General features: G+C 65.5%; 52 protein-coding genes and 1 riboswitch (1 of these 53 running past the window's edge). Of the genes, 27 read left to right on the plus strand and 25 right to left on the minus strand.

Annotated elements, in window-relative coordinates:
* Positions 1-1295 (minus strand): penicillin acylase family protein (locus ACREE8_RS25305; RefSeq protein WP_431575798.1); only part of this gene is annotated, 1295 nt, incomplete at its 3' end.
* A gap of 260 nt (positions 1296-1555) precedes the next feature.
* Between ACREE8_RS25305 and ACREE8_RS25310 the strand changes: the two genes are divergently transcribed.
* Together ACREE8_RS25310 and ACREE8_RS25315 are read left to right on the plus strand one after the other, a co-directional pair.
* The gene (locus ACREE8_RS25310; protein ID WP_431575799.1) at positions 1556-2719 is read left to right on the plus strand and encodes a type III PLP-dependent enzyme; all 1164 of its coding nucleotides are present in this window, start codon (positions 1556-1558) and stop codon (positions 2717-2719) included.
* Between the two features lie 129 nt (positions 2720-2848).
* Positions 2849-3208 (plus strand): YybH family protein, encoded by a 360-nt coding sequence (locus ACREE8_RS25315; protein WP_431575800.1) that lies wholly within the window; start codon positions 2849-2851, stop codon positions 3206-3208.
* A 62-nt stretch (positions 3209-3270) separates the two neighbouring features.
* Here ACREE8_RS25315 and ACREE8_RS25320 read toward each other — a convergent pair whose 3' ends face one another.
* The 5 genes from ACREE8_RS25320 to ACREE8_RS25340 form a co-directional block, all read right to left on the minus strand.
* Positions 3271-4371: a substrate-binding domain-containing protein gene (locus tag ACREE8_RS25320; protein ID WP_431575801.1), complete on the minus strand. Its 1101-nt coding sequence runs from the start codon at positions 4369-4371 to the stop codon at positions 3271-3273.
* 46 nt (positions 4372-4417) lie between these two features.
* Entirely contained in the window at positions 4418-7345 is a 2928-nt protein-coding gene (locus ACREE8_RS25325) for an HD domain-containing phosphohydrolase (protein ID WP_431575802.1), read from the minus strand.
* 226 nt (positions 7346-7571) lie between these two features.
* Entirely contained in the window at positions 7572-7946 is a 375-nt protein-coding gene (locus tag ACREE8_RS25330; RefSeq protein WP_431575803.1) for a hypothetical protein, read from the minus strand.
* Between the two features lie 84 nt (positions 7947-8030).
* Positions 8031-8918: a DMT family transporter gene (locus tag ACREE8_RS25335; protein WP_431575804.1), complete on the minus strand. Its 888-nt coding sequence runs from the start codon at positions 8916-8918 to the stop codon at positions 8031-8033.
* 9 nt (positions 8919-8927) lie between these two features.
* Positions 8928-9887 (minus strand): DMT family transporter, encoded by a 960-nt coding sequence (locus ACREE8_RS25340; protein ID WP_431575805.1) that lies wholly within the window; start codon positions 9885-9887, stop codon positions 8928-8930.
* A 100-nt stretch (positions 9888-9987) separates the two neighbouring features.
* Here ACREE8_RS25340 and ACREE8_RS25345 point away from each other — a divergent pair, with 100 nt between their 5' ends.
* A complete protein-coding gene (locus ACREE8_RS25345; protein WP_431575806.1) occupies positions 9988-10833 on the plus strand; it encodes an alpha/beta fold hydrolase in 846 nt (281 codons plus the stop codon).
* Positions 10830-11816, plus strand: a complete 987-nt coding sequence (locus tag ACREE8_RS25350; protein ID WP_431575807.1) for a YheT family hydrolase — start codon at positions 10830-10832, stop codon at positions 11814-11816. Before ACREE8_RS25345 ends, ACREE8_RS25350 begins: the two co-directional genes overlap by 4 nt.
* 22 nt (positions 11817-11838) lie before the next feature.
* Here ACREE8_RS25350 and ACREE8_RS25355 read toward each other — a convergent pair whose 3' ends face one another.
* Positions 11839-13062, minus strand: a complete 1224-nt coding sequence (locus ACREE8_RS25355; protein WP_431575808.1) for a sodium/glutamate symporter — start codon at positions 13060-13062, stop codon at positions 11839-11841.
* Positions 13063-13118: 56 nt separating this feature from the next.
* Here ACREE8_RS25355 and ACREE8_RS25360 point away from each other — a divergent pair, with 56 nt between their 5' ends.
* Together ACREE8_RS25360 and ACREE8_RS25365 are read left to right on the plus strand one after the other, a co-directional pair.
* A complete protein-coding gene (locus tag ACREE8_RS25360; protein ID WP_431575809.1) occupies positions 13119-13289 on the plus strand; it encodes a hypothetical protein in 171 nt (56 codons plus the stop codon).
* 48 nt (positions 13290-13337) lie between these two features.
* Positions 13338-15098 carry a SulP family inorganic anion transporter gene (locus tag ACREE8_RS25365; RefSeq protein ID WP_431575810.1) on the plus strand — a complete coding sequence of 587 codons (1761 nt, stop codon included), beginning with the start codon at positions 13338-13340 and terminating at the stop codon, positions 15096-15098.
* Here the strand turns inward: ACREE8_RS25365 and ACREE8_RS25370 are convergent.
* From ACREE8_RS25370 to ACREE8_RS25390, 5 genes are all read right to left on the minus strand, one after another.
* Positions 15088-15567 (minus strand): OsmC family protein, encoded by a 480-nt coding sequence (locus ACREE8_RS25370; protein WP_431575811.1) that lies wholly within the window; start codon positions 15565-15567, stop codon positions 15088-15090. The two genes, ACREE8_RS25365 and ACREE8_RS25370, sit on opposite strands and share 11 nt — an antisense overlap.
* 6 nt (positions 15568-15573) lie before the next feature.
* Positions 15574-15996, minus strand: coding sequence for an organic hydroperoxide resistance protein (locus ACREE8_RS25375; RefSeq protein ID WP_431575812.1), 423 nt, complete (start codon positions 15994-15996; stop codon positions 15574-15576).
* A gap of 135 nt (positions 15997-16131) precedes the next feature.
* Positions 16132-17217, minus strand: a complete 1086-nt coding sequence (hemB, locus tag ACREE8_RS25380) for a porphobilinogen synthase (protein ID WP_431575813.1) — start codon at positions 17215-17217, stop codon at positions 16132-16134.
* 152 nt (positions 17218-17369) lie between these two features.
* The gene (locus ACREE8_RS25385; protein ID WP_431575814.1) at positions 17370-19001 is read right to left on the minus strand and encodes a class I adenylate-forming enzyme family protein; all 1632 of its coding nucleotides are present in this window, start codon (positions 18999-19001) and stop codon (positions 17370-17372) included.
* 43 nt (positions 19002-19044) lie between these two features.
* The gene (locus tag ACREE8_RS25390) at positions 19045-19731 is read right to left on the minus strand and encodes a GntR family transcriptional regulator (RefSeq protein ID WP_431575815.1); all 687 of its coding nucleotides are present in this window, start codon (positions 19729-19731) and stop codon (positions 19045-19047) included.
* Positions 19732-19972: 241 nt separating this feature from the next.
* On the opposite strand from ACREE8_RS25390, the gene ACREE8_RS25395 reads away from it, so the two are divergent.
* The 12 genes from ACREE8_RS25395 (at position 19973) to ACREE8_RS25450 (ending at position 33915) form a co-directional block, all read left to right on the plus strand.
* Positions 19973-20977, plus strand: coding sequence for an ABC transporter permease (locus ACREE8_RS25395; protein WP_431575816.1), 1005 nt, complete (start codon positions 19973-19975; stop codon positions 20975-20977).
* Between the two features lie 69 nt (positions 20978-21046).
* The gene (locus ACREE8_RS25400) at positions 21047-22069 is read left to right on the plus strand and encodes a sugar ABC transporter substrate-binding protein (protein WP_431575817.1); all 1023 of its coding nucleotides are present in this window, start codon (positions 21047-21049) and stop codon (positions 22067-22069) included.
* 106 nt (positions 22070-22175) lie between these two features.
* On the plus strand, positions 22176-24350 hold the full coding sequence (locus ACREE8_RS25405; RefSeq protein ID WP_431575818.1) for an ABC transporter permease: 2175 nt from the start codon (positions 22176-22178) through the stop codon (positions 24348-24350).
* On the plus strand, positions 24334-25455 hold the full coding sequence (locus tag ACREE8_RS25410; RefSeq protein ID WP_431575819.1) for an SMP-30/gluconolactonase/LRE family protein: 1122 nt from the start codon (positions 24334-24336) through the stop codon (positions 25453-25455). The genes ACREE8_RS25405 and ACREE8_RS25410 overlap by 17 nt, the downstream gene beginning before the upstream one ends.
* On the plus strand, positions 25452-26987 hold the full coding sequence (locus tag ACREE8_RS25415; protein WP_431575820.1) for a sugar ABC transporter ATP-binding protein: 1536 nt from the start codon (positions 25452-25454) through the stop codon (positions 26985-26987). The genes ACREE8_RS25410 and ACREE8_RS25415 overlap by 4 nt, the downstream gene beginning before the upstream one ends.
* Positions 26988-27074: 87 nt before the next feature.
* Entirely contained in the window at positions 27075-28301 is a 1227-nt protein-coding gene (locus ACREE8_RS25420; protein ID WP_431575821.1) for an acyl-CoA dehydrogenase family protein, read from the plus strand.
* Between the two features lie 37 nt (positions 28302-28338).
* On the plus strand, positions 28339-29388 hold the full coding sequence (locus ACREE8_RS25425; RefSeq protein WP_431575822.1) for a phosphotransferase family protein: 1050 nt from the start codon (positions 28339-28341) through the stop codon (positions 29386-29388).
* Positions 29389-29411: 23 nt separating this feature from the next.
* Positions 29412-30275, plus strand: coding sequence for a 3-hydroxyacyl-CoA dehydrogenase family protein (locus ACREE8_RS25430; protein WP_431575823.1), 864 nt, complete (start codon positions 29412-29414; stop codon positions 30273-30275).
* An 11-nt stretch (positions 30276-30286) separates the two neighbouring features.
* On the plus strand, positions 30287-31057 hold the full coding sequence (locus ACREE8_RS25435) for an SDR family oxidoreductase (RefSeq protein ID WP_431575824.1): 771 nt from the start codon (positions 30287-30289) through the stop codon (positions 31055-31057).
* 16 nt (positions 31058-31073) lie between these two features.
* The gene (locus ACREE8_RS25440; RefSeq protein ID WP_431575825.1) at positions 31074-31871 is read left to right on the plus strand and encodes an SDR family oxidoreductase; all 798 of its coding nucleotides are present in this window, start codon (positions 31074-31076) and stop codon (positions 31869-31871) included.
* A gap of 45 nt (positions 31872-31916) precedes the next feature.
* The gene (locus ACREE8_RS25445; protein WP_431575826.1) at positions 31917-33095 is read left to right on the plus strand and encodes a thiolase family protein; all 1179 of its coding nucleotides are present in this window, start codon (positions 31917-31919) and stop codon (positions 33093-33095) included.
* A gap of 37 nt (positions 33096-33132) precedes the next feature.
* Entirely contained in the window at positions 33133-33915 is a 783-nt protein-coding gene (locus tag ACREE8_RS25450) for an enoyl-CoA hydratase/isomerase family protein (RefSeq protein ID WP_431575827.1), read from the plus strand.
* Between the two features lie 54 nt (positions 33916-33969).
* Here the strand turns inward: ACREE8_RS25450 and ACREE8_RS25455 are convergent, their stop codons facing one another.
* The 3 genes from ACREE8_RS25455 to ACREE8_RS25465 all read right to left on the minus strand — a co-directional run bounded on the left by ACREE8_RS25455 (position 33970) and on the right by ACREE8_RS25465 (position 37715).
* Complete coding sequence (locus ACREE8_RS25455) at positions 33970-35514, minus strand: glycosyltransferase family 39 protein (protein ID WP_431575828.1); 1545 nt, start codon at positions 35512-35514, stop codon at positions 33970-33972.
* Positions 35515-35697: 183 nt separating this feature from the next.
* Positions 35698-36633 carry a DMT family transporter gene (locus ACREE8_RS25460; protein ID WP_431575829.1) on the minus strand — a complete coding sequence of 312 codons (936 nt, stop codon included), beginning with the start codon at positions 36631-36633 and terminating at the stop codon, positions 35698-35700.
* Positions 36634-36761: 128 nt separating this feature from the next.
* The gene (locus ACREE8_RS25465) at positions 36762-37715 is read right to left on the minus strand and encodes a DMT family transporter (RefSeq protein ID WP_431575830.1); all 954 of its coding nucleotides are present in this window, start codon (positions 37713-37715) and stop codon (positions 36762-36764) included.
* Between the two features lie 136 nt (positions 37716-37851).
* On the opposite strand from ACREE8_RS25465, the gene ACREE8_RS25470 reads away from it, so the two are divergent.
* A complete protein-coding gene (locus ACREE8_RS25470; protein ID WP_431575831.1) occupies positions 37852-38550 on the plus strand; it encodes an ArsR/SmtB family transcription factor in 699 nt (232 codons plus the stop codon).
* A 197-nt stretch (positions 38551-38747) separates the two neighbouring features.
* Here ACREE8_RS25470 and ACREE8_RS25475 read toward each other — a convergent pair whose 3' ends face one another.
* The 3 genes from ACREE8_RS25475 to ACREE8_RS25485 all read right to left on the minus strand — a co-directional run bounded on the left by ACREE8_RS25475 (position 38748) and on the right by ACREE8_RS25485 (position 41380).
* Positions 38748-40067 carry an O-acetylhomoserine aminocarboxypropyltransferase/cysteine synthase family protein gene (locus tag ACREE8_RS25475; RefSeq protein ID WP_431575832.1) on the minus strand — a complete coding sequence of 440 codons (1320 nt, stop codon included), beginning with the start codon at positions 40065-40067 and terminating at the stop codon, positions 38748-38750.
* 34 nt (positions 40068-40101) lie between these two features.
* Positions 40102-40644, minus strand: coding sequence for an OsmC family protein (locus ACREE8_RS25480; protein WP_431575833.1), 543 nt, complete (start codon positions 40642-40644; stop codon positions 40102-40104).
* 181 nt (positions 40645-40825) lie between these two features.
* Positions 40826-40903, minus strand: a riboswitch (SAM riboswitch).
* A gap of 51 nt (positions 40904-40954) precedes the next feature.
* On the minus strand, positions 40955-41380 hold the full coding sequence (locus ACREE8_RS25485) for a DUF1036 domain-containing protein (protein WP_431575834.1): 426 nt from the start codon (positions 41378-41380) through the stop codon (positions 40955-40957).
* A 159-nt stretch (positions 41381-41539) separates the two neighbouring features.
* Between ACREE8_RS25485 and ACREE8_RS25490 the strand changes: the two genes are divergently transcribed.
* Positions 41540-42016 (plus strand): MarR family winged helix-turn-helix transcriptional regulator, encoded by a 477-nt coding sequence (locus ACREE8_RS25490; protein WP_431575835.1) that lies wholly within the window; start codon positions 41540-41542, stop codon positions 42014-42016.
* A gap of 141 nt (positions 42017-42157) precedes the next feature.
* On the opposite strand, the gene ACREE8_RS25495 is transcribed toward ACREE8_RS25490, so the two are convergent.
* Positions 42158-43264: a mandelate racemase/muconate lactonizing enzyme family protein gene (locus tag ACREE8_RS25495; protein WP_431575836.1), complete on the minus strand. Its 1107-nt coding sequence runs from the start codon at positions 43262-43264 to the stop codon at positions 42158-42160.
* 271 nt (positions 43265-43535) lie between these two features.
* Here ACREE8_RS25495 and ACREE8_RS25500 point away from each other — a divergent pair, with 271 nt between their 5' ends.
* The 4 genes from ACREE8_RS25500 to ACREE8_RS25515 all read left to right on the plus strand — a co-directional run bounded on the left by ACREE8_RS25500 (position 43536) and on the right by ACREE8_RS25515 (position 46919).
* A complete protein-coding gene (locus tag ACREE8_RS25500; RefSeq protein ID WP_431575837.1) occupies positions 43536-44087 on the plus strand; it encodes a hypothetical protein in 552 nt (183 codons plus the stop codon).
* 130 nt (positions 44088-44217) lie between these two features.
* A complete protein-coding gene (locus ACREE8_RS25505; protein ID WP_431575838.1) occupies positions 44218-44853 on the plus strand; it encodes a LysE family translocator in 636 nt (211 codons plus the stop codon).
* Between the two features lie 114 nt (positions 44854-44967).
* Complete coding sequence (locus ACREE8_RS25510) at positions 44968-46023, plus strand: MBL fold metallo-hydrolase (RefSeq protein ID WP_431575839.1); 1056 nt, start codon at positions 44968-44970, stop codon at positions 46021-46023.
* Between the two features lie 65 nt (positions 46024-46088).
* A complete protein-coding gene (locus ACREE8_RS25515; protein WP_431575840.1) occupies positions 46089-46919 on the plus strand; it encodes a DUF4410 domain-containing protein in 831 nt (276 codons plus the stop codon).
* Positions 46920-46936: 17 nt separating this feature from the next.
* Here the strand turns inward: ACREE8_RS25515 and ACREE8_RS25520 are convergent, their stop codons facing one another.
* Positions 46937-48388, minus strand: a complete 1452-nt coding sequence (locus tag ACREE8_RS25520) for a class I adenylate-forming enzyme family protein (RefSeq protein ID WP_431575841.1) — start codon at positions 48386-48388, stop codon at positions 46937-46939.
* Between the two features lie 265 nt (positions 48389-48653).
* A complete protein-coding gene (locus tag ACREE8_RS25525; RefSeq protein WP_431575842.1) occupies positions 48654-49547 on the minus strand; it encodes a LysR family transcriptional regulator in 894 nt (297 codons plus the stop codon).
* Between the two features lie 106 nt (positions 49548-49653).
* On the opposite strand from ACREE8_RS25525, the gene ACREE8_RS25530 reads away from it, so the two are divergent.
* Complete coding sequence (locus tag ACREE8_RS25530; protein WP_431575843.1) at positions 49654-50748, plus strand: aldo/keto reductase; 1095 nt, start codon at positions 49654-49656, stop codon at positions 50746-50748.
* Between the two features lie 99 nt (positions 50749-50847).
* Here the strand turns inward: ACREE8_RS25530 and ald are convergent, their stop codons facing one another.
* Both ald and ACREE8_RS25540 read right to left on the minus strand, forming a co-directional pair.
* Positions 50848-51966 (minus strand): alanine dehydrogenase, encoded by a 1119-nt coding sequence (gene ald, locus ACREE8_RS25535; protein ID WP_431575844.1) that lies wholly within the window; start codon positions 51964-51966, stop codon positions 50848-50850.
* Between the two features lie 304 nt (positions 51967-52270).
* Positions 52271-53605, minus strand: a complete 1335-nt coding sequence (locus ACREE8_RS25540) for an aspartate aminotransferase family protein (protein WP_431575845.1) — start codon at positions 53603-53605, stop codon at positions 52271-52273.
* A gap of 157 nt (positions 53606-53762) precedes the next feature.
* Between ACREE8_RS25540 and ACREE8_RS25545 the strand changes: the two genes are divergently transcribed.
* Both ACREE8_RS25545 and ACREE8_RS25550 read left to right on the plus strand, forming a co-directional pair.
* Positions 53763-54317 carry a cupin domain-containing protein gene (locus ACREE8_RS25545; protein WP_431575846.1) on the plus strand — a complete coding sequence of 185 codons (555 nt, stop codon included), beginning with the start codon at positions 53763-53765 and terminating at the stop codon, positions 54315-54317.
* Positions 54318-54326: 9 nt separating this feature from the next.
* A complete protein-coding gene (locus tag ACREE8_RS25550) occupies positions 54327-54770 on the plus strand; it encodes a hypothetical protein (RefSeq protein ID WP_431575847.1) in 444 nt (147 codons plus the stop codon).
* Positions 54771-54799: 29 nt separating this feature from the next.
* On the opposite strand, the gene ACREE8_RS25555 is transcribed toward ACREE8_RS25550, so the two are convergent.
* A complete protein-coding gene (locus ACREE8_RS25555; RefSeq protein ID WP_431575848.1) occupies positions 54800-55585 on the minus strand; it encodes an ABC transporter ATP-binding protein in 786 nt (261 codons plus the stop codon).
* Positions 55585-55991 carry the end of an ABC transporter ATP-binding protein gene (locus ACREE8_RS25560; protein ID WP_431575849.1) on the minus strand. 445 nt of this gene lie beyond the right edge of the window, so the window shows 407 of its 852 coding nt (coding positions 446-852); its start codon lies beyond the right edge, outside the window — the gene reads right to left on this strand; it ends in the stop codon at positions 55585-55587. Before ACREE8_RS25560 ends, ACREE8_RS25555 begins: the two co-directional genes overlap by 1 nt.

A 55991-nucleotide genomic window follows, 5' to 3' on the forward strand; every position in this document is an offset into this window, starting at 1 on the left:
CGGCCCGCGGCGATGAAACCGATATGGTCCTGGTCGGCATAGACGATGTTCTGCACCGGACAATCGAACCGATCGAGCGCGGCGCGGAACGAGGCCGCATCGGCCGCGTGATTCATCAGCCAGAAGGCCTCAGGGGTTTGCGCGCCGGGCGCGAGACAGGCCCAGCCCAGCGCCACCATTTCATCCGGTTCGGCGATGGCGGCCTTGGCGCGGCCGATGTCGGAAATGATCGGGCCATGGCGCGTCTCGCGGACCGTCAGAACCTGGTCCGGCTCGCCGCGAACCTTGATCACCTCGTCCCGGGTGACGAAGGGTTTGGAGCCGTCGGGCGTGAGATAGGAGCCGGGCGCACCGGGCGCCGGCTTCTCCAGGAACAGGTCCTGATTGTCCGCCATGGTGGTGGTGAAGCCCCAGGCGACATGGGCGTTGTGACCGAGGATGACGCAGGGCACGCCGGGCGCCGAAGCGCCGGCGACATGCAGGGTCGGTGTCTCGATGCGGACCAGATACCAATAGCCCGGCAGCGAAAGATCCAGATGAGGATCGTTGGCGAGGAGCGGCTTGCCGCTGGCGCTGCGTTTGCCGGCCAGGACCCAATTGTTCGAGGCTCCCGGCATGGCGGGCAACAGCGAAAGATCGCCGAGCGCCGATTGCCAGGAGGCAGGCGAACCGAGATCGGCGCTGCGCAACGCCGGCGGCTGCGACGGCCACAGCGATTCCAGTGCCGAGGGCGAAAGCCGGCGGGCCAAGGCGGCGCGCAAGGCCTCGTCGGTCCAGTTGCTGCTGAGCGGCAAGGTCATCGCCCAACCCCACAGCAGCGAGTCCGACGGTTGCCAATGTTCCGGCCGATAACGCAGTGCCAGGAACTCGAGCGGCCAGGCGCCCTTCCGGCTGTCGAGATAGGCGTTCACGCCGGCGGCATAGGCATCGATGGACGCCCGAAAATCCGCCGGCAGCGCTTCATAGTCCGACTTGACCCGCTGACCGTAGCCGAGGACGCGCATCAGGCGATCGGTGTCGATCGCGCGCGAGCCCAGCACCTCGGAGAGCCGGCCAGTGGCGAGGCGCCGGGTGAAATCCATTTGAAACAATCGATCCTGAGCATGGACGAAGCCCAGCGCGAAATAGGCGTCGAGCTCGTTGCCGGCGTGGATCGTCGGCACGCCGTGGGCATCGCGAAGGATCTCCACCGGCCCCTGAAGGCCCGGCAGGGACAGCTCACCCTCGGTTTGCGGCAGGGAGGTCCGAAGCCAGAGAAAGCCGCCGGCACCGGCCAGCAGCAATAACAGCAACAATCCACCCACGCCTCTCAATGCCCAACGCTGCCATCGCCGCCTGCCCAATCAAAGCCTCCGCACCGCCTCATTTCGAACCGCTTGATAGCCGACCCTTTGCCGGCCTGGCAAATGTGACGGTTTGCCGGGCCATGGGGCGGTTGTCCGTCCGGGGGCTGGCGTCGGGGCAGGGGTGGTGGCGGTCCCGGCTTTGGGCTAGAAACCCCACCAATAGAGATCGATTCCGGTGCCTCGACGGGCCGGCAGGAAAGGGAGTTGGCATGGAACGCCAGTTCGAGAATGTGCGGGCGATGGTGACGGCCCTGACGCCGAGCTATCCCGTCTATTGCCTGCGCCCGCATGTGCTGCGCCGTGCCGCCACCCGGTTCCTGGAGCTGTTCCCCGGTCGCGTGCTGTTCGCCGTCAAATGCAACCCGCATCCGGCCGTGCTGCGCATCCTCTACGAGGCCGGCATCCGGCACTTCGACACGGCTTCGCTGCCCGAGATCGCGCAGGTGCGTGAAAGCTATCCCGATGCCGGCGCCTATTTCATGCATCCGGTAAAGAGCCGCGCGGCGATCCAGGCCGCCACCCGCATCTATGGCGTCGATACCTTCACCGTGGATCATCCCGACGAGCTTACCAAGGTGCTCGACCAGGCGCATGGCGGCGAAGGCGTCACCATCATGATCCGCATCAAGACGCCGCCGGTCGAGGGCGTGCTCTATCACCTTGCGGGCAAATTCGGCGCCGAGCCGCTGGAGGCGGCCGGCATGCTGAAGGAAGCCCATGCCCGCGGCTGCCAGGTGGGCTTGGCGTTCCATGTCGGCTCGCAATGCCTGGTGCCGGAGGCCTATTCGAACGCGCTGCGCATGTGCGGCGACGTGATCGAGCAGGCGGGTATCCCGCTCCAATATCTCGATGTGGGCGGCGGGTTCCCGGCCGAATATGTCGGCACCAACATGCCGCCGCTCGAAGCCTATATGAGCGAGATCGAGAAGGGCGCCAAGGAGCTCAAGCTGCGGCGCGACTGCGTGCTGATGTGCGAGCCCGGTCGCGCGCTGGTGGCCGAATCCATGTCGTCGGTCGTGCAGGTGCAACTGCGCAAAGACGATCGGCTCTACATCAATGACGGCGTCTATGGCTCCTTCAGCGAGATGGTCACGGCGGGGATCCGCCTGCCCGCGGAGATGGTCCGTCTCAATGGCGGCAGCGCCAAGGAAATGAAGTCCTTCCAGCTGATGGGCCCGACCTGCGATTCGGTCGATGTGCTGCCGGGAACGTTCGAGTTGCCGGCCGACATCCATGAAGGCGACTGGATCGAGATCGACCGGCTGGGCGCCTACAGCTTCGCCAACACCACGCGGTTCAACGGATTCTATCCGGACACGCTGGTGACCTGCGCGGACCAGCCGCTGGGCCGCCGCACCAAGGTCGCGGCCTGAGGGCGACGGCTGGATTCAGTCCGGGCTCGGTATTTGGTACCGTCTCCGTTTGAAATCGAACCTGTCAAACCCGCTTCGGCTTCGAGCAGGGTCGGAATTTGACTGGATTGCCGTCAGAGGAGTGTCGCCATGACCGATGAAGTCAGCCGTGAGCCGGCGCGTGATCCTCAGGATTTGGAGCGCCTGCTGATTTCCCGACAGTGGGTAGGAGACGTCGATGGAATGGCGGCCCTTTTTGAGCCGCATGCCGTCCTCGATAGCGGTGAGGGGCGATGGACGCTGGGCAGGGAAGCAATCCGGGCGTTCTTCGCGGATATCACCGCGACGGGTCGAAAATTTCAATCCGGCAGTCAGAGGCCGGCTGTTATCAGTGGCGATCTGGCGCTCACTTCAACCCGCCTTCCCGATGGCAGCGTGACCGTCGAGGTCGCTCGCCGGCAAGGCGACGGGACATGGCTATGGGTCATCGATCGTTTCTCCATTGCGTAGCGCGTCGGCCTGGTCGTCAGTGCTGGTAGCGAGAATTCAAACCGAGGCGCCACCCGGCGCTTTCACTCCTTGCCCCAGATCTGGCGATATATTTGCCGGTAATTGTTGGGCGGGTCGAAGATGAAGTTGTCGCCCACCGTGCCGCCCAGATTGTCGGCGGTGAAGAGTCGCGCATGGGGGACATAGCCGCTCGGCATCTCGTTGTTGAAGGCGCGGTTGAGCTCGTCGATGAGCTGCCAGCCCTGGAGATTGAGGGGCTCGGCCACGGTCGCTGTCTGGCCGAGGCCTGTCCCGACGCGCAGGAGCGCGCTCTGCGATCCGTCGCCGGCGGAGATGTTCACCAGATCGGCGCGCGCATCCGGGATCGCCGCCATCGCGTCGTAGTAGAGGTCGTTGATCCCGAGGCTGACGGTCCAGGTATCGCCGAAGCGCTGGTCGAGCAAGGTCAACCGCGCCGGCATCTCGGTCAGGACATGGTCGAGCGTGAGATCCTCGATCGAGAGCAGCTTGCAGCCGGCGCAGTTGCGGATGATCGCCGCCATATCGTCGGTCTTGGCCTGGGCGACCGCAAAGCGGGGATCGGTGAAGATGACCACGCCGGCCGTTCCTCCGCTCTTCACCACCGCGAAAGAGGCGGCAGCGAGCGCGATCTCGCGCGCACTACTGGCGACATTGGTGAAAAGCTGCGTTCCGGGGACGAAGCCCGGCTCGAAGGCGGCGTGCCAGCCGACCACGACCATGCCGAGGCTTACGGCGTTATCGATCCAGGGCGCGTAACCTTGGGCGTCGAAACCACCGAAGATGACGCCGTCCGGGTGTGAAATCTGCACGTCCAGGAGAGCCTGGTTGCGCGTGGCATCGTTTCCGGCCGCGTCAAAGACATTCACGGTCCAACCGACGACCTTGGCTGCCTCCTGCACCCCGCGCAGCGCGCCGGCGATCCCGCCGTTGCGCAGATCCTCGGCAATGAAGGCGATCACTTTGCCGGGAGACGTCTTGGGTCCGGAGGTTGGCCCCCGCCAGACCGTGACCGCCTCGAGGGCATCGGTGGCGCGCTGCTGAGCCAGCGCGAGTGAGTCGGCCGATGGCGCTGCCCCAGCATATGGAATTGTGCCGAGCAGAACGAGCATCGCCAGCGCCAGCGACCGTAGCTCTGGCCTCATGCGGTGGCTCGTGCCTGCCTTGGCCCGATGTCGGCGTGGCATCGGGTCAGGCTCGCCGCCGCAACGGCTCGACGTCGATATCGTCGCGCTGCTCCGCTGTGAGGAACATATCCGCATATTGGCGGTAAACCCCGGCGCTCAGGAACAGGTCGAAGAGATCGGGATCGATGTGATTCTCGTCGCGCATCTTAGACATGATGCCGAGCGATTCGGCGAGGGTCTTGGCCTTCTTGTAGGGGCGGTCGCCGGCCGTCAGCGCCTCGAAGATGTCGGCGATCGCCATCATCCGCGCCGGCAGGCTCATCTCGTGCCGCGACAGGCGCTTGGGGTAGCCGGTTCCGTCCATCTTCTCGTGATGACCGCCGGCGATCTCCGGCACGTTGCGCAGATGGCGCGGCAAGGGCAGGCGCGTGAGCATGCGGATCGTCTCGATCATATGCTCGTTGATCTTGAAGCGCTCCTCCTCGGTCAGGGTGCCGCGCTTGATCGTGAGATTGTAGACCTCGCCGCGATTGAAGAGGTGCTCCGGCACATTGACCTTGAAGCCCCATGGATTGTCGGGCGCGAGCTTCTCGCGGTCGGGGCGGGGCACGATATGCTCCGCCTTGTCGGCAAGGAGCGGCTCCGCGACGGGCAGTTCCGCCGCCGGCTGGCGTTTCTTGCGCGCGGCTTCGTCGTAGGAGATGCCGATGCGGTCGTCGAGCGTCCGGGTCCAGGTCCGCCTGGCGATGGTCTGGACCCGCTCGATGTCGGCCGGCGCCATGAACTCGCCACCGACATTGCTCTTGGCGAGAAAGCGGAAATCCTCGTCCAGCGAGACCCAGAGCGCCTGAAGATCGCGCAGTGCCGTCGTCCGGTCGGCGCCATCGGCGATCGATTTCCAGCAGGCGACCTCGGCCTCGCGCTTCACCACCTCGAAGCGCATGCGGACCTCATGCAGCCGGTCGTAGATGGTCTCGAGCTTGGTCGCCTTGTCGATCACGTATTCCGGCGAGGTGACCTTGCCGCAATCATGGAGCCAGGCCGCGATATGCAGCTCTTCCCACTGATCCTCGTTCAGGTTGAAGTCCTTGAACACTCCTTCCTTGCTCTCCATGGCAGCCTTGGCGAGCATCTCGGTGAGGACGGGGACGCGCTGGCAATGGCCGCCGGTATAGGCACTCTTTGAGTCGATCGCACCGGCGGTGAGCTCGATCAGGCTGCGCAGCAGATCCTTCTGCTCCTGCAGCAATCGCTGCGTTTCGATGGCGACGGCGGCGGTGCCTGACAGGGCTTCGACCAGAGCCAGCCGATCGGCCATGGCGCGCCCGTCCAGTGTCTCTTCCGCCGAGGCCACAAGCAGCGCCCCGACGGATTGGCCTTGACGATTATGCAACCCCACGGCGAAGCAGATCAGGGGCTTGTCATATTGCAGATGCGGATGCCAACGGCGCAGATCCTCGACACTCATGGTGACGGCGCAGTTCTCGCCGTTGAAAGCGCGGATCACAGGATGTTCGGCGTCCTGCACGGGATCGAACGCGCGTCGGACGAGCTTGCGGGGCTGGCCGTCCCAATAGGCGTGGGCCGCGGTCAGATGGCCTTCCGGCTGCTGCAGATAGATCAGGCCGCCGCGCGCATTGGTTACGCTGGTGGTCTCGGACAGAATCCGATCGAGCAGGCGGTCGAAGCTGCGCTCGGCGCCGAGCACCGAGCCGATCTGGAGCAGCCGGCGGATGGTCGATTTCATCGCATCCATGGAACGCGCGAGCTTGTCGATCTCGAAGATGAAGGAGCGGACCTTGATCGGCTCGTCGAATTTGAGCGCCTGCACGGCGCGGGTCTCGTGGATCAGGGCCTTGAGCGGCCCTGAGGCCAGGCGGGACAGTACGATCGTGAACGGGATCGCCAGGAGCAGCAGGCCCAGGGAGATCCAGAGACCGATATTGCGGATGCGAGCGGCGTCGGCGAGCAGCTCCTTCTGAGGGGCCGCGATCGCGATGTAATAGGGCGCGCCATCCACCGTCCAGCTGCTGAGAATGCCCTGCCAGATCTCACCGCCGATTTCATAGGCATGCGAGTGATCCAGATCCGTCATGCCGCGCTTGGCGACACTGGTGAGCAGGGGCTGGCCCAAATCCCCGAGCTTCGGCATGCTCGGGGTTCCCAACTCGTCGACCTGCAGGCGATAGCGGGAATCCGTGTCGGCCATCACGTCGCCCTTGTCGTTGAAGACGAAAAGCTGGGCCGACGGCGTGGGGCGCTGCGCCTTCAGCAGGTCGGACATGACGCCCAGCGTCACGTCGATGCCGACGACGGCCCTCTGGCTCTCGGAAGCCTTGGCGACGGTCGCCCCGACCTCGCGGGTCGTATAGAACAAATAGGGGTCGGTGGAGATCGTGCCGATGCGGGCGATGGCCTCCTGGAACCAGGGGCGTGCCCGGGGATCGAAGTCGTAGTTGGGCACTGGTTTGCTGGCCAGAAATTCCAGCTTGTCCGAGTAGAAGAAGAAGCGCGGATCCCGCAGCCCCTCGGCGTCGCGCGAGATGCTCTGCACGACGTAGGCCGATTCCTTCGGCGCCGACAACGCGCGTGCCAGATAGGAATCGGGATTGAAGCGCCGCACCAGGAAAAAATCCCCGTCCTGATAGCCCACATAGGCGGCCGAGATCTCGGGATGGTTCTCCAGGATCGCGACCAGGAGGGGCAGGCGGCTGAGCCTCACCTCCAGCGTGGTGGCGTCCATGAGGATCGACTTCGACAGCAGCTCGACCGAGATTTTCGCCGGCGCATAGATCGCGTCGATGGATTGTTTGGTCTCCTGGCCGATGCGCGTGAACAGCGTCTCCGCCGAGGACAGCATCATGCTTCGGCTGAGATAGTTCTGGGTCGATATGGTGATTGCCGCGAAGGCAATCAGCAAACCGAGGAAAAGCGCCGCGATATAGACATGGAGGTGGAAAGTGCGATTGCCGAAGCTGAAGCCGCCGGCCATGCGTTCACCTGCTGTCGCTCCCACCCGCCGGAGCCTTGGCCTTCGATCCTGTCTCGCACGGGGCGGATTCTACGAAGAGTGACCGCCATTGGCAATGACGCAGGCTGGCTGCCACCGGCCCTGGGTCCAACCGTCAGTTGTGCATGCTTAAGGATTGATTAAGCGTTGGCTGGGCGACCAATCTCGAGGAGGGCAGGAGCGGCGATGTCGAACGGGAGTCCGTTCGTCAGATCTGCGGTCCGCAGCCGTATTTACCGCTGACACCCAGCACCAGGCTGGCGCCGGCGTGATAGAGGCGGTCGCGGAAACCGGGTTCGTCGGAGATCGCGACCACGCCGCCGCCGATGGCGGTGTCGGCGAGGATCCGGCCATTGGCCGCGGTCACGATGGCCATCGCGTCCTGGGCATTGCCGCCCAGCACGAAGACACCGACCGGCAACGGCGTGCCGCCGGCAGGGCTGGGGGCGGCCGCGGCGCCGAGGGCCAGCAGGCTGCCGAAGAGAGCGAAGACGAGGGCGGCGACCAACCCGCTGCCGGAAGACTCCTTGGCGCGGGGCTGAGTGGGGGCGGCGGAAGCGCCGTTGGCGATGATCGCGGTCATGACCCGACCAAACTACGGTCGATCTTTTAATTCGTCGTTAAATCGAGCCAGGTTTTTGCGAGGTTTTTCGACGATGCGCGCGGGTCACGGCAGCGGCGGCACGAGGCGCGTGCGTCGCCAGTCGGCGAGGGTATAGATCGCGAGCGTGCCGAGCACGACGGCGCCGCCGACGAAGGCGCGCTCGCCCGGCCGCTCGCCGACGGCGATCCAGACCCAGATCGGCGCCAGGGCGGATTCCACCAGGCCCAGCAGGGCGACCTCGACCGTCGGCACCAGCCGGGCGCCGGCGGTGAAGAGCACCAGGCTGAGGCCGAACTCGCCGCAGCCGAAGAGGGCCAGATAGCCGGCGTCGCTGAGGGAAATGGAGAAAGGATGGGCCAGCGGCAGCGACAGGAGCGCGCCGGTCGCGCCGGAGACGACCATGGCCGGGAGCAGGTCGATATCGCCGAAGCGCCGGATGGTCACGATCACCACCGCGAACATGCCCGCCACGGTCAGGGCCATCAGGTCGCCGAAGCTGGAGCCGCCGCCCAACCCGCCCCAGACCATGTAGCTGACGCCGCCGAAGCTGACGACGAGCGCGAGCGCGGTATGGAGCGCGATGCGCTCGCGCAAGACCAGCCAACCGGCGACCGCCGCCAGCAGCGGGTTGATGGCGATGATGATGAGGGCGTTGGCGATGGTGGTGTGGGTGAAGGCGAGGATGAAGCAGACCGTCTCGATGCCCATCCAGATGCCGAGGAACCAGCCGATCGGGCTCAAGGTCCGGAACCGCGCCCACAGGCCGCGACGCTGCCAGGCGACCGCGAGCAGCAGGAACAGCCCGCCCAGGAAGGAGCGCCAGAAGGTCAGGGTCCAGGAATCGGTCTCGACCAGCCGGGTCAAGATGCCCGCCATGCTCCAGAGCAGGGCGGCGCCGGCGATCATCGCGCGGCCGCGGACGAGGCCCGGGTTATGAACGAGACTGCTCACGGGGCCGGATCAGACGACGGGCGGGACGACGCGCCGTCCGGCAGCATGGAGGTCGTAGAGGCTGTGCAGGATCAGCGAGCCGATCAGGATGGCCCCGCCAACGATCGCATAGGTGCCTGGGTTCTCTGCATAGACCAGCCAGACCCAGATCGGCCCCAATGCTGGCTCGAGCAGAGCTGCCAATGCGGCTTCCGCCGCCGGGATATGGCGGGCACCGCTGGTATAGAGGGCCATGCCAAGGCCGAGCTGGCCGAAGCCGAAGAAGAACAGATAGGGCAGATCGTGGCTGCTGATGGCGAGCGTCGGGGCCTGGGTCGCGGCGACGGTGCCGGCGAAGACGGTGGCGTAGAAGGCGGCCGGAATCATGCGCACCTTGCGGTTGCTGCGCACGATGACGGTGGCGATCGCAAAGGCGGCGCCGATGGTGATGCTGAGGAGGTCGCCGATCAGGCTGCCGCTGCCCTCGAAGGATTCGATCTCCATGATCCCGATGCCGACCAGCGCCACCGCCATGGCGCCCCAAGTCCGCGAACCCACCTTCTCGCGCAGGATCAGCCAGCTGGCGATCGCGGCGATGAAGGGCGAGATGCCTTGCAGAAAGAGAATCTTCGCGACGCTGGTATATTCCATCGCGATGACGAAGCAGGTCGAGGCCGTGGCGAAGCAGAGCCCCATGCCGATGCTGGCCCAGGGCGCCTCCAGGAAGACCTTGAAGAAGCGCCGCCGCTCGCGCACCAGCAGCAGGCCGGCGAGGAACAGCCCGGCGAAGACCGAGCGCCAGAAAATGATCTCCCAGGCACCAGCGCCGACGGTGCGGACGACCACCCCGCCCGAGCTCCAGATGATTGCCGCCAGCGAGCAATAGAGCAGGCCGCGCAGATGCTGTGCCCGTTCTGCGGCATGGCCCGCGGAAAGGCTGGAGCCGCTTGGGTGCGCGGCCGCACTCGGGCTATGCTGGGAAGAGGCCATGGGCTGGAGCGGAGAGCCGGGTCTGGAGCTCGCGAGGCTGGGTCGGAGCCCGCGAAGATGACAATATTGTCATCGGTAACATGAGGGCTAATGCCTGTCCATGCAGTCAAAGCGCGTTCTCTGCCTCAATCCCTTCGGCTTTCACAACACGCACTATACGGAATGGGGAGACGGCTCCGCCGATCGGACCGCCATCTGCGTCCATGGGCTGACGCGCAATGCGCGCGATTTCGATCCCCTGGCGGACGCGCTCAGCGCCCGCTGGCGGGTGGCCTGCCCCGACATCGCGGGTCGCGGCCAGAGCGACTGGCTGCCGGTCGCCTCGGCCTACAACTATCCGCAATATTGCGCCGACATGACCGTTCTGATCGGCCGGCTCGAAACCGAGACCGTCGACTGGGTCGGCACTTCGATGGGCGGTCTCATCGGCATGATGATGGCGGCCCATCCGAACTCGCCGGTCCGCCGTCTCGTGCTGAACGATGTCGGGCCTTTCATCGCCAAGGCGGCGCTGCAGCGGATCGCCACCTATGTCGGGCAGCGGCCGCATTTCAAATCGCTGCCGGCGCTCGAGGCCTATCTGCGCCAGGTTTATGCGCCCTTCGGCAATCTGACCGACAAGGATTGGCGGGCGATGGCCGAGCATAGCCAGCGCACGGCGCCCGAGGGCGGGATCGTGCTGCATCACGATCCCAAGATCGCCGAGAACGCACAGGCCGGCGCCAGCCAGGATATCGATCTCTGGGCGCTGTGGGACAAGATCACCTGCCCGGTGCTGCTGATCCGCGGCGCCCAATCCGACCTGCTCTCGAAGGCGACGGCGGAGGAGATGACGCGCCGGGGCCCGCGCGCGCGGCTGGTCGAGATCGCCGATGCGGGGCATGCGCCGGCGCTGCGCTCGGCCGATCAGATCGCCTTGATCCGGGACTTCCTCGACGCGGCATGACGGCGTCGCGCTTCCCGAGATTCATCCCGCGGCCGCCCTGGCTCGGCGGCGATCTGCAGACGGTCCGGAATTATGTGAAGCGGGTCGAGGTTCCGCTCGCGGACTTTTCCGAGGAGCGGATCGAGTTCCCGCTGCCCGATGGCGACCGGTTGGTGGCGATGCTGCACCGGCCGGCCGCCGCGAGCGACCGGCCGCTGGCGATCCTGATCCACGGGTTGTCGGGGAGCCAGGACAGCATCTATCTGCGCCGCACAGCGCGCCATCTGCTGGAGAACGGCTTTCCGGTGCTGCGCTTCAATCTGCGCGGCGCGGGGCCGTCGGGTCCGCTCTGCCGCTTCAGCTATCATGCGGGCCGGACCGAGGACATTCATGCGGCGCTGATGCAGCTCGACGGCAAGCTCGCGGGCCGCGGCTTGCTGGCGATGGGCTTCTCGCTGGGTGGCAATTTGCTGCTGAAATATCTGGGCGAGCAGGGGCGCCGCGCGCTCTTCCTCGGCGCCGTCAGCGTGTCTGCGCCGATCTTGCCGAAGCAGGCGCAGGTCCAGATCATGCGGAGGCGCAACGACGCCTATCACCGCAATCTCCTGGGGGCCGTGAAGGGAGATTTCGGCCGTCCCAATGCCGAGCTGCCGGCCGGGTTGCGGGCCGTCCTTTCCACAATCCGCACCATTCTCGAATTCGACGACCGCATCGTCGCACCCATCAATGGCTTCATGGGCGCCGAAGATTACTATGCACGCTCGGCTGCCTATCCGCTGCTGCCCCAGATCGCGGTGCCGGCGCTCGTGATCCATGCTCGCAACGACCCCTGGATCCCGGCGACGCCCTATCTCCAGTTCGACTGGAAGCGCAACCCGAAGCTGCTGGCGCTTCTGCCGCGCGGGGGCGGTCATGTCGGCTTTCATGGCATCGGCCATGAGGTGTCCTGGCATGACCGATGCGCGGTCAGCTTCTTCGAAGGTCTGTTGCGGCGCGGGCACTGACTGTCTGGGGCGCGGCCGGCCCTCATCCCATGCGGAACAGCGGCAGCGCCAGGAACAGTTTCGCCACCATCGCATTGGCGAGATCGACGAAGAAGGCCGCCGCCAGGGTCACCAGCAGAATGGCTTTGGGCGAGGGGCCGTAGCGCTTCGTCACTTCGTTCATCGTCACCATCGCGACCGGCATCGAAGCGAGACCGAAACCGAGGAAGCCCGAGGTGGCGACCGCCGCATCGTAATCCCGGCCCAGCAGCGGGAAGAGCACGTAATAGGCGATGATGACGATGACGAGGATCTGAGCGATCACATTGATCATCAGCGGCAGGATCACGGTAAAGAGGGCCGAGAGCGGCACGCTCATCAGGCTCATGGCCAGGAAGATGTTGAGCGCCACGTCGCCGCCGATGGCGATGGGCTTCAGATCGAGAGGGAGGCGACAGGCGTCGGCGCCGTTGGCGATCAGGATGCCGGCCAGGAGCGCGCAGAGGAATCCCGGCAACATCACGCCATTGCCCTGGGCCCAGCCGTTGATCTGCTCACCGAGGAAGACCGAGATGGCAATAACCAAGAGCGCCGCCAGCACGCTGGACAGGGCGAAATCCTTGGACATCGGCGAAGCGTCCGGAGCCGGAACGGCAAGAATGCCGGTGGCGCCTTCGACCGAGGGCTTCAGTCCCTTGCGCTTGATGAGAAAGCCGGCGATCGGCCCGGCGAGGAGCGCGCCGGCGATGACCGCGATGGTCGCGGCACCGATGCCGACTGGCGCCGCTGCTTCGAGCCCCGCCGCCTCAGCCTCCTTGGCCCAGGCCATGGCCGTGCCCGGCCCGCCGACGAAGGAGAGCCCGCCGGCCAGCAGCCCGTAGAAGGGGTGGGCGCCCCAGGCGAGTGCCACGGCCGCGCCGACCAGGTTCTGCAGCACGATCAGCACCACGGTAACGGTGCAAAGAATGACAAGGGGCTTGCCGCCGGTGACGAGCGTGCGCAGCTTGGCCGAGAGGCCGACCGTCGAGAAGAAGATCAGCAGCAGCAGATCGCGCAGATGATGGCCGAAGGTGAATTGTACATCGTAGGTCAGACGCGCGATCAGCGCCAGAAGCGCTGTGGCCAGCCCGCCGATGACGGCGTCGGGAATGTCGATGCGCTTCAGCCAGGGCAACCCGGCGCGCGCGGCCTTTCCGGCGAAGAGGGCGACGAGCGCGATAATGAGCGTCTCGAGCTCACTGAGAGTGACCGGCACGGCCGTCGGCATCGCGAGCGGGCCCCCCGAGGCCTCCGGCAGCGATTCCGTCGCAGCGTCGAAACGGAATGGCGAAGCAAGCCGAGATCGGCCTGCTTGAGGCCGTCATCATAGGCCGAGTTCAGCAGGAGGGTCGATTCCAATCCGCGATGAACGACGGGGACCCCTGCGGCGTCGGCTCGAATTTGCGCTATAATCCGCTGGCGATGAACTTGGTGGCGATTGTGCCGGGTAGATGAGGGATCGACAGATTCGGCTTCTGAGCGCCATTCGATGGCGTGGGATATGTGAAGGCGCCAAACTCATCGGTAGCAGATCAGGAGACGTCGATCTTGAATATCGTAAACCGCCTCACCGCACAGCGGCTGCTACCGATCCTCGGCTGGCTTCCGGGCTATCGGCGCGAGTGGTTTCCCGCGGACTTCCTGGCGGCACTGGCCGTCTGGGCGATCATGGTACCGGAGGGCATGGCCTATGCCGGCATTCTCGGCGTTCCCCCCATCATGGGCCTCTACACCATTGTCCCGCCTTTGGTGGCCTACGCACTCCTCGGCACATCCCGCCTGCTGGTCGTCGGCCCGGATACGGCCACCGGTCTGATCTCCGCGCTGACGGTGGGTGCGATCGCGATGCAGGGAACGGCAGAGTTCAATGCGCTGACCTCCACGCTTGCCATCCTGATCGGTGTTCTCTTTCTGCTCTTCGGCCTGTTGCGCATGGGTTGGGTGGCGGCCTTCATCCCCACGCCGGTGATGCGCGGATTCATCGAAGGTCTCGTCTGTGTCACGATCATCGGCCAGGTGCCGCATCTCCTGGGGATCGGCGGCACCTCCGGCAACTTCTTCGAAAAGCTCCGGTTCCTGCTACGCCACCTGCCCGACGTTACGATGGCCCCGATGCTGGCCGGCCTCGGCAGCCTTCTGGCCATGCTGTTGCTCCGCCGGTTCGTTCCCCGTCTGCCTTCGGCCCTCGTTGTGGCCGTTGTCGCCACCGTCGTCGTCTTCCTGCTGGGTGGAGAAACCTCGGGCATCAACGTGGTCGGCGCTCTCCCCTCCGGCCTGCCTCACTTGATCATGCCCACACTCGATCCTGCGATCCTGCTGCAGCTCGCGCCGGGCGCACTCGCGATCGTGCTCGTCGGCTATGCCGAGGCGCTCGGCGGTGCCAAGGCGGCGGCCATGGAGAGCGGCGGCGACGTCGATCCGAACCAGGAACTGATCGCACACGGTCCGGCCAACATCCTGAGCGGCCTCTTCGGCGGCTTCCTCGTCGTCGGCAGCCTCTCCAAGACCTCCGTGGCCATGGCCGCGGGCGCCCGCACCCAGCTCGCCAACCTCATCGCCGCGATCTTCTGTTTCCTCACCTTGATTCTGCTGACCCCGCTGTTTCGCGACATGCCGCACCCGGCGCTGGCCGCCATCGTGATCGCGGCCATGCTGCATCTCTCGAAGCCAGCTTATCTGCGCAATCTCTATGCCAGGAGCCGTTGGGAGTTTGTCCTCGCCTTGGTCGTCGTCGCCGGCGAGCTGATGCTGGGCGTATTGCAGGGCATCGGGCTGGGCGTGGTGATCGCGCTGCTGATGCTGATCTATCGGACCAGCCATCCGCAGGATGCGGTGCTCGGTCAACTCCCGGGTACCGAGGCCTACCGCGATGTCAAGCGGCACCCCGAGGCAATCACCTTTCCCGGGCTCCTGATTTGGCGCACGGGCGGTGAAATGTTCTTCGCCAGCATCGGTTATCTCAACGAAGGATTGAAGGCGGCGCTGGCTGCGAGCGATCCGCCGGCCAAGCATGTGCTGCTGGACGCCGGTTCGGTGAACCTCATCGACACCAGCGGCTGCGACGCGCTGTTGACCCTGATCAAGGAGCTGCAAGGCCAAGGGGTCACCTTCGCCTTTGCCCGTGTGCGCGACCGGGTCCGGGAGCAGATGCGGCTGGGAGGTGTCGAGACAGTCGTGCCGCCGGCGGAGTTCTACGAGCGGGTGACCGATGGCGTGCGCGCCTGGCAGCGGACTTCCGACATCAGGCCCGCGATCACGCTGTGACGATGCGCGGCTCGATCGAGACCGGGAAATTCACCGAGTTGGCGATGAAGCAGATCTGATGCGCCTGGGCATGGAGCTTCGTTGCCTTCTCGACGTCGCCGCCGGCAGCGAGCGTCACGGTCGGGCGCAAGGCAGCCTCGGTAATGCGCACGTGGCCATCCTTCATGTCGACGACGCAAGCCGCATTGTCCTCGTAAGCCGTGACGGGGAGGCCGGCGCGCGCGGCCAGGGCCAGATAACTCAGCAGATGGCAGGTCGAGAGGGCGGCCAGCAGCAGATCCTCGGGATTGTGCTTGCTGTCATCGCCGCCATAGGCGGGGGAGGTCGACGCCGGAAGAGGAATCTTTCCCGCGACCCGGACCTCCAGATCGCGGGAATAGTCGCTGCCGGCGCCGAGCGCGCCCCTGGAGGCGCCGGTCCAGACTGTGCGCAGGCTGTAGTCATGGCGATGGCGCGAGGACGGGGTCACGGGGTCTCAGGCGACCTTCAAACGGACGGGGATGTTGTTGCGGGTGGCGTGCGAATAGGGGCAGACCACATGCGCCTTGGCGACCAGGTCCTCGGCGGTCTTGCGGTCCATGCCGGGGATGGTGATGGTCAGATCGATCTCGAGCCCGAAGCCGGTGCCGTCGTCGCGCGGGCCGATGCCGACCTTGGTCGCGACCGCGGCATCGTCGGCCACCTTGATCTTCGCCTGGCCGGCGACATAGCGCAGCGCGCCGAGGAAGCAGGCCGAGTAGCCGCAGGCGAAGAGCTGCTCCGGATTGGTGCCGTCGCCGCCGGGCCCGCCCAGCTCCTTGGGGATCGAGAGCTTGAATTCCAGACGGCCGTCATCGGTCTTGGAAACGCCGTCGCGGCCGCCGGTGGCATGAGCTTGCGTGCGATAGAGGATGGCCATGAAGATTCTCCCGTTGCTGAAGGGGAACGTTGAGCAAAGTCGACACGTCTACAGGCCGATGAAGTTAGGCCTGTTCTGCGAAAGCTGGATGACGACGCAGTCGGGTTCCGGTCGCGGGAACTCGCCTGCGTCCGCTCAACCCCTCTTGAGCCGCTCCGCGACCTCGACCGCAGTGTAGGTCAGGATGGCGTCGGCGCCGGCGCGCTTGAATCCCATCAGCGTTTCCACCAGCACGCGGTCGCGGTCGAGCCAGCCGCGCTCGATGGCGGCCATCAGCATCGCGTATTCGCCGCTCACCTGATAGACGAAGGTCGGCAGCGAGAAAGCCTGCTTCACGCGCCAGACCAGATCGAGATAGGGCATGCCGGGCTTCACCATCAGCATGTCGGCGCCCTCGGCGACATCGAGCGCGCATTCGCGCAAGGCCTCGTCGCCATTGGCCGGGTCCATCTGGTAGGTGCGCTTGTCGCCCGAGCCCAGATTGGTCTTCGAGCCGACCGCATCGCGGAAGGGGCCATAGAAGGCCGAGGCGTATTTGGCGGCGTAGGCGAGGATCGCGGTGTTCTGGTGGCCGCGGGCGTCGAGGGCCTGGCGGATGCGGCCGATGCGGCCATCCATCATGTCCGAGGGCGCCACGATATCGACGCCGGCCTCGGCCTGGGCCAGCGCCTGGCGCACCAGCACATCGAGGGTCGCGTCGTTCAGGATATCGTCACCCTCGAGCAGCCCGTCATGGCCATGGCTGGTATAGGGATCGAGCGCCACGTCGCAGATCACGCCGACATTCGGCACGGCTTCCTTCAGCGCACGGATGGCGCGATTGACGAGATTGTCCGGGCTCCAGGCCTCCTCGGCCTGCGCCGATTTCAGCGCCGGCGGCACGACGGGGAACAATGCCACCGCCGGGATGCCGAGCTCGCCGGCATGGCCGACGGCATCGATCAGGACTGGGATCGAGAGCCGGTCGACGCCGGGCATCGAGGGCACCGCCTCGCGCGCCTTGTCGCCATCGAGCACAAAGACCGGCCAGATCAGGTCGGAGGCATGCAGCCGGTGCTCGGCCACGAGCGCGCGCAGCCAGTCGGTGCGCCGGTTGCGGCGCATCCGGGTCTGCGGGAACTGGCCCGGCTGGAAAGGCTCGGGCGTCGGCAAGGGAGCCGGCGGCTCGGCCGAGGGCAGGGGACGCAAAGCGGCTTTCCGCGGGGCGGCACGATCGGTCATGGCAGCCTGGAGCTTGCTGGAATTGCTGGGTGAATTCTAAGCGCCACTGCCCGGGGGGTCCAGCCAGAACGAGGCGCGGGCCCCTGGGGCCGGTCGTCGCGTTCAAAAACTGCCAATCCCGTGCAATTGCGCCGTCGCCGCCTCAGGTCTGGCTACGCTTTGGAGGGGCGGCCCAACTCGCGAAGCACTGCCTTCTGGATCTTGCCATTGGCGTTTCTCGGCAGGGGCTCGGCCCGCAAGGTGACCGTCTCGGGCACCTTATAGTCGGCCATGTATTGGGTGCAGAACTGACGGACCATGTCCTGCGTCAGGACGGCATTGTCCCGCGGTACGACGATGGCGTGGATGCGCTCGCCCAGGACCGGATCCGGCAGCCCGATGATCGCGCATTCGAGCACGCCCTCGAGGCCGCTCAATATGTTCTCGACCTCGGCGCTGTAGACCTTGTAGCCGCCGCGATTCAGCATGTCCTTGCGGCGATCGAAGATCCGCACGAAGCCTTCCGCATCGACGGAACCGATATCGCCCGACCGCCAGAAGCCGTCGACGAACTCGCTGGCATTGGCGTCGGGGCGGTTGAGATAGCCCGGGACGACATTGGGCCCCGCGATCCAGAGTTCGCCGGGGACACCCGGGGGCACCAGCGCGCCCGCCTCGTCGCGCACCTCGATCTCGCAGCAGGGGGCCACCTGGCCGACACTGTCCATGTTGTCGCGCCAGCAGCGCTGCGGCATGACGGTGGCGGGCGAGGTGGTCTCGGTGGCGCCATAGGCGTTGAGTAGCAGGAGATGCGGAATCTTCGTCGCCAGCATCTCGATCGTCGGCACCGGCATCGGCGCGCCGCCGAAGCAGCCGATCCGCCAGCTCGACAGATCGTACCGATCGAGCTCGGGATAGGTCGCGCACAGCGTATAGATCGTGGGCACGAGGATCGAATAGGTGATGCGCTCGCGGCTCGCGAGCTCGAGGAAGTCCGGCGTCTTGTAGGCGTGGCGCATCAGCACCATGCAGCCACCCACGACCATGGTGGCGAGCGAGACGCCCACCAGGCCGGTCACATGCGAGAGCGGCACGGCCACGATGCAGCGGTCCTGCTCGGTCAGGTGATAGCAGCGCGCGAAGGTCAGCGCGGAATGGATCATGCCGAGATGGGTGAGGAGGGCGCCCTTGGGCCGGCCGGTCGTTCCCGATGTGTAGAGGATGACGGCCGGGTCTTCTTCCGAGGCGGTCGCCGCGGGCACCGGGTTGCTTCTTTCCAGCAATTCCTCGAAGCCATGGGCCCCCGGCGCCGGGCCGCCGACCGAGAAGCGGTGGAGGATCGTGGGGATGTCCGACGCCGGCGGCAGCGACCCCGCCAGATCGGCTTCGAAGAGGATGAGGCTGGCCGTGCAGTCATTGATCAGAAATTCCAGCTCGGCGGCACGCTGGCGCGTGCCGATCGGCACGGCGATCGCGCCCAGCCGCAGGCAGGCGAGGACGCCGGCGAGGAATTCCCAGCGATTGGCGAGGAAGAGGACGATGCGGTCGCCGGCCTTCACGCCATGGGCGGCGAGGCCGGCGGCGATCGATGTCACCACCGCATCGAGTTCGCGATAGCTGAAGCGGCGGCCCTCGACGAGAGCCGGGCGATCGGGAAAACGCCGGACCAGATCTGAAAACATTGCCGGGATCGTCGCCGGGCGCTCCGAGAAGCAGAGCATCTTCCGGCCGTCGAAATGCTGCTCGGGGCGCAGCGTTCCGCCGAGCCGGTCGGCAGCCCAATAGCGATCCTGGAGTCTCGGCAAATCTCTCTCCCCCGGCGACGCTCGGCTCGCCGAGCGCAGGCGGCTATCTGGGCAACTTCTCGAGCAGCGCCTTGCCGCCGATCAGGATGTCTCGGGTGATGGCCTTGCGGGCCATTTCGGCGTCATGCCGCCGCAGGCAGTCGATGACGAGGATGTGGCCATGCGTCTCGCCGTGGAACGGACGGCTGCGGCCGTCATAGAGAAAGGCGAGGACCGGCCCGAACTGCATCCAGAGATTCTCGACGATGCGAAAGAGAGCGGGCGAACGCGCCAATCGGCAGAGGCCGAAATGAAAGTTCTCGTTCTCGGCGAGGGCGGCGGTGAAGTTGTCGTTCTTCTCGGTCTCGATATAGCGCTCATGGATGGCCGCGAGCTCGTCGATTTCCGCATCCGTAGCGCGTGTGGCGGCGCGTGCGGCTCCTTCGCCCTCGACCAGCGTTCGCAGATCGCGGATCTCGATGCAGCGATCGCGATTGAGCTCGGGCACCATCACGGTCCCGCGCTCGTCCATGACCAGCGCGGACTCGGAAACCAGGCGGAGCAGGGATTCGCGCACCGGCGTCACGCTGATGCCGAGTTCTTCCGCCACCTGGCGGGCGATGAGCTTCTGACCAGGCCGCAGGCGACTGCGCATCAGCGAATGGCGGATCGCGCCATAGGCCTGCTGGCTGATGCTCTCCTTGCTGATTTGACCTCCGAACGGATGGTCCGGGGCTCCCGATTCCAGCATCTCAAGGGGCATCCACTGCCTCATTTCTGGGCGCTCAGAACATATTGCAGCCAATCCCTGAGCCGTGGCATATTATAACAAATAGCTTATAACAAGCAATCAGGTACGAGGCGATTTCCCCGGCCATGATGGCGACGGTTTCAGACGGTGCTGCGGCTTAATTGGGCTGTTGCACCAATGGCTTGACCGAAAAATAGGCAGGGTGCCGGCCGCGCCGCAGCACCCGTTCCCGGGAGGGACGATGTCGATCGTGACGACGGCGAGCAGAGGCGCGCGCAAGGGCGGCTATAAGCCCAACCAGTCGATCATCGTGCTCGGGCTGTCGCTGGTTCTGCTGGTCGTGCTGAGCGTGGCGCTCCCCGGATTCATGACGCTCGGCAACTTCTTCACGCTGGCGCGCGGGGTCTCGATCCTCGGCATCCTTGCGCTCGGCATGGCGGTCGTCGTCATCGGCCGCGGCATCGATCTCTCCCAGATCGCGACGCTCGCCGTGTCCGCGGCGATCGCGGTCACGCTCGTCAATGCGGGCGTTCCGATCGCGCTGGGTCTTCTGGCCGGGCTGGTGCTGGCGGTCGCGATCGGAGTCCTCAACGGATTCCTGATCTCGGTGGTCGAGATCCCGGCACTCTTCACGACGCTGGCATCGAGCCTCCTGGCGTTGGGCGTGACGCGCGCGCTGGTGGTGCCGCATTACCAGGTCTTCCTCGAGCCGGGCCACGAGCTGTTCCTCAAGCTGGGCGGCACGCTGGCGGATGGCCTGCCGGTTCCGGTGATCGTGTTCGCCGTCTGCGCGATCCTGCTGCATCTGTTCCTGTCGCGCACGGTGCTCGGGCGCTTCATCTATGCCCATGGCGATAACGCCCAGTCGGCCCGGCTTTCCGGCATCGCGACCCGCCCCTTGACGATGCTGGAATATGGCCTCTGCTCGGCCATCGGTTATGTCGGCGGCGTCGTCATGGTCGCCTCGACCTCGCTGATCCATCTCCAGATCGCGGAATCGACCATGATCTTCGACGTGATCCTGGTCGTCGTCCTTGGCGGCGTCAGCCTCGTGGGTGGGCGCGGCAATGTTCTGAGCGTCATCGCCGGGACGCTCCTCATCGGCGTTCTGCTCAACGCCATGACGATCATGAATCTCGACGTTCAGACCCAGGACATGATCAAGGGAGCGGTGCTGCTCTGCGCCATCATGTTCGACAGCTATGTGCATCCTCGCGATGAGGAGACCGCGAAGCAGGGAGACTGAGCCCGACAACAGGGGCGCCGGTCGGCGTCTCGAACCCATAAATCGTTCTTCGGCACTAGGGAGGAAACCATGCTGCTAAAAAAACACTGGCTCGCTGGACTTCGGATCGCTGTTGCTGCTGCTGCCTTGACGGCCATTGGTGCCGGCGTGATCGGAACGGCCCATGCCACCGATCCGCGCCAGGATTTGTTCGACAAGTTCACGGCCGCGACCAAGGGAAAGAAGGTCGCCTGGGTCCCCGTCTGGCTCGGCGTTCTGGAATCCGAATGGACCCGCGTGATGAAGGCCAATTTCGACAATTACGGGATCGAGTTCACGATGCGCGATCCGAACTTCAAGTCGGACGTGCAGCTGCAGGCGGTGAGCACGCTCATCAACGAGAAGCCCGACATCCTGATCGTGCAGAATCCGACGACGACATTGCTCGCCCGCGAGCTCAAGCGCGCCATGGACTCCGGCATCAAGGTGATCCAGGTCAACATGTCGTCGAATACGACCACCGACGCCTATGTCGGGGCTGACGTTCCCCACATGGGAAAGCTTCTGGCGCAGGAGGCGGTGGCGGCCTGTGGCGGCGGTAAGGGTTCCGGCAAGGTCGCGATCCTGCAGGGTGAGGCGACGGCGGCCTACTCGCTCGACATGACCAAGGCGGCCACCGAGGTGCTGGAAGCGGATTCTTCGATGAAGATCGTGTCTTCGCAGCCTGTGAACTGGGATGCGAACAAGGCCTCGGAGGTCATGACCAACGTCCTTCAGCAGAACCCCGACCTCTGCGCCGTCATCAGCGTCTGGGGTCCGCAGACCGCGGGCGCCGCGCAGGTCATCAAGAACGCGGGCAAGGAAGGCCAGATCAAGGTCTTCGTGGCGAGCGACGGCCAGCCGGCCGATTGCGACATGCTCGAGCAAGGCCTCTACACCAAGAACCTGTCCTACACGGCCAATCTCCAGGGCGAGGCCATCGTCAACGCGGTGCTGGCGCTGCTCCAGGACGACCGGCCGGCGGGCACGACGCATTACGCCTTCTACACCACGAACTACTGGGTGAGCGGCCCGCAGGACCGCCAGTACTGCTTCGTGGTGCCGAAGGAGTAGGGCCTCCGCCTCTCGACGTTGCGTTTCGGCCGGCGCCCGTCCCGATGCGGGCGGGCGCCGGTCCTTCCGACGAATGAGTGTCTTCCGACGAACGAATGGACGCTGAATGGACACCTTGCGGCGCTTCTGGTACCGGCATTCGCCTCAGCTGCTTCTGAGCGAGCTTCTCGAGAAGCGGTGGATGGAACCGATCGTTCCATTCGTGTTGATGTGCGTGGTGTTCGTCTGCTTCATGGTGGCCATTCCCGGCTACACCTCGCTCATCCAGCTCCAGCAGCTGATGCGCAGCTTCCCCGAACAGGCCTTCGTCGCCATGGCGATGGCGATCACGATCCTGTCCGGGGGCATCGACCTGTCGGTGGGCGCGGTCTTCGCGATGGCGAACTTCGTCGCCCTCTATCTGCTGCAGATCCTGGGCCTGCCCTTTCCCGTGGCTGTGCTGGGCGTGCTCGCCTGGGGGGCCGTCATCGGCGCCATCAATGGCGGGCTCATCGCCTATGCCAAGACCCGGCCCTTCCTGACGACCATGGTCGTCCTCATCGTCGTGCGCGCCGGCTACAACAAGCTGACGGCGGCCTTCACCGACGAGCTCGCCAGCGGCTATGCCGACAGCCCGGCCTGGGACTATATCGGCATCGGTTCCTTCCTCGGCGTTCCGTTCAACATGGTCTGCCTGATCGTCATCGGCGTGGCGGCGCATCTCTATCTGACCCGCATCCGCTCGGGCGTTCACATCATGGCGGTCGGCTCGAGCCGCAAGGCCGCGCGCCATGCCGGTATCAATGTGAAGTTCTCGCTCTTCATGGCCTATGTGCTGGCCGGGATGCTGACGGCCTTCGCCGGCCTGCTCTACGCGGCGCGGCAGAACAGCGCCGGCACCGACACGGGCGTGGGCTGGGAGGTCAATGCGCTGGCGGCCGCGGTCGTCGGCGGCATCAGCCTCAGCGGCGGCCGCGGCACCATCAGCCGCGCCCTGATGGGCGCCGCCATCATCTTCCTGCTGATCAACGGTCTGGTGCAGCTGGGCACGCATGGCAGCCTGACCTCGGCCGCGATCGGCTTCATCCTGCTGGCGGCCGTGGGCTTCAACGTCAAGTTCGTCAAGAACAAGGGCAAGATCCTGCAGAAGATCTATGTCAGCCCCAGCCTGGTCGATTTCCCGTCGCCGCCCTCGATCGAGCGTGGCAGCGGCAGCATTTATGCGGAGAACGACCGGCTCAAGTCCGTGGAAGCCATCGCGCTCAACCGCATCGAGGGGCCGGAGGACGTCATCCTCGACCGGCGCGACAATCTCTACACGGTCAACCGCAACGGCTCGATCATCCGCTTCCTCGCACCGGACTATGAGACCCGCGAGGAGTTCGCGCGCATCGGCGGGCGCCCGCTGGGGCTCGCCTTCGACCGCGAGGAGAACCTGCTGGTCTGCGTCGCGGCCATGGGCGTCTATGGCGTGAGGCCGGACCGCACCGTCTTCAAGGTGACCGACGAGACCAACCGGACCTGGTATCGCTTCAAGGACGACTCCCGGCTCTGGCTGGCGGACGATCTCGATGTCGCGCCCGACGGCAAGATCTATTTCAGCGACGCGACGACCCGCTACGATCTTTCGGACTGGGCGCTCGACGGTTTCGAGGGCCGCGGCAATGGCCGCCTCATCTGCCACGACCCGGCGACGGGGAAGACGCGGACGATCCTCAAGAACCTGGCTTTTCCCAACGGTGTCTGCATCGCCCATGACGGGCAGTCCGTGCTCTGGGCCAGCACCTGGCTCTGCAAGATCTATCGCTACTGGATCGCAGGCGCCAAGACGGGGCAGTTGGAGATCCTGGTCGACAATCTTCCAGGATATCCCGACAACATCAATCGCGCCTCGGACGGCACCTATTGGCTCGCCTTCGTGGGCTTGCGTTCGCCGGTCTATGACCTCGCCATGGCCGACCCGGCCTTCCGCGTGCGCATGGTCAAGCAGATCCCGCCCGATGAATGGCTCTGCCCCGGCATCAATTATGGCTGCGTGATCAAGTTCAACGACAAGGGCGAGGTGCTGGAGTCGCTGTGGGATCCCGGCGCCCAGGCGCATCCGACGATCACCTCGATGCGCGAGCATAAGGGCTATCTCTATATCGGCGGGCTCGAGAACAACCGCATCGGCCGGCTGAAGCTGCCCAATGTCGACCAGAGCTGGACCAGTTGGGAGTCCTATTGGGGCTCGAAGAGCAGGACATCAGGCCGGAAGGAAACGGTGGCGGAAAGGAGGGCGGAGCATGTCGCTGGCGCGTGACATCATCGACCGCATCTTCTTCCCGGGCCGCGACGTCCATGCGATCCCGGTGCTCGATGGCGGCTTCTCACCCAATCAGCGGCTGGAGCAGGCCGAGCTGCTGACCTCGTTCCAAGCGCCGGACTCGATTGCGCTGGGCCCGGACGGACGGCTCTATGTCTCCGCCGGCAACGCGGTTCATGTTTGCTCGGGCCCGCGCTCGGAGACCCATGACATCTTTCAGCGGACCGAGGCGCCGGCGGGGGCGCTCGCCTGGACACTGTCAGGCCTGCTGCTGGTCGCGGTCGAAGGCCGCGGCATCCAGGCCTTCGACCGCCAGGGAAAGCGTGTTGCACAGCTCGAGACGGCGGGTGGCGTCGCCCTGGGCTGCGTCACCGCCATCGCTGTCGCTTCCGACGGCACGATCTACGCAACCGATGGATCGCGCCGCAACAGCACGAGCCAATGGCTGGTCGATCTGATGCAGAACCGCGCAGGATCCGGCCGGCTCGTCGCCTGCGCGGCCGATCTTTCGGGCGCGCGCGTTCTTTGCGACGGCCTGTCTTGGCCGGCGGGCGTGGCGGTCAGCCATGACGAGAGCGAAGTCCTGCTCGCCGAAGCCTGGTCGCACCGCCTGTCCGCGGTCGCCCGCGAGGACGGCGCCGTTCATGTGCTGGTCAAGAACTTCGTCGGCTATCCCTGCCGCATCGCCCGCAGCAGCAAGGGCGGATACTGGGTCGCCTTCTTCGCGCTGCGCACGCAGCTCACGGAATTCATCCTGCGAGAGCCCGCCTTCCGCATGAAGATGATGGCGCAGGTCGAGCCGGATCTGTGGATCGGCCCGTCGCTCGGCGGCCGGCTCGATTATCGCGAGCCCACCCAGATCGGGCGGATCAAGAAGCTCGGAATCCAGAAGCCCTGGGCGCCGGCGCGGTCCTACGGCCTGGTCGCGCGCCTCGAACCCGACGGCTCGGCTGCCGAGAGCCTGCATAGCCGGGTCTCCGGCAGCCTGCACGGCATCACCGCGGTGGCGGAAGTCGGTGCGGCCCTGATTGCGGTCTCGAAGGGCCATGGCAAGCTCGCCTCGGTGCCCCTGACGTCCGCCGGGGAAGGAGCGGCGGCATGAACATGTCGTCGGCCGAACCGGTGCTGCGCGTCGTCAATGGCAGCAAGGTCTATGGCGGCGTCCATGCGATCGATGGCGTCAATTTCGATCTGCGACCGGGCGAGATTCATGCGCTCCTGGGCGAGAACGGCGCCGGCAAATCGACGCTCTGCAAGGCCATCGCCGGTGCGATCGAGCTGACGTCGGGCGATTACTTCCTGGGTGGCGAGAAGGTGTCCTTCGCCTCGCCGGGCGAGGCGCTCAAGGCGGGCGTGGCCATGGTCTATCAGGAGACCAGCCTCGTCCCCTCCATGACCGTCGCCCAGAATCTCGAGCTGGGCCGAGAGGATCTCGTCACCGTCTATCGCAAGATCAACATCGCAGCCCAGCAGTCGCAGCAGGCGCTCAATTTCAACGTCGATCCCCTGGCCCTGGTGGAAACGCTGGGCACCGCCAAGCGACAGATGGTGGAGATCGCCCGCGCGGTCCGCCGCAATGCACGCGTCCTCATCTTCGACGAACCGACGGCCAGCTTGACGCCGGAGGAGATCCAGCATCTCTTCCATCTCCTCAACAGCCTGCGAACCAAGGGCGTCGGCATCATCTTCATCTCGCATGCGCTGGAGGAGGCGCTGAAGATCGCGGACCGCATCACGGTGCTGCGCGACGGCAAGCTGGTCAGCACGAGCGCCGCCGCCGGGCTCGACCGTGCCCAGATCGTCCGGATGATGGTTGGGCGCGACATCGGAGCGACCTATTATGCCGATCATGAGGAGGGCGGCGAGGCGCCGGCGGCGGCTCCGGCAAAGCCCAAGGAACGCCGGCAGGTGCTGGCGGTCGAGAACGTCACTATGGGCAGCGTGGTGAAGAACATGTCCTTCTCGGTCTATGCCGGCGAGGTGGTCGGCATGGCGGGGCTGGTCGGTGCCGGCCGGACCGAGGTGGCGCATATCATCTGCGGCGCGCGCAAACGCAACTTTCTGCGCGGCGGCTTGATCTATCTCAACGGCAAGCCGGTACGCTATCGCGTCCCGCGCCAGGCGGTTCGCGACGGCATCGTCTATATTACCGAGGATCGCAAGCTGGACGGCTTCTTCGAGACCATGACCGCCGACGACAACATCTATCTGGGCTATCTGGCCTCGCCCAAGGGCAGGCGCTTCCTCTATTCGCTGAAGGAGCGCAAGGCCGTGGCGGATCGCTGGGTCAAGACGCTCGCCATATCGGCCTTGAAGCGCAGCCTGAGGATCATCGAATATTCCGGCGGCAACCAGCAGAAGGTGGTGGTCGCCAAGTCGCTGGCGCAGGAGCCTTCGGTGGTGATCTTCGACGAGCCCACGCGCGGCGTCGATGTGGGTGCGATCCCGCAGATCCATGCGGCAATCCGCGCGCTCGCCGCGCAGGGCAAGGCCGTGGTCGTTATCTCTTCCTATCTGCCGGAGATTCTCTCGGTTTCCGATCGGATCCTGATCGCGCGCGGCGGCAGGATCGTGGAGGAAATGTCGGCCTCCGAGGCGACGGAAGAGAAGATCATGTATGCGGCCATTCACTGAGCTGAAACGGCCGCGCCGTCGGCGGGTCCTCTGGCCCTGGCCGGACGAGACGCGCTTTCAGCGGAAAGACGGGAGCCGATAACGCCGATGTTCTACGAGAAATCCGACAAGGTTCAGGCCCTGAAGACCCGCATCGAGGGCTTCATGGACCGGCATGTCTATCCCAACGAAGCCCGCTTCTATCGCGAGGCGGAGGAGCTCGGCCCCTGGAAGGTCTATCCGATGGTGGAAGAGCTGAAGCTGCTGGCGCGGAAGGAGGGCTTGTGGAACCTCTTCCTGCCCGCGAGCGAGCATGGCGCCGGCCTCACCAATCTCGAATATGCGCCGCTCTGCGAGATCATGGGGCGCTCGCATCTGGCGCCGGAGCTGTTCAACTGCTCGGCCCCCGACACCGGCAATATGGAGGTGCTGGCGCGTTACGGAACTCCCGCGCAGCAGGAGCGCTGGCTGAAGCCGCTCCTGGCGGGCGAGATCCGCTCCTGCTTCGCCATGACCGAGCCAGCCGTGGCCTCGTCGGACGCTACCAACATCGAAAGCTCGATCATCCGCGACGGCGATGACTATGTCATCAATGGGCGCAAATGGTACACCACCAACGCGACCGATCCGCGCTGCAAGATCTGCATCTTCATGGGCAAGACCGACGCGGCCAATCCGGACCGCCACCGCCAGCAATCGATGATCCTGGTGCCGATGGATAGGCCGGGCGTGACGGTGGTGAGAGCGCTGCCGGTGTTCGGTTTCTATGGCGTGCCGGACCGTGCCTCGGAAGTGCTGTTCGAGAATGTGCGGGTTCCGGCCTCGAACATGCTGCTGGGCGAGGGTCGTGGCTTCGAGATCGCGCAAGGCCGCCTCGGGCCCGGGCGCATCCATCATTGCATGCGCCTGATCGGTCTCGCCGAGCGGACGCTCGAGAAGATGTGCATCCGCACCTCACAGCGCGTCGCCTTCGGCAAGCCGGTCTCGGAACAGACGGTGACGCAGGAACGGATCGCCGAATCCCGCATCATGATCGAGCAGGCGCGGCTGCTGACGCTCAATGCCGCCTACATGATGGACACGGTGGGCAACAAGGCGGCCCGGGCGGAGATCGCCATGATCAAGGTCGCGGTGCCGAACATGGCCTGCCAGATCATCGACTGGGCCATTCAGGCCCATGGCGGTGGCGGCACCAGCAATGATTTCGGCCTTGCGGCCGCCTATGCGACGGCGCGCCTCTTGCGGCTGGCCGACGGACCGGACGAGGTCCATCGCAACCAGATCGCCCGGATCGAGCTGAAGAAACATTCCAACCGATCCAATGCGGCGGGATGAAGCGCTTCCCGACATCGGCGCGCGCGAGGATGATCTCGTGAGTGGGCCGGATCAGAAGGCGACCGGATCGCCGGTTCCCGCGGAATGGGCGAATCTGGAAAGCTGGCTCTCGACCCATGTCGCCGGGTTCCGAGGGCCGGCGCGGATCCACCGGTTCGAGGGCGGCCAATCCAATCCCACTTATCGCCTGGAGTCCCCGTCCGGCGACTATGTCCTGCGGCGCAAACCGCCGGGAACGCTGCTGCCCAGCGCCCATGCGGTCGACCGCGAGTTCCGCGTGCTTTCGGCGTTGCGTGGCAGCGGGGTGCCGGTGCCGCGAACCCATGCCTATTGCGACGACCCGGCGATCATCGGCACGCCGTTCTATGTCATGGATTTCGTCGAGGGACGGATCTTCTGGGACCAGAAGCTGCCGGACCTGACGCGCGAGGAACGCGCGGCGATCTATGATTCCATGAACGAGACGATCGCGCGCCTCCACCAGGTCGACCCGGCTGCGGTCGGTCTCGGCGATTATGGGCGCCCCGGCAATTTCCTGGAGCGGCAGATCGCCCGCTGGTCGAAGCAATATCAGGCATCGCAGACCGAAGAAATCGTCGCGATGGACCGGCTGATCGAGTGGCTGCCGCGCAACGCCCCGGCGCAAAGCGGCTCCGGCATCGTTCATGGCGACTACCGGCTGGATAATCTGATCTTCCACCCCGTCGAGCCGCGGGTCGTGGCGGTTCTCGATTGGGAGCTCTCGACCCTGGGCGATCCGCTGGGCGACTTCGCCTATCACGCCATGGCCTGGCGCATCTCGCCGGGCGTCTTCCGTGGCCTCGCCGGCGTCGATCTGGCTGGCCTCGGCATTCCCGACGAAGCGGCCTATGTCGCGCGCTATTGCGAGCGGACCGGTCGGCAGGACATTCCCGTCTGGGGTTTCTATATGGCCTACAGCATGTTCCGCATCGCCGCGATCATCCAGGGCATCGCCAAGCGGGCCGTCGAGGGCAACGCCGCGAGTGCGCGCGCCGCCGAAGTCGGCCGCGCGGCACGCCCCATCGCAGAGCAGGCTTGGGAGCTGGCCCGCAATATCGGCTCATGAGCATTTCGAAGGAGAAGACGGCAATGGCATCCCAGGAAAAGATCGGCGTGGTCGGCGCGGGGCTGATGGGTCGCGAGATCGCGCTGGTCTTCGCGCTCGCCGGGCACGAGGTGCTGCTCTGCGACCGGACGGAGGAGAGCCTGGCCCTGGCGATGGGCCGGTTGGGCGAGATCCTCGAGAAAGGCGTCGCCCGCGGATTCTACAAGGCCGACGAGACGGGCGCTGCCCTGAAGCGGATCGCGACGACCACCGATCTCGGCCGTTTCAAGGATCGCAACTTCGTCACCGAGGCGGTGTTCGAGCGCGAGGAGGTCAAGGCCGAGGTCTTCGTCAAGCTGGATGGGATCTGCCCGCCGGCCTGCGTGATCGCCACCAACACCTCGACCATCCCCATCTCGGTGCTGGCCTCGCATGTCTCGCCGACAAGGCGCGCGAACTTCATCGGAACCCATTATTTCTCGCCGGTCTCGCGCATGAAGCTGGTGGAAGTGATGCCTGGCTTCGACACATCGCCGGCCACGCTGGAGCTGGCGATGCGCCTCTGCCGCGCGGTCGGCAAGACGCCGATTGCCATCAAGGACGTGCCGGGCTTCGCGGTGAATCGGCTGCTGCATGTGCTGATGATCGAGGCGGTCAGGCTGGTGGAGGAGGGCGTGGCGACTCCTGAGGACATCGACACCGCCTGCAAGCTCGGCCTCGGCCATCCTATGGGGCCGTTCGAGCTGATGGATGCCACCACCTCGAGCCTCTGCCTGCAGGCGCAGGAGATCATGCATGAGGCCTATGGCGAGCGCTTCCGGCCCCGGCCCTTGCTGAAGCAGCGCGTGCGGGCCGGCCTCGTCGGCGGGCGCGGCAAGCCTGGCTGGCGCACGCCGCGTTCGTCCTGAGAGGCAGGGGCATGCTGTTCGATCTTTCCGGCCGGGTCGCGATCGTCACGGGCTCGTCCCGCGGCATCGGCCGCGCGATCGCCGAGAGGATGGCCGAGGCCGGCGCCTCCGTCGTGATCTCGTCGCGCAAGGAGCCGGCCTGCATCGCCGTCGCCGACGAGATCAACAACCGGCATGGCGAACGGAGGGCCATCGCGCTTGCGGCCAACATATCGTCGAAGGACGATCTCAAGGCGCTGGTGGAGCGCAGCGTGGCCACCTTTGGCCGCCTCGACATCGTCGTCTGCAATGCCGCCTCCAACCCCTATTACGGCCCCATGGCCGGGATCGATGACGGGCAGTTCCGCAAGATCCTCGAGAACAACGTCATCGCCAACAACTGGCTGATCCAGTTCGCGGCACCCGAGCTGGAGCGCCAGGGTGGCGGGGCGGTCGTCATCATCTCGTCCATCGGCGGGCTGAAAGGATCGCCCGTGATCGGCGCCTACAACATCTCCAAGGCGGCCGATATGCAGCTCGCCCGCAACCTCGCGGTCGAGCTCGGACCGAAGAACATCCGTGTCAACTGCATCGCGCCGGGCCTGATCCGCACCGATTTCGCCCGCGCCCTCTGGGAGAATCCCGAGATGCTCGCGCGCTATACCGGCACGACGCCCCTGGGCCGCATCGGCGAGCCGGACGAGATCGCCGGTGCCGCCATTTTCCTCGCCTCGCGCGCCGGCCTGTTCGTCACCGGCCAGACCATCGTCGTCGATGGCGGCTCGACGATCAGCGGCATTTGAGAGAGGAAGCCGATCGATGAAGGTCGAGGGCAAGGTCGTGGTGGTGACGGGTGGGGCCAGCGGCATCGGCCGCGCGCTCTGCCGGCGCTTCCATCAGGAAGGCGCCGCCAAGGTCGTGGTGGCCGATCTCGACCTCGACACTGCCGGGCGCGTGGCCGGCGAGATCGCTGGCGCTGCCGTCAAATGCGACGTCTCCGACGAGGCGCAGATCGTCCGGCTGGTCGAAGACATCGAAAGCCGCTTCGGCCCGATCGCGCTCTTCTGCTCCAATGCCGGCATCGCCACCTTCGATCCGTCGCCGCGCGACCCGACCGGCGCCTCCAACGCGGCCTGGATGCGAAGCTGGGGCGTCAATGTCATGGCCCATGTCTATGCGGCGCGCGCGCTCACCGCGCGCATGGCGGCGCGGGGCGGCGGCTATTTCCTCAACACCGCGTCGGCGGCGGGCCTGCTGTCCCAGATCGGCGGTGCGGCCTACGCCACCACGAAACATGCGGCGATCGGATTCGCCGAGACGCTGGCGATCGCCCATCGCGACGACAGCATCCGCGTCTCGGTGCTCTGTCCCCAGGGCGTGGATACGCCCATGCTCCATTCTTTGCCGGCGGGCCCGCAGGCGCGCGACGGCGTCATGAGCGCCGAGGAGGTCGCGGCCTGCGTCATCGAAGGGCTTGAGGCCGAGCGGTTCCTGATCCTGCCGCACCCCGTCGTCGCCGACTATATGAAGCGCAAGACGGCGGACTATGACCGCTGGCTTGCGGGCATGGTGCGGCTCCGTCATGCCCTGGAAACCGACGAACCGGTGCCCCGCTGAGGCGGCGCCATCCACCCGACATCGAGTTCAACTGGAGGCAAGGCTATGGAAATCGTGATGTGCGGCGGAATGAGGACGCCCTTCGGGGATTTCGGCAAGTCGCTGAAGGACGTGTCGCTGGTTGAGCTGGGCAACCATGCGGCGCGCGCGACGCTGAACGGGGCAGGACTCGCCGCCGAGAAGGTCGATCAGCTCGTCTGGGGCAATGTGCTGCCCGTGGACCAGGAGGGCTATCTCGCGGCCCGCGCCGTCGCGCTCAAGGCGGGGCTGCTGGAGAGCTCGATCGCGTTCAACGTCAACCGCGCCTGCGGGTCGGGCCTGCAGGCGATCATCTCGGCCGCCGAGCATATCGGTGCCGGCCATGGCCGCGTGGCGCTGGCCGGCGGCGGCGAGAATTTCTCGCGCGCGCCCTACATCATCACCTCGGCGCGCTGGGGCTCGAAGCGCGGCCCCCAGACCATGGTCGACGCGCTCGACTGGGCCTATCGCGATCCGCTCAGCCTCGAGCTGATGGGGGAGACCGCGGAGAACCTGGCCGAGGATTATCAATATACGCGCGAGGCCATGGACGAGTACGCGATCGGCAGCCAGCGCCGCGCCGGTACGGCGGCCGCCAGCGGCTTCCTCGCCAAGCAGATCGCGCCGATCGAGGTGCCGGACGGCAAGGGGCGGCGGCGCATGACGGCCGACGAGTTCCCACGGCCCGACATCGCCATGGAGAAGATCGCGGCGATGAAGCCGATCTTCCGCGCGGGCGGCAAGGTGACGCCGGCCAATTCCAGCGGCGTGACCGATGGGGCCGCCTTCGTCATCGTCGCCGAGCGGGATGCCGCCGAGAAGGCCGGGGTCCGGCCGCGGGTGCGGCTGGTCGATTATGCCATCGCCGGCGTGCCGCCGCGCATCATGGGCTGCGGCCCCGTCCCGGCTACGAAGAAGCTGCTCGAGCAGCAGAAGCTCAAAGTCTCGGACATCGACTATTTCGAGGTCAACGAGGCCTTCGCCTCGGTCAATCTCCATGCCGAGGCCCAGCTCGGGATCCCGCGCGACGCGACCAACCTCTATGGCGGCGGCATCTCCCTCGGCCATCCGCCGGGCGCGACCGGCGTGCGCATGGCGCTCACGGCGCTGCAGCACCTGGAGGACCAGGGCGCGCGGCGGGCCATCCTCACCCTCTGCATGGGCGGCGGCCAGGGCCTGGCCATGCTCATCGAGCGCGTGCATTGAAAGCCGGGCCATTGGAAAACGGGCGGAGGAGGATCCCATGACGGAGATTTTGGTAACGGCCGAGATCAGTGGTGCCATCGGCACGATCACGGTGCGGCGGCCCAAGGCGCTGAACGCGCTCAACGCGGCGGTCGTGAAGCAGCTTCTCGATGCCGTCCTTCAGCTCTCGGCGGACAAGTCGCTGCGCGTGATCATGCTGACCGGCGAGGGCGACCGGGCCTTCGTCGCCGGGGCGGACATCACCGAATTCGGGGGCGCCTCGCCGGCCGACGCCTTGAACTTGGGAGCGCGCATCAAGAAGGTCACGGACGCGCTGGTGGCCGCGCCCAAGCCGGTGGTGGCGGTCATCAATGGCTACTGCCTCGGCGGCGGGCTGGAGCTGGCGCTCGCCTGCGACATCCGCCTGGCCTCGTCGAACGCGCGGCTCGGTCTGCCTGAGATCAAGCTCGGCATATTGCCGGGCGGCGGCGGCACCGTGCGGCTGACCAAGATCGCCGGCTCCTCGGTCGCGCGCATGATGACCATGACCGGCGAGCCGATCACCGCCGAGCGCGCCTATACGCTGGGCCTGGTCGCCTCCGTCCATGCGCCCGAGGAGCTCGGGAAGGCTGCGGCGGTATTGGCCGAGAGTCTCTGCGCGCTGGCCCCCTTCGCATTGGCCCAGCTCAAATCCTCGCTCAACATCGCGGTCGACGCCGATACCGAATCCGCCCTCCAGGCCGAGATCAAGGCCTTCGCCTTGTGCTACTCGACCGCGGACCAGGAGGAGGGGGCCAAGGCGTTCCTAGAGAAGCGCAAGCCGGTCTTCACTGGCAAGTGAGCCCACGAGCCGGGCTGCGGCCAGGATGCCGAGTTCGCCGTCAGGCTGACAGCATCATGGCCCGCCGTCGCAGCCGGTTTGGAAGAGGGAAGAGATCGGCTGATCGACGCGAAAGGCATCGATGGGCTCCAGCAGCTTGCCTGCGCGGCCCTGGCGTCCCAGGGTGCCAATTTTTTCGGTGACCCCGAAGCAATGGGTGTAGTCCGTCGGGGTCGTCAAGCGGCCGCGCAGCAGGAGCAGAGCGGGCTCCTTCAGAAGCGATGCGTCCGGCAAGGGTGCGAAGACATAGCGAATGCGCTCGTTGACCTGCTCGACCGTCACGTTGTTGCCGAGCAGGTAAAAAGAGAGCAGGGCGGCCGTTCTGTAGTTGTCCGTGGCGATCCAACTGGCGCCGGCCTTGCGCCTCATCTCGTCGACGTCGCTGGCCAGGTGAGACCAGCCGCTGAATGCGCTCAAGTTTCCGAATTGGCCCGCGATCCTTGTTCCTGGGCTGTAGAGAAGCCCGAGGACGCCGAGCGCAGCTGCGATACCGACGGGTGCCGCCGCTCGGCGCATGAAGCGCAACAGGCCAGGCCAGGCCGTCGAACCTTCGAAAGACTGGGCAGCGGCCGCGGCGCTCAGCGCCACGGCTGGATAGGCAGGCGCGAGCCAGCCGCCATCGACGCGATCATGAGTGGCGTGGAACAGCATATAGAGGATCAGCGGCGTGACGGTCGCGAGCGAGAAACCGATCTCGCGGCGCCAACGAACCGCAGGTCCGCGAACCCAGAGGAGGATCGCTAAGGCGGCAAAAACGGCAATGAAAGGATTGAGCAACGCGATCTGGCCGCCGACATACTCCGCGAGATGCGAAGGCGTGAAGCCCGTGCCGGCCAATCGGCCGAACTGGAACCCGAAACTCGCCCAGCCATGCTCGTGGTTCCACAGGAGTACCGGCGAGAACGCGATGAGCGCCAACGCGCCGCCCGCCCAGAGCCATGGGCTCGCGAACCAGCGGCGCAGGTCGCGGTCGATGACGAGCGCCAGCAGGATACCGAGGCCCAGAAATAGGTCGGTGTATTTGGACATCGCCCCGAGGCCGGCGAAGAGCCCGACGGCAAGCCACCAGGCGCCGCGCCCCGTCCTGAAGACGATGGCAAGACACAGGAAGCTGAGCGCCCAGAAGAAGGTGGAAGGCGCATCCGGTGTCGCCACGAAACCGCCCACGGCTGCCAGCAGCGTGACGTTGGACCAGAGGGCCGCGCGGGCGGCGATGGCGGGCTCGAAGAGAACGCGACCCGTGGCATAGAGGGCAGCAGAAGTCGCGAGCACCGAAAGGATGGACGCGATGCGGATGCCAAGCGTGGTCGTACCGAAGATCTGGGTCCCCGCCCAGATCCACCAAGCGACCATCGGCGGATGGTCGTAATAGGAGATCGCCGGATAACGCGACCAGAGCCAGTAATAGGCCTCGGTGGGATGGAGTTCGGCGCGGACCGCCAGGAGGACATGGCAGGCCGCCAGCGCCAGGGCCACGGCAATGGCCGTAGCAATGCCGATCGTCTCCACGCGGCCAGACGACGCGCCCTTGTCGTTCCGCAGTGCTTCGGTGGGCGTCAATAAGTTCTTCCCTATACGCGGACTATGACTCGCGGTCGCGCGACTCCATGAGCCGCTGCCCGGAAATATCTATACCGGCTTTCTCGATTAAACGACCGTGAACCTGACGGGCATCTGTCGCCGGCGCATATCGCGCCCGGAAGACGAGACCCTGGAGGTTGAGCGCATTGCGGCGAAGGGCCTTCACAGCCTCCGAGCCAGCGCCACCAGCACGCGTCCATCGATGACGACCAGACCGGCCAGAATCACGGCCATGCCGAGCAGCTCGTTCCAATCGAGCCGCTCGGCGAAGACGAGGGCGCCGAGGATCAGCGCGCTGGCAGGGACCAGCAGCGTTACCAGCGCGACATTGACGGCGCCGGCGCCGGACAGCAGGCGAAAGAAGATCACATAGGCCAAAGCCGTGCTCAGAAGCCCGAGGCCGAGGAGGGCCGCCCAGGTTGCGACGCCGGGCAGGACCGTCAGCTCCCAGGGCCGGTCGATGATGAGCATGAGCGGCAGCGACATGACCGAGGTGGCGCAGACCTGGCCCGCGGCCGCGACCAGCGGCGGCACGCCCGCGGTCCGGAAGCGCCGGCCGAAATTATTGGCGAAACCATAGGAGATCGCGGCGGCCAGCACCGCGAGCTGGGCCATGAGATTGAGTCCGAGCCCGGCGAGGCTCGCAGGACCGACGATCAGTACCACTCCGACGAAGCCGATGACGACGCCGAGAAGGCGGTTTCCGGTCAGCCGCTCGCGTTCGTCCTTCGCCAGATAATGGACGACGAGTGCGGTGAAGAGCGGCGTGGTGGCGTTGAGGATCGCGGCGAGGCCGCTCGCGATCTGGGTCTGGCCCCAGACGATCAGGGTGAAGGGGAGCAGATTGTTGAGCAGCCCCATGATGAAGAAGCTGCGCCACAGTGCGCGTGAGCGCGGGAGAGCCTGGCCCGTGATCCGCAGCACGGCCAGCAGCGTCAGGGCTGCGATGGCGACGCGGCCGAACACGATGGTGAAGGGGTGCAGCTCGAGAACGAGGATTCGGTTGAAGAAGAAGGAACCGCCCCAGACCAGCGACAACAGGCCCAGGAGCGTCCATTCCCATCCGGTCATGCGCTGCGGCGACGAGCTTGCGATCATGGAGAGCCAGGGAGCTTTCGATTGTCAGTTGCGGCGGCAGTCGATCACGAAGGCGATGGCGGCACAAGGTGACGCGACCGCGGGTCTGCATCGCACTCAACGCCGATCAAACGAGCAGGTCTTCCCGATCATTGCTTCGCTGGAGCCGTTTCGGTCGGACGGCGCGTTAGCATGGATCGGATGGACGGAAGCCGTTGCGTCGTCATGGCGGCGACGCCGGCGAGGACCAGCAGAAGCCCGAGTCCCGACGACCAGGCGAGCTGCTCGCCCAGCGTGACGACGCCGATGGCGACGCCGATCGGCGCGCGCAGATAAGCCTGCGCCGTGGTGCCGACGGATCCCAAGGTGCGAATCAGCCGGAAGAAAATCACGAAGGCGAGGGCGGTCGAGCAGACCGCCAGCCCGACCAGCGCCTCCAGCGACTGCGTCGACGGGCTGAGCGTCCAAGGGCGATCGACGATGAGGCTGACCGGCACCAGCACCACCGCGCCGCAGAGGAGGGACCCGGCGGCGGGCGCCAGGGGGCTGAGGTTCGAGAATGTCCGCCCGAAGATGGCAGCCCCGGCATAGCAGATGGTCGCCGCGATCACGGCGAGTTCGGCGACGACATCGCGGCCGATGCCCTCCAGCGCGCCGACACCGACGATCAGGGTCACGCCGGCAAAGCCGGTCGCGACGCCGATCAGTTTCCGGAAGCGGGCGGTCTCGGGGCGCATCAGCAGCCAGGTCAAGAGGAAGGTGAAGATCGGCGTCATCGAGTTGAGGATGGCCGCGAGTCCGGCATCGATCGTCTGCTCGGCCCAGGCGATGAGGGTGAAGGGCAGCACGCTGTTCATCAGCGCCTGGAACAGGAAGCGGGCCCAGGTCCGGAGATCGCGCGGCATCGTGATGCCGCGCATGCGCATGACCGCCAGCAGAAGCGCGCCCGCGATGACGGTGCGCCCGGCGATAAAAGTGATCGGCGGAATGGTCTCGACGCCGACCTTGATGAGGCTGTAGGACGCGCCCCACAATGTCGCCAGGCAGAGCAGCAGCAGGTAATCGATGGGCTTGGCCGTCGGCTTCGATGCGTCCGGATTCATGGCGGGTCACTCCGTGGCGGTACTTTCGCGCCGGGAGATTGCGCTCGGCGGCGCGGCCCTGTCCCCGACGGACGCTTCGGCCACGGCCGAACTATCGGCCGTTGCGCCCGTGGCCTGCCGGGCCTAGCCTTGGCCCATGGGCATTCGCGAACCTTCCTTTGCTGGCGTGGCCTCGCTGATGGGCGATCCGGCGCGCGCCAACATTCTGGCGGCCCTGATGGACGGGCGGGCGCTGACCGCCAAAGAACTCGCGCATGTCGCGGGCGTGTCGGCCTCGACCGCCAGCGAGCATCTCGCCAAGCTGGTCGATGGCGGCCTGCTCGACGTCATCACCCAAGGACGGTTTCGCTATTTCCGGCTCGCCAACTCGCTGGTGGCTTCCGCGATCGAGAGCATGATGGTGCTGCTGGGCGAGCGTCAGCCTCGCCGCCGGCCGTCGTCATCGCGCGGCGGGGAGGCGCTGCGCGTGGCGCGGACCTGCTACGATCACCTGGCCGGCAAGCTCGGCGTCGCGCTCATGGACCGGCTGCTGACGCAGGGCCATCTCCATCCCGACGTCGCCGACTACCAGGTCAGCCGCCGGGGTCGGACCTTCTTCGACGAGCTTGGGGTGGATATTGCCTCGGCCTCCTGCCAGAAGCGCCACTTCGCACGCTCCTGCCTCGATTGGAGCGAGCGCCGGCCGCATCTCGCAGGATCACTGGGCGCCGCCCTCGGCTCGCGCTGCTTCGAGATCGGCTGGGTGCAGCGGCAGCGCGACAGCCGCGCCCTCGTCATCACCGCCGCCGGCCGCCGCGGATTCCGCGACAGCTTCGGCATCGAGATATTGGCGTGAGATGAACGCGGCGCTCTTCTTTCTTCTCCACCACGAAGTGGGGGAGAAGGTTGCGCAGGGGTTAGTCGTAGCGAAGCGGAAACTTACCCGAAGCTGGATGAGGGGGCTGTTGCAGCATCGCGTTTTCGCGATGGGCATCGCGCGGACCCCTCCCCCTACCCCCTCCCGCAAGGGGAGGGGGCCTGGAGAGGTTGCGATTATTCAGCTGCGCGCTTGACTCCGGTCGCCGCTTCGAGCGCCTGGTCGAGATCGCCCAGGATATCGTCGATATGCTCGAGCCCGAGCGCCAGGCGGACATAGCCGTCGGTCACACCGGTCTTGATCTGCTCTTCCGGCGTCAGCTGCGAATGGGTGGTCGTCGCCGGATGGATGGCGAGGCTGCGCGCGTCGCCGATATTGGCGACGTGATAGAAGAGCTGGAGCGCGTCGATGAATTTGCGCCCGGCCTCCTTGCCGTCCTTGAGCTCGAAGCCCAGGAGCGCGCCATAACCGCCCTTGAGATAGGTGTCGGCCCGGCGCTTGGTCTCGCCCGTCTGGAAGCTCGGGAAGATGACCTTGGTCACGGCCGGATGTTTCTTCAGCCAGCCCGCCGTCTTGATCGCGTTCTCGCAATGCTGGCGCATGCGCAAGGGCAGGGTCTCGAGCCCCTGGATGAAGAGGAAGGCGTTGAAGGGGCTCATCGAGGAGCCGAGGTCGCGCAGCAGCGTGACGCGCGCCTTGATGATATAGGCGATGGGCCCCAGTGCCTTCACGGCTTGCGTCCAGACCGCGCCGTGATAGCTCGGATCGGGCTGGTTCAGGCCGGGGAAGCGGTCGGCATGTTTCTCCCAGTCGAAATTGCCGCCATCGACGATCAGGCCGCCGATCGAGGTGCCGTGGCCGCCGATATATTTCGTGGTCGAGTAGACGACGATCGCCGCGCCATGGTCGAACGGCTTGCACAGCACGGGCGCCGCGGTGTTGTCCATGATCAGCGGCACGCCGAGCGAGCGCCCGATATCGGCCACTTCCTTGATCGGGAAGATATGCAGCTTGGGATTGGGCAGCGTCTCGGCGTAGTAGGCGCGGGTCTTGGCGTCGGTGGCGCGGCGGAAATTCTCTGGATCCGACGGATCGACGAACCGCGCTTCCAGGCCTTGCTCCTTCAGCGTGTTGGCGAAGAGGTTCCAGGTGCCGCCATAGAGGTCGGTCGAGGCGACAAAATTGTCGCCGGCCTTGGCGATGTTCTGGATCGAGAAGGCCGACGCTGCCTGGCCGGAAGAGACCGCGAGCGCGGCAACGCCGCCCTCGAGCGCTGCCACCCGTTCCTCGAGCACCGCATTGGTCGGATTCATGATGCGGGTATAGATGTTCCCGAATTCCTTGAGGCCGAACAGGTTGGCCGCATGCTCGGAACTCTGGAACTGATAGGACGTTGTCTGATAGATCGGCACCGCCACCGCATTGGTGGCGGGGTCGCTGCGGTAGTTGCCCGCATGCAGCACCAGCGTCTCGGGGTGCTTGCTGTTTGTCGGCATGGTCATCCTCCCTGCAATCGGATGGCTCAGCCTATCACGCGGCCGCGGGCCGTGCCGCCCGGTTGACGAGATCGAGGCTGGTCTGGACCGGGGTCACGTTGCGCAGCATGTCGAGGACCGGGCTATGCCGGTCGACCGTCACCTTGAGCCGCTCGATATCCTCGATCGAGGCCGGGCTGTCGATGGTCACCACGGCGCGAATATCGCGGAAGCCGGGACGCACGCCGTCGGCGACGGCGAAGAGCCCGCGCAGGTCGATGCGCCCCGTGACCTTCACGGAGACGTTGCTCAGCGGGATTCCCAGCGTGTCGGCATAGAGGCGGTAGGTGGCTTCCTGGCAAGCGCCCAGCGCCGCCAGCACCAGTTCGGCCGGGTCGGGGCCGGCATCCTCGCCCAGCGCGGTGCCGGCGAGGCTCGAGGGCTTGTCGGTCGTCAGGTGGAAATCGCGGATCTGGGCTTCGCTGCAGAGCCCGCCCGTCAAATGCGTCAGCGCCGAGAAGACCTGCAAGGCTTCGTTGGGCTTGTCCCGCAACTGGGTTTGGGCGGCGATGAAGCGATCCTGGTAATTGACGGTCATGGTTCGGGCCCTCCTAAGGGTCACTGGGTATTGGGGCTCCGAAAACTCGGACGCTTTAGCGTTTGGTGTCGCGGTGCAAGCTGCCCCTCAAATCCCCGCGGGTTCGTTCGGCTTTCGCCAGGGGAACCACTCCCCAATCCCTTTCGGCCCAAAACAAAAAAACCGCCGCAGCGAAGCTGGGGCGGTCCTACCGACCGTCGCTTTAGCTGCATTTTTATCGCGCCCGCAAGCTGTGGCTCAAATCGGCGCGTGCAAGATTTATGCGGGAATCAAATCCCGCTGTCAACCGAAACCGTAAAATCGATCTATTTTACGGTGTCGGCTCGTAGATCTCGTAGACGAAGGTCGCATTCTTGCCGACAGCGACCTCGCGGAAGCCAAGCGGGGAGCCCCCCTGGAGCGGGCAGTTGCTGTTCCCGATGATCTTGAACTCGTCGTTCTTCACGCAAAAGCGGAAGCCGCCGCCCATGAACCAGTTATGAGCCTTAGCGTCGGCGTAGAGATAGTACTTGGTCTCGGAGAGCTTGCCGGGCAGGAGCGTGGCGCAGCGCGACGGCTCGACGTTCCACCAGCCCTGGGACAGCCATTGGCCCTGCTGGCGGAAGCCCAGGGCGACGGCGACCCGTTCCGGGGTCTTGTTGCAGACCTTGAAGTCGGCGCGGGCATGGCCGGCCCCGGCTAGCATCACGCCCAGCACAAGAACCGGCAAAAGCGACAGAAAGCGTCTCTTCTTCATCTTCTGGATGAAGCTGAGGAGGCCCTTGAATATCGCTGTGTTTGGAATGACTTGACGCATGCCACTTCATGCACCCACAGCCGTAAAGGAAGGCTTAAGCAGAGGGTGCTACCGATGACAGTTCAGAGACCCCCGCCAAAGGGCCAAGGAGACGTCATCGTGACAGCCGGTTATCTCAGCACCATCGGATTGATCGAGCGTTTGCACCGGCAATGTCTCGAGGTCATCAAGGTCGAGCTCGACCGCGGTGGCATTCGTGACCTGTCCAACGTGCAGGCGATGATTCTGTTCAACATCGGCGACGATGAGCTGACCGTCGGCGAGCTGACCCAGCGCGGCTATTACCTGGGCTCGAACGTCTCCTACAACGTCAAGAAGATGGTCGAGAACGGCTATCTGATCCAGGAGCGCTCCCGCCATGACCGCCGCAGCCAGATCGTCCGGCTGTCGGAAAAAGCGCTCGCCGTCCGCGACCGGATCCGCGTGATGTATGACCGCCATATCGAGGCGCTCGGCCCCGAGATGGCCCAGCTCGAGGGCGTGAACAAGTCGCTCCTGAAGCTCGAGCGGTTCTGGAACAACCAGATCAGCATCGGCCAGCGCAGCCCGTCCTCATCCCAGGACGCCGCGGCCTGATTTTCCAATCTCCTCCTCCACCTGCGGGGGAGGATTAAGGAGGGGGCTGCTCGGTCGATGACCAGGGTTCCCTCTCTCGCAAGCGGGAGAGGGGACAATATCTCGATCTCTCCGCTTAACCCCGCCGCCGATCCCCCCTTCTCACCCGATCTTCGTCGCCTTCAGCCGCTCCTCGTCGAGCTCGATGCCGAGGCCGGGTTTGTCCGTGAGGGTGAACCAGCCGCCCTTGGCGTCGACCGGATCGACCAGCATGTAGTCGCGCCGGTCGAGGCCCCATTCGGGCGGGTCGTAGGGGAATTCCAGGAAGGGCGCGCCGGTGGCGCCGGCGGTCAGGTGGGCGTTGGCGATGACGCCGATGCCGTTGGTCCAGGTGTGGGGCGTGAAGACCAGATTGTGCTCGAGCGCCATCTGGCCGACGCGGCGCAAGCCGGTGATGCCGCCCACCAGCGCCACGTCGGGCTGCAGCACGTCGAGGCTGCCCCGCTGGATCAGGTTGCGGAACTCATGGAGCTCGCGGGTCATCTCGCCGCCGGCGATCCGCACCCGGGTCGACTGCCGCAGGGCGGCCATGCCGTCATAGTCTGCGCGATGGAGCGGTTCCTCCATCCAGAAGACCTCGAGCTCCTCCAGCGGCTTCGCCACCTGGAGCGCGTCCTTCAGGCTCCAGGGCTGGGCCGTGTCCCAGGGCATGCGCCAGCCCTGATTGCAATCGACCATGAGAGTGAGCTTGTCGCCGACCGCCTGGCGCACGGCGGTCAAGGCCGCGATGTCCTGGCGCCAGTCGCCGCGATGGAAGCGGATCTTCATGGCGCCGAAGCCCTGCGCGATGAATTGCTGGGCGACCTCGACCAGCTGTTCCGGCTTGCGCAGCGTGCCGGAGGAGGCGTAGGCGCGGACCTTGTTGGAAAGCCCACCCAGGAGCTTCCAGCAGGGCTGGCCGGTGATCTTGCCGGCGAGATCCCACAGCGCCAGGTCGAGCGGCCAGCAGCGGCCATAATGGAAATTGATGTTGGCGAGGATCCGGTAATGGCGCTCGATCGCCATCGGGTCCTGGCCGATGAAGAGCTCTTCATGGCCGGCGAAGCCCACCATCAGGTCGCCCGAGCCGATGCCGGTGACACCCTCGTCGGTCTCGACCCGGACGATGGTCGCGTCCCAATTGGTGCGGGGCCGCGTGTCCCAGCTGGCATGGAAGGGCGGGTCGAATTTGTAGCGATGCTGGCTGATGCGGATGGCGGTGATCTTCATGGGAAGGATCCTGTGGAATGAATCGTCCGACACACTATGGAACCTCAGGCTTCGAGCCGCGTTGACAAAGCTCGGCACGAGTTCAGCAAATGATCGTAGTCGATTAAAAATTTTAGATAAATTGAGTTTTATGGTTCCGATGTTTTAACGGCCGCCATGCTCTCCTGGGATCCCTGGCCGCCGCGTTTGCGGCCGTTGAACAGCCAACGGAGAGACAGCCGACTGAGCGCAGACATTCGGCTCCGCTGCGCACCGTCGACGGAAGACAACCATGCGACAGCCCGCGCGATTCGTGATGGCCGGCAATTCGGCCCCCACCCGCACCGTTCACTCTTCGCCCGCTCGTCCCGCCGGCGCGAGACAACTGGCGGCTGGCGCGAGCGGTGTCCTCGCGGTCGGAAAGCGGGCGCTGCGCGCCAAGAGCAAGCCTGCTGCCCCTCGCAAGACGACGGAGGAGGGGCCGAGCTGGAAGCTGATCGGCTTCATCGTCGCGGCAGCGATTGCCGTGCTGGTCGCCGCGTTCCTCGTCATCGCCTATGTGAGGAGCGGCAGCATGGCCGCAGCGGCCTGCCACCAGATCGGCCAGACGGGCCTCGTCCATGCGGTCGTGTGTCCCGCCGGCTTGATGGGGGACGATCTGGCAAGCGCCGGCGAGAACGCCTGCGACGAGCCGCTCGGCACCCCCTGCATGACCTATATCTGGACGGCCGGGCCGGAGGCGCCGCAGCGGCTGCCGATGAGCAAGGCTCAGTCCGCCGCGGTCTGGGCTGTGTGGAGCAACTGGGACGGCGTGCTGCGCGACTGCCGCCGACAGGCTTGCTGACCGGGCAGGGCGTCGCGAGGATATCCGTCCCGCTTCATCCTCTTGAGGTTGACAGGCTTGTGCCGCCATCGATCATGGCGGGCCGGCGAGGGGATGCCGCCCCGGTACCGCCGGCAGGGAACTTGAATCGATGGATGTTGCATTGCTCGTCTCTGCCGCGGTCGCCGGCGCGATCGTGGTGCTGACGCCGGGACCGGCGGTCATCGCCTTCATCGGCATCGGGGCCGCGCGCGGGCGCTGGGCCGGGGCGCAATTCCTGTTCGGTCATCTCCTGGGCGACACGCTCTGGTGCAGCTTGGCCTTGGTGGCGCTGGTCGGCGCCAATCTCGTCTCGCCCTGGCTGTTCCATGGGCTGGCGCTTGCTTGCGGGCTCTATCTGCTGTGGCTCGGCACGCGCGCCGTGCTGGTGCGCAAGCGTCCCGAGGGCGGCACCAGCGCCGATGTCGATCGTCCCTATCTGCGCGGCGTGCTGTTCGGCGTCTCGAATCCCAAGAGCTACCCCGTGACGCTCGCGGTCTTCACCGCGATCCTGGCGGGGCAGCTGGCGGGCTTCGGCTGGAACCAGGCGCCGATCTTCCTGGCCGCCTGCCTCGCCGGCTTCGTCGCCGCCGATTTCATCCTGATCTGGCTCGTCGGCACCGGACCGTTGCGCCGCTTCTACGCGACCCACGAGATCTGGATCATCCGCGCCACCGGCGTGATGTTCATCGGCTTCGCGCTCAACACGCTCTGGCATCTGGCCCGCGAGCTGTCGCTCTTCGGCTGATCTGGATCCGGCGGTCATAGCGGACGGAAGTCGCATGAAGCTCGGCAATGCTTGGTGCTATCGTGGTCGCCTATGGCATCTCGGGAGAATATCGTCAGAAACGAGGGTGACCGCATGAACGGAGATTCACTTCCCGATGGCGTGCTGAACCTGGATGAGCTGGAGATCCTCGTCGTCATCGACAACGAAACCGACACGTTGTCGAGTGTCGACGAGGGCGTGCCGCAGATCCCGGAGGTTGTCCACCTCGCCGCGCGGACCCCGCCGAGCCGAAAGTACGAAGGGCACGAATGCAAGATCGTATTCGATCAGCTGTGCTGCGCCTGTCACGGGCTCTCGGTGTTGCTCACCGGTCGCAGGGGCGGACAGAAACGCAGCATGCTTTTCGATGTCGGCCCCTATCCCGACCTCTGGCTCGACAATGCCCGGCGCCTTGACGTCGATCTCTCGGCGATCGAGTGCATCTTCTTGTCGCACTGGCATTTCGATCACAGTGGCGGTCTTCCGGAAGTCATTGCGGCCATCAGCAAGGCGCGGTCGAAAGCTGGTTTGTCCCCGCCGATTGTCGATCTTCATCCGGACCGACCGGACCAGCGCGGCGTTCTGTTGCCGAGCGGGGTCATGCTGATGCTGCCGAAGGAACCCACGTTCGAAGACATCGCACAATGCGGCGGCGAGACCATCACCCGCGATGATCCCCATCCCCTCTGTGGCGGCTTCTTTTTTGGGAGCGGCGCGATCGATCGCGTAACCAGCTATGAGACGGGACTTGCCGGCCACCATAGTTTCCGCGGCGACGACGGCAAACCGGATCCCCTGATCATGGATGAACGCTTTGTCGCGGCCCGCATCCCGGGCCGGGGCGTAACCGTGCTTTCGGCCTGCTCGCATGCCGGCATCGTCAATGCCTGCCTCGGGGCAATAAAGCATTTTCCGGATACCCCGATCGACCTCGTGCTCGGCGGCTATCATCTGTCGGGCAAGGCTATGGAGGGGCGTATCGAGCCGACGGTCCGCGATCTGGAGGCGCGCATCGATCCGCGTCTGGTGGCTCCAGGCCACTGCACGGGTTGGCGCGCAAAGACAAAACTTGCCAATGCCTTCGCTCCAGGCCGATACGCACCGAGCGTCGTTGGCACCTTGTATCGCTTGAGCGCCGTTCGGGCTTAGTCAGCCTATTCAGTGACAAGACCTCCATCAACTCTCGGAGACAGGGGAAATGATCTGCATCGAGGTTGACCTGGGTCGTTGCGAAGGAAAAAATCCACAAAGACAATGAAGTTTCGGCTCGCACACCGAGGCTAACTAGCATTAGATTCCTTTTTCCTCGTGTCGGGCCTTCCGACTCCTTTTTGGAGGTAGCGATGAAGCCGCTCCGTAGCGCTGTTGCGTGTCTGTTTGTTCTTGTTCTGGTGGCCGGCTGCTCCTCGACCGAGGTCTCCAATCGAAAGACTTACGCCGGCCCACCGCTCCCCCGACCCGATCGCATCCTTGTCTATGATTTCACCGCGGACCCCGACAAGGTCCCGCCGGAATCGTCTTTCGCCGGGGAAAGCGCCGGCAAGCCCACGCCCGAACAACTCCAGGTCACCGAGCAGGTGGGGGCCGAGGTGGCGAAGCAGCTCGTCGCGGATCTGCGCGAGGCGGGCCTTCCGGCGGTCCAGGCCGCGGGCCAGCCGGCCCCGAAAGTCAATGACATCGTGATCAAGGGCTACTTCGGCTCGGTCAATCAAGGCAGCGCGGTCAAGCGCGTTTTGATCGGCTTCGGATCCGGCGATGCGAGCTTGGTGACGGTGGTCGAAGGTTACCAGATGAAGTCATATGGCCTGCATCTGCTCGGGAGCGGGGAAGTCAATTCCGAGGGCGGCCATATGCCGGGGCTCATCTTGCCGCTGGCCGTTCTGGCCGCCACCGCAAACCCGATCGGGCTCGTGGTCGGAGGCGTGGTAAAAGTCGCTGGAGAGACGAGTGGCGCGACGACAATCGAGGGCGCCGCCAAGCGCACCGCCGACGAGGTCTCAACCCAGGTGGTGGATGCCGCGAAAAGGCAGGGTTGGATCCAGTAGACGGGTAGGGATCTGCTTCACCGACCGGGCGGCGTTTTTGCCTGGATCAGTTGCCGCAGTGTCGCACGGTCGGCCTTGCCCGAGCGGCCGAGCGGCAATTCGGCCGCGAAGTGGATGTGATCCGGTAGCTTGAACCGCTCGAGGCGCTCTCGTGCCCAGTCGATGAGGCGCGCCTGATCGAGCCGGGCGCCTTCGCGCGGCACGATCAGGAGATGGAGCGCCTCGCCCTTCAACGCATCGGGCGCGCCCACGGCGAGCGCGCCCGCGACCTCGGGATGTTCGGCAAAAACGCGCTCCAGCTCGAGCGGCGAGATCTTGTTGCCGCCGCGGAAGATGAGATCCTTCGCGCGTCCGACGAGCTCGACGCGGCCGTCCGCGCGCGACCGCGCCAGATCGCCGGTGCGGAACCATCCTTCGTCGAACGCCGCGGCCGTCGGCTCCGGCGCGTCGAGATAGCCCCGCATGGCGGTCGGCGTGCGAATCTGCAATTCGCCATCGCCGGGGCTCAGACGGAATTCGATCCCGGGTCCCGGCCGGCCGATGCTTCCCGCAGCTTCGTCATACTCCTCCGGCGGCAGGAAGAAGTCGCAGCTTCCGGTCTCGGTGAGGCCATAGATGTCCCCGAGCGCGGCAGCCGGCCAGAGCGCTCGATAACGCCGTCCCAATGCCGCCGGCAGGGGCTCGCCGCCCACCATGATCGCGCCGCTGTAGCGAGCGCCCGCGCGGGCCTCGGCGACCGGCAGCAGGGCACGCAGCATGGTGGGAACGAGTGCGACGCGTCGAACCCGCGTGCCGGCGAGATGCTCCAGCGCGACCGGAGCCTCGAACTTCTCGCAAAGCTCCAGCGTTCCGCCGCGGAGCAAGATCAGCAGCGACACCCAGTGCCCGAATATGAAGGTGAGCTGCAGCGGCAGCAAGGTTCGCTCGCCGGCAACGAAGGCGAGCGCGGCGTCGATCATGTCGAGCTTCCGCGAGAAACGGTCATGCGCCAGTACGACGCCCTTGGGTTCGCCGGTCGAGCCGGAGGTGAAGAGGATATAGGCCGCGCCGGCGAGCAAGGGTCGCGGTGGCGGCGGCACGCCCCGCGATGTCACCGGTGTGTCGGCAGCGAGCGAGGCCGGCACGGCGCGGTCCGGATGCATGTTGACGAGGAGGCGGGCGCCCGTTCGCCGAGCGAGTGTGGCCACCGTCGCTTCGAGGCTGGTGCGGTGAACCGGCACCGCGACGCCGCCGGCGAGCCAGATTCCGCAGAGCCCGGCGAGATCGCGGACCCGATTGGAGACGGCCAGCAGAACCGGCTCGTCCGCCTCGATGCGGGCCTTGCGGAGGCTTTCGGCCGTCTCGCCGGCACTGTTCGCGAAGCTCCGATAGTCGATCGTTTCATCGGCGCCGACGAGGGCCGGCGCGATGCCAGAACGCCCGCAGGCCTCGATCAACCGCTCGCCCAGGTTCGCCGCGCCCTGAATCATTAGGCATTCCCCAAATGAACCCTGGTTCCGAGCCACAGGGTAGGCGTTTGGAGGCCAGACGGCAAAAGGGAAGGCTTCGAGAATCTGGGATCGAGAGCTAACATTCCAATCGCAACACTCAGTTGGGGCCGGTCACGATGATCATGCATAATTGGACGGCGAAGCACTGGATCGTCTGTGCGTTGATCATAGGCCTCGCGGTTGTGGCCTTCGTTTTGAGATGGTCATAGCGGGAAGGAAAGAACGTCTTCGAAAAGCGCCTTCGCTAGCCGCGGTGGCGCAGCGCGTCCACCAACAGGGCGAAGGCCGTCGAGGGCTGGCGCCGGCTGGGGTAATAGAGGTGATAGCCCGCATAGGGAGGGCACCAGTCCTCGAGCACCCGCTTGAGACGGCCCCTGGCGATATGGGGCTGCGCCAGGTCCTCCGGCACATAGCCCAGGCCGAATCCGGCGAGCGCGGCATTGAGGATCTGGAAGGTGCCGTTGAAGACGAGCTGGCCTTCGACGCGGACCTTGAGTTCGCGGGCGCCCTTCTCGAACTCCCAGGCATACAATCCGCCATAGGTGGCCAGATGCAGATTGATGCAGTTGTGGCCGATCAGGTCCTGCGGTTTCTTCGGTTCTGACCGCGTCCTGAAATAGGACGGTGTGCCGACGACCGCCATGCGGAGGTCCGGCCCGATGCGCACGGCAATCATGTCCTTCGCCACCTGCTCGCCGCTGCGCACGCCCGCGTCGAAACGCTGAGCGACGATATCGGTCAGCCCGGCGTCCATGATGATCTCGACCTTGATGTCCGGATACTGACGCAGGAATTTCGCGAGCTTCGGCCAGAGGAGCGTGTCGACGGCATATTCGGTTGCCGTGATCCGAATGGTACCGGCGGGCTTCTCCCGGAGCTCGCTCAGCGCCGCGAGCTCGCTCTCGATCTCCTCAAACCGGGGGCCCAGGCTGTGAAGCAGACGTTCGCCCGCTTCCGTCGGCGAGACGCTCCGCGTGGTGCGGGTGAGGAGCCGGACGCCCAGCCGGGTTTCGAGCTCGCGGACGGTGTGGCTGAGCGCCGATTGGGAAACGCCCAGCTTCGCGGCCGCTTTCGTGAAACTTCGCTCTCGCCCCACGGCCAGGAAGGCCAGAAGGGCATCCAGATTTCCGCGCTGCATTTATGACCTCAGCTCATGAGCCCATACACATTATAGCGGCTAATCGCACGCCGCTGTGCGCCCTAGATTCACGATCGAAGGCCGTCGGCGAGACTGCCCCACGGCCATGCCCTCTATCGCCATCCAGGAACAGCTCGACCGCGGGCCGCAATTTTCATGGAGCAGGTCAGCGACGAGCACGTCGCCTGACCTCAACGGAGACGAAACAATGCAGAAGCGCAAACTTGGAAACAGCGGACTGGAAGTCTCGGCCATCGGGCTGGGCTGCATGGGACTGAGCTTTGGCTATGGCCCTGCGGTCGACAAGAAGGCGGGAATTTCGCTGATCCGGTCGGCCTTCGATCGCGGCGTCACCTTCTTCGACACCGCCGAAGTCTACGGGCCCTTCACGAACGAGGAGCTCGTAGGCGAGGCTCTTGCCTCTGTCCGCGGGAAGGTCGTGATCGCAACCAAATTCGGCTTCGATCTCGATCCGAAGACGGGTCAGCAGCGAGGCCTGAACAGCCGACCGGAGCATATCAAGCAGGTTGCGGAGGCCTCGCTCAAGCGGCTCAAGACCGATGTCATCGACTTGTTCTATCAGCACCGCGTCGACCCGAACCTGCCGATCGAGGAGGTGGCGGGAGCAGTGAAGGACCTGATCCGGCAGGGCAAGGTCAGGCATTTCGGCCTGTCAGAAGCCGGCGCGCAGACAATCCGGCGTGCTCACGCGGTCCAGCCCGTTGCAGCGCTTCAGAGCGAATATTCGCTGTGGTGGCGGGAACCTGAAGCGGAAATCCTGGCGACGATCGAGGAACTCGGGATCGGTTTCGTCCCTTTCAGCCCTCTGGGCAAGGGCTTCCTCACGGGCGCCATCAACGAGACCACGACGTTCGACAAAACCGACTTTCGTAATATCTCTCCCCGTTTCACGCCGGAGGCCCGCAAGGCGAACCAGGCGCTGGTGAGTCTGCTTGGCGACATCGCGGCCAAGAAACAAACGACGCCCGCCCAGATCGCGATCGCCTGGCTGCTGGCCCAGAAGCCCTGGATTGTGCCGATCCCCGGCACCACGAAGTTGCACCGGCTGAAGGAGAATGTCGGGGCGGCCGACGTCAAACTGACGTCCGACGATCTCCGCGATATCGAACGCACCGTCTCGAAAGTGACGGTGCAGGGAGCGCGGTACCCGGAACATCTGCAGAAGCTGGTCGGTCGCTGAGCCGCCCTCCCGACTTCTCTCGCGTTGGATGTGCCGCAAAGAAAAAGCCCCGGTTCCAGCGGAACCGGGGCTCTCTTTTTCAGTCGCAGACTGGCGAGATCAGAGGCCGAGGGCCTGCGGCGCCGGCATGTATTTGAGCTTCAGCGCCGTGGCGACCGCCTTGTAGGTGATATGGCCTTCATGGACGTTGAGGCCGTCCATGAGATGCTTGTCGTCGGCGAGCGCCCGGCGATAGCCCTTGTTGGCCAGTGCCAGGGTAAAGGGCAGGGTGGCGTTGTTGAGCGCCACGGTCGAGGTGCGGGCGACCGCACCCGGCATGTTGGCCACGCAGTAATGCACGATGCCGTCGACCAGATAGATCGGGTCGGCATGGGTCGTGGCCTTGCTGGTCTCGAAGCAGCCGCCCTGGTCGATGGCGATATCGACCAGCACCGAACCCGGGCGCATCTGCTTGATCATCTTGTGGGTGACGAGCTTCGGCGCCGCGGCGCCGGGCACCAGCACCGCGCCGATCACCAAGTCGGAGCGCACGACATTCCGCTCGATCGCATCGACGGTCGAGAAGACGGTCTTGATGCGGCCGCCGAAGATGTCGTCGAGCTGGCGCAGCCGCCCGATCGAACGGTCGATGATGGTGACGTCGGCACCGAGGCCGACCGCCATCTTGGCCGCATGCGTGCCGGACACGCCGCCGCCGATGATGGTGACCTTGCCCGGCTGCACGCCGGGCACGCCGCCCAGCAGCACGCCGGAGCCGCCGGGCTCCTTCTGCAGATAGAAAGCGCCGACATGGGCCGACATGCGGCCCGCGACTTCGCTCATCGGTGCCAGCAGGGGCAGGGCGCCGCGATCGTCGGTCACGGTCTCATAGGCGATGGCCGTGGCACCGGACTTGATCAGGCCCTGGGTCTGCTCGGGATCGGGTGCGAGATGCAGATAGGTGAAGAGCACCTGGCCCTTGGAGAGCATCTTGCACTCCTTGGGCTGCGGCTCCTTTACCTTTACGATCATCTCGGCCTTGTCGAATACCTCGGCGGCGTTCTTGGCGATCTTCGCGCCGGCGGCCTTGTAGGCCTTGTCGTCGAAGCCGATGCCGAAGCCGGCATTGGTCTCGACCAGCACCTTGTGGCCATGATGCACGAGCTCGCGCACACCGGCAGGCACCAGGCCCACGCGGTATTCATGGACTTTGATTTCCTTAGGCACACCAATCAGCATGATTTGCTCCCGACGCTTTCAAACGAAAACCGGCCCGCGAGACCCCACGCGCTGACGCGCCAGATCCGGCCGGCGATGAAAAACCCTCGTTATTTCAGTCTGGCAGTCAGCCGGCCCTCAAATCCCGATGTCGGGCGCGGCGCTTGAACGTTTCCCTGCAGGCTTCCCTGACTTCCCGGTTCGAGCGATTCCGGCTTCTATCAAGGCCGTTGGCCCGGACCCTGGCTAGGGCCAGCCGGCTCCGAAATCCGGAGCCAGGCCGGCCGCCAGCCCGCTTTCAGCCCAATCGGCTGCCAACCCTAGCTCAATTGATCGTCTTCAACACCTTGCCGATGGTATCGAAGATCTGGTCGATATGGGTCTTCTGCACGATCAGCGGCGGCGACAGCGCGATGATATCGCCGGTGGTGCGGATCAGCACGCCCTTCTCATAGCAGCCCAGGAAGGCTTCGAAGGCGCGGGCGGTCGGCTTGCCCTCGCGCGGCTCGAGTTCGATGGCGCCGATCATGCCGAGGTTGCGCAGGTCGATGACGTGCTTGGTGCCCTTGAGCGAATGGACAGCGTCTTCCCAATAGGGCGCCAGCTCGGCCGCGCGCTCGAACAGGCTCTCGCGCTTATAGATGTCGAGCACCGCCAGCGACGCGGCGCAAGCCGCGGGGTTGCCCGAATAGGTATAGCCGTGGAACAGCTCGATGGTGTTCTCGGGCGCGTTCATGAAGGCGTCATAGATGCCCTTGCGCACGAACACCGCGCCCATCGGGATCACGCCGTTGGTGAGGCCCTTGGCGCAGGTGATCATGTCGGGCACCACGCCAAAATATTCGGTGGCGAAAGAGGCGCCCAGGCGGCCGAAGCCGGTGATGACTTCGTCGAAGATCAACAGGATACCGTATTTGTCGCAGATCGCGCGCAGCTTCTGCAGGTAGCCCTTGGGCGGCATCAACACGCCGGTCGAGCCGGCTACCGGCTCGACGATCACGGCCGCGATGGTCGAGGCGTCATGGAGGGCCACGATGCGCTCGAGCTGGTCGGCGAGTTCCGCCCCATGCTCGGGCAGGCCGCGCACGAAAGCATTGCGCTTGAGGTCGTGGGTGTGGGGCAGATGATCGACGCCCGCGAGCATGGGACCGAACACTTTGCGGTTGGAGACGATACCGCCGACCGAGATGCCGCCGAAGCCGACGCCGTGATAGCCGCGCTCGCGGCCGATCAGGCGCGTGCGCGCACCCTGGCCGATGGCGCGCTGATAGGCGAGCGCGATCTTGAGCGCGCTGTCCACCGCCTCGGAGCCGGAGTTGGCGAAGAACACATGGTCGAACTCGGGCAGCATCTGGGTCAGCTTGTTGGAAAGCTGGAAGGCCGCCGGATGGCCCATCTGGAAGGCCGGGGCGTAGTCGAGCTTGGTGAGCTGGGCCCCGACCGCTTCGGCGATCTCCTTGCGGGCATGGCCCGCATTCACGCACCAGAGACCGGCGGTGCCGTCGAGGATCGTGCGGCCGTCATGGCTCTGATAATGCATGTCCTTCGCAGACACCAACAGGCGGGGCGCCTTCTTGAACTGCCGGTTCGCCGTGAACGGCATCCAGAACGGCTCGAGATTGTTCGGGGAAGCGTCGAAATCCACCGTGTTGGCGGTCATGAGAGCGGCCTCGCGAAGGGGTCGGGGAAAGTGGGCCGGAGCCTATCACGATTAAGAAAATAAACAATGGGCCGGTACCTCCCCCAAATGGTGGCGGTAAAGGCGAATTGCTGTTAAATATATTGATCGAGGTAAACAGCAACGAAGGAGACCCGGCATGGAACCGGGCTTCGATTTGGGCCAGCGGCTCAAGGGTTTGCGCGAGGCCCAGGGCTTCTCGCAGCGCGAGCTCGCCAAGCGCGCGGGCGTGTCGAACGCGATCATCTCCCTGATCGAGCAGAACCGGAGCAGTCCGTCGGTCGGGCTGCTGAAGAAGGTGCTCGAAGGGCTGCCGATCTCGCTGGCGGATTTCTTCGCCGGCAGCTCGCGCCTGACGCCGCAGATCTTCTTCCGCTCGGCCGAGCTGGTCGAGCTGGCGGGCGGCGCCATCTCCTATCGCCAGGTCGGGCGCGACATGGCGGGGCGCGCGATGCAGATGCTCCATGAGCGCTACGCGCCTGGCGCCGACACCGGCCCGCAGATGCTGCGCCACGAGGCGGAGGAGAGCGGCGTGATTGTGATGGGCCATCTCGAGGTCACGGTCGGCGATCGGCGCACGATCCTGGGACCCGGCGACGCCTATTACTTCGACAGCCGCACGCCGCATCGCTTTCGCAATGCGGGCGAGGAGGAATGTATGGTGGTGACGGCCAACTCGCCGCCGAGCTTCTGAGAGGATGACGTGGCACAAACCGGCAAGATCGATCTCGATGCCTATTTCCGCCCGCTGACGGCCTTCCTGCAGAAGGTGCCGTCGATCACCGGCAAGATCGGCACCGAGCGCCAGGAGGACGGCACCTGGTCGGCCAAATTCTCGATCGATATCGATGACGAGCTGGCCTGGCATGCGGTCCAGGAGTTGGGCCATGTGCTCAATTACCTGTCGCTCGAGGAGAGATTGCCGACCGTTTTCATGCCGGTCTCGCCACCGCCCTACATGAATGGCGGACCGGAGGCGTATCTCTCCTGGGTGATCGAATGCCGCGACAAGGGCTTCTCGCCGAAGAAGGTCGCCGAGTGGCTCGAAAGCCGATTGCCGACACCGGTCAACGACCGCGACCAGTGGGAGCATGACGACGAGGATGAAGGCGAGGGAGAGGGCGACGATGAGGAGAAGGAAGATTAGGCGAGGGGTTCTCGCTTAACTGGATTCCCTCAATCGAACCGCTGATACCGCTCCACCGCCTGGCGGTCGTAGCCGAGGCTCGCCTGCAGCAGTTGCTGGGTATAGGGGTTCTCGGGCGTGCGTTCGCGCAAGGCGGTGACCGGCATCGCTTCCACGATGCGGCCGACATTCATCACGATGAGGCGGTCGCACATATGCGAGATGATCGAGAGGTCGTGCGTCACCAGCACATAGGTGAAGCCGCGCTCCTTCCTCAGCCGCATCAGCAGATTGAGGATCTCGGCCTGGACCGAGACGTCGAGGGCCGAGGTGGGCTCGTCGAGGAACAGGAGCTTGGGCTCCAGCATCAGCGCGCGGGCGATGCCGACCCGCTGGCGCTGGCCGCCCGAGAGCTGATGCGGGAAGCGATAGCGGAAGCTGCGGTCGAGCCCGACCGCCACCAGCGTATCCGCGATGCGCTGGTCGCGCTGGCCGATCCCGTGGATCTCCAGGGGTTCGCGCAGGCAGCGATCGACCGTCTGGCGCGGATGAAGCGAGCCATAGGGATCCTGGAACACGATCTGGACGGTGCGGCAGAAGGCGCGATCGGGCGGGCGCGGGATCGGCTTGCCGTCGATGCGCACCTCGCCCTCCCAGACCGGGTTGAGGCCGCAGACGGCGCGCAAGACCGTGGTCTTGCCCGAGCCGGATTCGCCGACGATGCCGAAACATTCACCCTTCTCGACGCTGAAGGAGACCCCGCGCACGGCCTGCACCTTGTTGGCGCCATGGCCGAAGGTGACCTGCAGGTTCCGGACCTCGAGATAGCTCGCCATCAGGCGCCTCGAAGCCAGGCCGGATCGCGCTTCAGGGTCGGCAGCATCTCGCGCGGATACTCGATGCTGGGGAGCGACTGCAGCAATCCCCGCGTATAGGGATGGGTGCAGTTCTGCAGCTCCGAAGCCCGGCAGCTCTCGACCACGCGTCCGCCATACATGATGAGGATGCGGTCGCAGAAGGAGCCCACCAGATTGAGATCGTGGCTGATGAAGATCAGTCCCATGCCGCGCTGGGTCACGAGATCGTCGATGATGGCGAGCACCTGCATGCGCACCGTCACGTCCAGGGCCGAGGTGGGCTCGTCGGCGATCAGCAGCAGGGGATTGGTCACCAGCATCATGGCGGTCATGACGCGCTGGCCCATGCCGCCCGAGAGCTCATGCGGATAGGCGTTATAGACGC

The sequence above is a fragment of the Hypericibacter sp. genome, assembly GCF_050729195.1.
In the GTDB taxonomy this organism is placed as follows: Bacteria; Pseudomonadota; Alphaproteobacteria; order Dongiales; family Dongiaceae; genus Hypericibacter.

Coding starts and splice junctions, on each gene's coding strand:
- ACREE8_RS25405 (WP_431575818.1), top strand. CDS start 22,176: ATGGACACCTTGCGGCGCTTCTGGTACCGGCATTCGCCTCAGCTGCTT.
- ACREE8_RS25345 (WP_431575806.1), top strand. CDS start 9,988: ATGCAGTCAAAGCGCGTTCTCTGCCTCAATCCCTTCGGCTTTCACAAC.
- ACREE8_RS25315 (WP_431575800.1), top strand. CDS start 2,849: ATGACCGATGAAGTCAGCCGTGAGCCGGCGCGTGATCCTCAGGATTTG.
- ACREE8_RS25355 (WP_431575808.1), bottom strand. CDS start 13,062: ATGCCGACGGCCGTGCCGGTCACTCTCAGTGAGCTCGAGACGCTCATT.
- ACREE8_RS25525 (WP_431575842.1), bottom strand. CDS start 49,547: ATGCAGCGCGGAAATCTGGATGCCCTTCTGGCCTTCCTGGCCGTGGGG.
- ald (WP_431575844.1), bottom strand. CDS start 51,966: ATGCTGATTGGTGTGCCTAAGGAAATCAAAGTCCATGAATACCGCGTG.
- ACREE8_RS25340 (WP_431575805.1), bottom strand. CDS start 9,887: ATGGCCTCTTCCCAGCATAGCCCGAGTGCGGCCGCGCACCCAAGCGGC.
- ACREE8_RS25460 (WP_431575829.1), bottom strand. CDS start 36,633: ATGATCGCAAGCTCGTCGCCGCAGCGCATGACCGGATGGGAATGGACG.
- ACREE8_RS25540 (WP_431575845.1), bottom strand. CDS start 53,605: ATGACCGCCAACACGGTGGATTTCGACGCTTCCCCGAACAATCTCGAG.
- ACREE8_RS25475 (WP_431575832.1), bottom strand. CDS start 40,067: ATGCCGACAAACAGCAAGCACCCCGAGACGCTGGTGCTGCATGCGGGC.
- ACREE8_RS25410 (WP_431575819.1), top strand. CDS start 24,334: ATGTCGCTGGCGCGTGACATCATCGACCGCATCTTCTTCCCGGGCCGC.
- ACREE8_RS25360 (WP_431575809.1), top strand. CDS start 13,119: ATGGCGAAGCAAGCCGAGATCGGCCTGCTTGAGGCCGTCATCATAGGC.
- ACREE8_RS25530 (WP_431575843.1), top strand. CDS start 49,654: ATGCCCTCTATCGCCATCCAGGAACAGCTCGACCGCGGGCCGCAATTT.
- ACREE8_RS25445 (WP_431575826.1), top strand. CDS start 31,917: ATGGAAATCGTGATGTGCGGCGGAATGAGGACGCCCTTCGGGGATTTC.
- ACREE8_RS25480 (WP_431575833.1), bottom strand. CDS start 40,644: ATGACCGTCAATTACCAGGATCGCTTCATCGCCGCCCAAACCCAGTTG.
- ACREE8_RS25420 (WP_431575821.1), top strand. CDS start 27,075: ATGTTCTACGAGAAATCCGACAAGGTTCAGGCCCTGAAGACCCGCATC.
- ACREE8_RS25330 (WP_431575803.1), bottom strand. CDS start 7,946: ATGACCGCGATCATCGCCAACGGCGCTTCCGCCGCCCCCACTCAGCCC.
- ACREE8_RS25555 (WP_431575848.1), bottom strand. CDS start 55,585: ATGGCGAGCTATCTCGAGGTCCGGAACCTGCAGGTCACCTTCGGCCAT.
- ACREE8_RS25510 (WP_431575839.1), top strand. CDS start 44,968: ATGAACGGAGATTCACTTCCCGATGGCGTGCTGAACCTGGATGAGCTG.
- ACREE8_RS25435 (WP_431575824.1), top strand. CDS start 30,287: ATGCTGTTCGATCTTTCCGGCCGGGTCGCGATCGTCACGGGCTCGTCC.
- ACREE8_RS25310 (WP_431575799.1), top strand. CDS start 1,556: ATGGAACGCCAGTTCGAGAATGTGCGGGCGATGGTGACGGCCCTGACG.
- ACREE8_RS25350 (WP_431575807.1), top strand. CDS start 10,830: ATGACGGCGTCGCGCTTCCCGAGATTCATCCCGCGGCCGCCCTGGCTC.
- ACREE8_RS25415 (WP_431575820.1), top strand. CDS start 25,452: ATGAACATGTCGTCGGCCGAACCGGTGCTGCGCGTCGTCAATGGCAGC.
- ACREE8_RS25450 (WP_431575827.1), top strand. CDS start 33,133: ATGACGGAGATTTTGGTAACGGCCGAGATCAGTGGTGCCATCGGCACG.
- ACREE8_RS25505 (WP_431575838.1), top strand. CDS start 44,218: ATGGATGTTGCATTGCTCGTCTCTGCCGCGGTCGCCGGCGCGATCGTG.
- ACREE8_RS25395 (WP_431575816.1), top strand. CDS start 19,973: ATGTCGATCGTGACGACGGCGAGCAGAGGCGCGCGCAAGGGCGGCTAT.
- ACREE8_RS25470 (WP_431575831.1), top strand. CDS start 37,852: ATGGGCATTCGCGAACCTTCCTTTGCTGGCGTGGCCTCGCTGATGGGC.
- ACREE8_RS25320 (WP_431575801.1), bottom strand. CDS start 4,371: ATGAGGCCAGAGCTACGGTCGCTGGCGCTGGCGATGCTCGTTCTGCTC.
- ACREE8_RS25495 (WP_431575836.1), bottom strand. CDS start 43,264: ATGAAGATCACCGCCATCCGCATCAGCCAGCATCGCTACAAATTCGAC.
- ACREE8_RS25520 (WP_431575841.1), bottom strand. CDS start 48,388: ATGATTCAGGGCGCGGCGAACCTGGGCGAGCGGTTGATCGAGGCCTGC.
- ACREE8_RS25440 (WP_431575825.1), top strand. CDS start 31,074: ATGAAGGTCGAGGGCAAGGTCGTGGTGGTGACGGGTGGGGCCAGCGGC.
- ACREE8_RS25430 (WP_431575823.1), top strand. CDS start 29,412: ATGGCATCCCAGGAAAAGATCGGCGTGGTCGGCGCGGGGCTGATGGGT.
- ACREE8_RS25325 (WP_431575802.1), bottom strand. CDS start 7,345: ATGGCCGGCGGCTTCAGCTTCGGCAATCGCACTTTCCACCTCCATGTC.
- hemB (WP_431575813.1), bottom strand. CDS start 17,217: ATGACCGATCGTGCCGCCCCGCGGAAAGCCGCTTTGCGTCCCCTGCCC.
- ACREE8_RS25375 (WP_431575812.1), bottom strand. CDS start 15,996: ATGGCCATCCTCTATCGCACGCAAGCTCATGCCACCGGCGGCCGCGAC.
- ACREE8_RS25465 (WP_431575830.1), bottom strand. CDS start 37,715: ATGAATCCGGACGCATCGAAGCCGACGGCCAAGCCCATCGATTACCTG.
- ACREE8_RS25485 (WP_431575834.1), bottom strand. CDS start 41,380: ATGAAGAAGAGACGCTTTCTGTCGCTTTTGCCGGTTCTTGTGCTGGGC.
- ACREE8_RS25545 (WP_431575846.1), top strand. CDS start 53,763: ATGGAACCGGGCTTCGATTTGGGCCAGCGGCTCAAGGGTTTGCGCGAG.
- ACREE8_RS25500 (WP_431575837.1), top strand. CDS start 43,536: ATGCGACAGCCCGCGCGATTCGTGATGGCCGGCAATTCGGCCCCCACC.
- ACREE8_RS25390 (WP_431575815.1), bottom strand. CDS start 19,731: ATGCTGGAATCGGGAGCCCCGGACCATCCGTTCGGAGGTCAAATCAGC.
- ACREE8_RS25400 (WP_431575817.1), top strand. CDS start 21,047: ATGCTGCTAAAAAAACACTGGCTCGCTGGACTTCGGATCGCTGTTGCT.